Annotated in this window: 57 protein-coding genes (2 of these 57 running past the window's edge); 16 read left to right on the top strand and 41 right to left on the bottom strand. The window is 62.4% G+C overall.

Translation table 11 applies throughout. The features are described 5' to 3' along the window. From YY7_RS51265 to YY7_RS0110205, 4 genes are all read right to left on the bottom strand, one after another. Positions 1-418 carry the 5' portion of an ABC transporter ATP-binding protein gene (locus YY7_RS51265; RefSeq protein WP_349642655.1) on the bottom strand. It extends 320 nt beyond the left edge of the window, so 418 of the gene's 738 nt are visible here — the first part of the coding sequence; it begins with the start codon at positions 416-418; its stop codon lies off the left edge, out of view. 26 nt (positions 419-444) lie between these two features. Further along, entirely contained in the window at positions 445-2,217 is a 1,773-nt protein-coding gene (locus YY7_RS0110215; RefSeq protein ID WP_028163150.1) for a branched-chain amino acid ABC transporter ATP-binding protein/permease, read from the bottom strand. Continuing rightward, positions 2,214-3,254, bottom strand: a complete 1,041-nt coding sequence (locus tag YY7_RS0110210) for a branched-chain amino acid ABC transporter permease (protein WP_028163149.1) — start codon at positions 3,252-3,254, stop codon at positions 2,214-2,216. The genes YY7_RS0110215 and YY7_RS0110210 overlap by 4 nt, the downstream gene beginning before the upstream one ends. A 61-nt stretch (positions 3,255-3,315) precedes the next feature. Then, a complete protein-coding gene (locus YY7_RS0110205; RefSeq protein WP_028163148.1) occupies positions 3,316-4,458 on the bottom strand; it encodes an ABC transporter substrate-binding protein in 1,143 nt (380 codons plus the stop codon). 189 nt (positions 4,459-4,647) lie between these two features. On the opposite strand from YY7_RS0110205, the gene YY7_RS0110200 reads away from it, so the two are divergent. The 3 genes from YY7_RS0110200 to YY7_RS0110190 are packed head-to-tail and all read left to right on the top strand — an operon-like array spanning position 4,648 to position 6,949. After that, positions 4,648-5,970 carry a phenylacetate--CoA ligase family protein gene (locus YY7_RS0110200; protein WP_028163147.1) on the top strand — a complete coding sequence of 441 codons (1,323 nt, stop codon included), beginning with the start codon at positions 4,648-4,650 and terminating at the stop codon, positions 5,968-5,970. Between the two features lie 32 nt (positions 5,971-6,002). Further along, positions 6,003-6,350, top strand: coding sequence for an alpha-hydroxy-acid oxidizing protein (locus YY7_RS0110195; RefSeq protein WP_283806997.1), 348 nt, complete (start codon positions 6,003-6,005; stop codon positions 6,348-6,350). Then, complete coding sequence (locus tag YY7_RS0110190; protein WP_028163145.1) at positions 6,347-6,949, top strand: TetR/AcrR family transcriptional regulator; 603 nt, start codon at positions 6,347-6,349, stop codon at positions 6,947-6,949. Before YY7_RS0110195 ends, YY7_RS0110190 begins: the two co-directional genes overlap by 4 nt. Before the next feature lie 21 nt (positions 6,950-6,970). Here YY7_RS0110190 and YY7_RS0110185 read toward each other — a convergent pair whose 3' ends face one another. Beyond that, positions 6,971-8,170 carry an NAD(P)/FAD-dependent oxidoreductase gene (locus YY7_RS0110185; protein ID WP_035689755.1) on the bottom strand — a complete coding sequence of 400 codons (1,200 nt, stop codon included), beginning with the start codon at positions 8,168-8,170 and terminating at the stop codon, positions 6,971-6,973. 89 nt (positions 8,171-8,259) lie between these two features. Here YY7_RS0110185 and YY7_RS0110180 point away from each other — a divergent pair, with 89 nt between their 5' ends. Then, the gene (locus YY7_RS0110180) at positions 8,260-9,156 is read left to right on the top strand and encodes an alpha/beta hydrolase (RefSeq protein WP_028163143.1); all 897 of its coding nucleotides are present in this window, start codon (positions 8,260-8,262) and stop codon (positions 9,154-9,156) included. 23 nt (positions 9,157-9,179) lie between these two features. Here the strand turns inward: YY7_RS0110180 and YY7_RS0110175 are convergent, their stop codons facing one another. From YY7_RS0110175 to YY7_RS0110130, 10 genes are all read right to left on the bottom strand, one after another. Further along, complete coding sequence (locus YY7_RS0110175) at positions 9,180-9,887, bottom strand: SDR family NAD(P)-dependent oxidoreductase (RefSeq protein WP_245287243.1); 708 nt, start codon at positions 9,885-9,887, stop codon at positions 9,180-9,182. Positions 9,888-9,923: 36 nt separating this feature from the next. Next, positions 9,924-10,757: an enoyl-CoA hydratase/isomerase family protein gene (locus YY7_RS0110170; protein ID WP_035689795.1), complete on the bottom strand. Its 834-nt coding sequence runs from the start codon at positions 10,755-10,757 to the stop codon at positions 9,924-9,926. 27 nt (positions 10,758-10,784) lie between these two features. Beyond that, positions 10,785-11,303: an aromatic-ring-hydroxylating dioxygenase subunit beta gene (locus tag YY7_RS0110165; RefSeq protein WP_245287242.1), complete on the bottom strand. Its 519-nt coding sequence runs from the start codon at positions 11,301-11,303 to the stop codon at positions 10,785-10,787. 7 nt (positions 11,304-11,310) lie between these two features. Then, positions 11,311-12,567: an aromatic ring-hydroxylating oxygenase subunit alpha gene (locus tag YY7_RS0110160; protein ID WP_028163139.1), complete on the bottom strand. Its 1,257-nt coding sequence runs from the start codon at positions 12,565-12,567 to the stop codon at positions 11,311-11,313. Positions 12,568-12,722: 155 nt separating this feature from the next. Beyond that, entirely contained in the window at positions 12,723-13,301 is a 579-nt protein-coding gene (locus YY7_RS0110155; RefSeq protein WP_155255112.1) for a hypothetical protein, read from the bottom strand. Positions 13,302-13,306: 5 nt separating this feature from the next. Continuing rightward, the gene (locus YY7_RS51260; RefSeq protein ID WP_080663654.1) at positions 13,307-14,881 is read right to left on the bottom strand and encodes a tripartite tricarboxylate transporter permease; all 1,575 of its coding nucleotides are present in this window, start codon (positions 14,879-14,881) and stop codon (positions 13,307-13,309) included. A gap of 12 nt (positions 14,882-14,893) precedes the next feature. After that, positions 14,894-15,376 carry a tripartite tricarboxylate transporter TctB family protein gene (locus tag YY7_RS0110145; RefSeq protein WP_028163137.1) on the bottom strand — a complete coding sequence of 161 codons (483 nt, stop codon included), beginning with the start codon at positions 15,374-15,376 and terminating at the stop codon, positions 14,894-14,896. A gap of 58 nt (positions 15,377-15,434) precedes the next feature. Continuing rightward, positions 15,435-16,427, bottom strand: coding sequence for a Bug family tripartite tricarboxylate transporter substrate binding protein (locus tag YY7_RS0110140; protein WP_028163136.1), 993 nt, complete (start codon positions 16,425-16,427; stop codon positions 15,435-15,437). A 72-nt stretch (positions 16,428-16,499) separates the two neighbouring features. Then, positions 16,500-17,744: a CaiB/BaiF CoA transferase family protein gene (locus tag YY7_RS0110135; RefSeq protein ID WP_028163135.1), complete on the bottom strand. Its 1,245-nt coding sequence runs from the start codon at positions 17,742-17,744 to the stop codon at positions 16,500-16,502. 10 nt (positions 17,745-17,754) lie between these two features. Next, complete coding sequence (locus YY7_RS0110130; RefSeq protein ID WP_028163134.1) at positions 17,755-18,546, bottom strand: enoyl-CoA hydratase/isomerase family protein; 792 nt, start codon at positions 18,544-18,546, stop codon at positions 17,755-17,757. 117 nt (positions 18,547-18,663) lie between these two features. Here YY7_RS0110130 and YY7_RS0110125 point away from each other — a divergent pair, with 117 nt between their 5' ends. Further along, entirely contained in the window at positions 18,664-19,341 is a 678-nt protein-coding gene (locus YY7_RS0110125) for a GntR family transcriptional regulator (protein WP_028163133.1), read from the top strand. A 36-nt stretch (positions 19,342-19,377) separates the two neighbouring features. Here the strand turns inward: YY7_RS0110125 and YY7_RS0110120 are convergent, their stop codons facing one another. The 12 genes from YY7_RS0110120 to YY7_RS0110065 form a co-directional block, all read right to left on the bottom strand. Then, positions 19,378-20,037, bottom strand: coding sequence for a GntR family transcriptional regulator (locus YY7_RS0110120; protein WP_028163132.1), 660 nt, complete (start codon positions 20,035-20,037; stop codon positions 19,378-19,380). Positions 20,038-20,245: 208 nt separating this feature from the next. Next, entirely contained in the window at positions 20,246-21,766 is a 1,521-nt protein-coding gene (locus tag YY7_RS0110115; protein WP_028163131.1) for an aldehyde dehydrogenase family protein, read from the bottom strand. Positions 21,767-21,835: 69 nt separating this feature from the next. Beyond that, entirely contained in the window at positions 21,836-22,822 is a 987-nt protein-coding gene (locus YY7_RS51255; protein ID WP_196237245.1) for a branched-chain amino acid ABC transporter permease, read from the bottom strand. Between the two features lie 83 nt (positions 22,823-22,905). After that, positions 22,906-23,787, bottom strand: a complete 882-nt coding sequence (locus YY7_RS0110105; protein ID WP_028163130.1) for a branched-chain amino acid ABC transporter permease — start codon at positions 23,785-23,787, stop codon at positions 22,906-22,908. Positions 23,788-23,848: 61 nt separating this feature from the next. Then, positions 23,849-24,559, bottom strand: coding sequence for an ABC transporter ATP-binding protein (locus YY7_RS0110100; RefSeq protein ID WP_028163129.1), 711 nt, complete (start codon positions 24,557-24,559; stop codon positions 23,849-23,851). Continuing rightward, entirely contained in the window at positions 24,531-25,373 is an 843-nt protein-coding gene (locus YY7_RS0110095) for an ABC transporter ATP-binding protein (protein WP_035689752.1), read from the bottom strand. Before YY7_RS0110095 ends, YY7_RS0110100 begins: the two co-directional genes overlap by 29 nt. Before the next feature lie 58 nt (positions 25,374-25,431). Beyond that, complete coding sequence (locus tag YY7_RS0110090; RefSeq protein WP_028163127.1) at positions 25,432-26,331, bottom strand: NAD(P)-dependent oxidoreductase; 900 nt, start codon at positions 26,329-26,331, stop codon at positions 25,432-25,434. A gap of 26 nt (positions 26,332-26,357) precedes the next feature. After that, on the bottom strand, positions 26,358-27,599 hold the full coding sequence (locus tag YY7_RS51250; RefSeq protein WP_196237244.1) for an ABC transporter substrate-binding protein: 1,242 nt from the start codon (positions 27,597-27,599) through the stop codon (positions 26,358-26,360). Between the two features lie 224 nt (positions 27,600-27,823). After that, positions 27,824-29,113 (bottom strand): CaiB/BaiF CoA transferase family protein, encoded by a 1,290-nt coding sequence (locus YY7_RS0110080; protein WP_028163126.1) that lies wholly within the window; start codon positions 29,111-29,113, stop codon positions 27,824-27,826. A 35-nt stretch (positions 29,114-29,148) separates the two neighbouring features. After that, complete coding sequence (locus YY7_RS0110075; RefSeq protein WP_245287241.1) at positions 29,149-29,964, bottom strand: PDR/VanB family oxidoreductase; 816 nt, start codon at positions 29,962-29,964, stop codon at positions 29,149-29,151. Between the two features lie 201 nt (positions 29,965-30,165). Then, on the bottom strand, positions 30,166-31,485 hold the full coding sequence (locus tag YY7_RS0110070; RefSeq protein WP_028163124.1) for a Rieske 2Fe-2S domain-containing protein: 1,320 nt from the start codon (positions 31,483-31,485) through the stop codon (positions 30,166-30,168). Between the two features lie 39 nt (positions 31,486-31,524). Further along, the gene (locus YY7_RS0110065; RefSeq protein ID WP_028163123.1) at positions 31,525-31,836 is read right to left on the bottom strand and encodes a hypothetical protein; all 312 of its coding nucleotides are present in this window, start codon (positions 31,834-31,836) and stop codon (positions 31,525-31,527) included. Between the two features lie 241 nt (positions 31,837-32,077). Here YY7_RS0110065 and YY7_RS0110060 point away from each other — a divergent pair, with 241 nt between their 5' ends. Then, complete coding sequence (locus YY7_RS0110060; protein WP_245287240.1) at positions 32,078-32,560, top strand: MarR family winged helix-turn-helix transcriptional regulator; 483 nt, start codon at positions 32,078-32,080, stop codon at positions 32,558-32,560. A 31-nt stretch (positions 32,561-32,591) separates the two neighbouring features. On the opposite strand, the gene YY7_RS0110055 is transcribed toward YY7_RS0110060, so the two are convergent. Genes YY7_RS0110055 through YY7_RS51245 form a run of 4 tightly spaced genes read right to left on the bottom strand, consistent with a single transcriptional unit; the run spans position 32,592 to position 37,769 of the window. Then, a complete protein-coding gene (locus tag YY7_RS0110055; RefSeq protein ID WP_028163121.1) occupies positions 32,592-33,779 on the bottom strand; it encodes a CaiB/BaiF CoA transferase family protein in 1,188 nt (395 codons plus the stop codon). A gap of 10 nt (positions 33,780-33,789) precedes the next feature. Next, positions 33,790-35,991 carry an acyl-CoA dehydrogenase gene (locus YY7_RS0110050; RefSeq protein WP_245287239.1) on the bottom strand — a complete coding sequence of 734 codons (2,202 nt, stop codon included), beginning with the start codon at positions 35,989-35,991 and terminating at the stop codon, positions 33,790-33,792. Positions 35,992-36,037: 46 nt separating this feature from the next. Further along, a complete protein-coding gene (locus YY7_RS0110045) occupies positions 36,038-36,847 on the bottom strand; it encodes an enoyl-CoA hydratase/isomerase family protein (RefSeq protein ID WP_028163119.1) in 810 nt (269 codons plus the stop codon). 55 nt (positions 36,848-36,902) lie between these two features. Then, positions 36,903-37,769: a FadR/GntR family transcriptional regulator gene (locus tag YY7_RS51245; protein WP_080663651.1), complete on the bottom strand. Its 867-nt coding sequence runs from the start codon at positions 37,767-37,769 to the stop codon at positions 36,903-36,905. A 78-nt stretch (positions 37,770-37,847) separates the two neighbouring features. On the opposite strand from YY7_RS51245, the gene YY7_RS0110035 reads away from it, so the two are divergent. Both YY7_RS0110035 and YY7_RS0110030 read left to right on the top strand, forming a co-directional pair. Continuing rightward, entirely contained in the window at positions 37,848-38,987 is a 1,140-nt protein-coding gene (locus tag YY7_RS0110035; RefSeq protein ID WP_028163118.1) for an acyl-CoA dehydrogenase family protein, read from the top strand. Positions 38,988-39,011: 24 nt separating this feature from the next. Further along, on the top strand, positions 39,012-40,241 hold the full coding sequence (locus tag YY7_RS0110030) for an ABC transporter substrate-binding protein (RefSeq protein ID WP_051396632.1): 1,230 nt from the start codon (positions 39,012-39,014) through the stop codon (positions 40,239-40,241). Between the two features lie 107 nt (positions 40,242-40,348). On the opposite strand, the gene YY7_RS0110025 is transcribed toward YY7_RS0110030, so the two are convergent. The 6 genes from YY7_RS0110025 to YY7_RS51240 all read right to left on the bottom strand — a co-directional run bounded on the left by YY7_RS0110025 (position 40,349) and on the right by YY7_RS51240 (position 46,300). Beyond that, positions 40,349-41,581 (bottom strand): ABC transporter substrate-binding protein, encoded by a 1,233-nt coding sequence (locus YY7_RS0110025; protein WP_028163116.1) that lies wholly within the window; start codon positions 41,579-41,581, stop codon positions 40,349-40,351. A gap of 81 nt (positions 41,582-41,662) precedes the next feature. Further along, positions 41,663-42,442 (bottom strand): 2-keto-4-pentenoate hydratase, encoded by a 780-nt coding sequence (locus tag YY7_RS0110020; protein WP_028163115.1) that lies wholly within the window; start codon positions 42,440-42,442, stop codon positions 41,663-41,665. Then, a complete protein-coding gene (locus YY7_RS0110015; RefSeq protein ID WP_210164687.1) occupies positions 42,439-43,248 on the bottom strand; it encodes an alpha/beta fold hydrolase in 810 nt (269 codons plus the stop codon). Before YY7_RS0110015 ends, YY7_RS0110020 begins: the two co-directional genes overlap by 4 nt. Positions 43,249-43,279: 31 nt before the next feature. Continuing rightward, the gene (locus YY7_RS0110010) at positions 43,280-44,785 is read right to left on the bottom strand and encodes an AMP-binding protein (RefSeq protein ID WP_245287236.1); all 1,506 of its coding nucleotides are present in this window, start codon (positions 44,783-44,785) and stop codon (positions 43,280-43,282) included. Then, entirely contained in the window at positions 44,782-45,264 is a 483-nt protein-coding gene (locus tag YY7_RS0110005; RefSeq protein WP_028163112.1) for a hypothetical protein, read from the bottom strand. The genes YY7_RS0110010 and YY7_RS0110005 overlap by 4 nt, the downstream gene beginning before the upstream one ends. Positions 45,265-45,268: 4 nt before the next feature. Beyond that, entirely contained in the window at positions 45,269-46,300 is a 1,032-nt protein-coding gene (locus YY7_RS51240) for an amidohydrolase family protein (RefSeq protein WP_051396631.1), read from the bottom strand. A 174-nt stretch (positions 46,301-46,474) separates the two neighbouring features. Here YY7_RS51240 and YY7_RS0109995 point away from each other — a divergent pair, with 174 nt between their 5' ends. The 8 genes from YY7_RS0109995 to YY7_RS0109960 are packed head-to-tail and all read left to right on the top strand — an operon-like array spanning position 46,475 to position 53,087. Beyond that, on the top strand, positions 46,475-47,686 hold the full coding sequence (locus YY7_RS0109995; protein ID WP_035689748.1) for an NAD(P)/FAD-dependent oxidoreductase: 1,212 nt from the start codon (positions 46,475-46,477) through the stop codon (positions 47,684-47,686). Between the two features lie 23 nt (positions 47,687-47,709). After that, entirely contained in the window at positions 47,710-49,005 is a 1,296-nt protein-coding gene (locus tag YY7_RS0109990; RefSeq protein ID WP_035689782.1) for an aromatic ring-hydroxylating oxygenase subunit alpha, read from the top strand. 11 nt (positions 49,006-49,016) lie between these two features. Further along, entirely contained in the window at positions 49,017-49,502 is a 486-nt protein-coding gene (locus YY7_RS0109985; protein ID WP_051396630.1) for an aromatic-ring-hydroxylating dioxygenase subunit beta, read from the top strand. A gap of 12 nt (positions 49,503-49,514) precedes the next feature. After that, entirely contained in the window at positions 49,515-50,276 is a 762-nt protein-coding gene (locus YY7_RS0109980) for an SDR family NAD(P)-dependent oxidoreductase (protein ID WP_028163108.1), read from the top strand. Further along, complete coding sequence (locus tag YY7_RS0109975) at positions 50,273-50,596, top strand: non-heme iron oxygenase ferredoxin subunit (RefSeq protein WP_207230889.1); 324 nt, start codon at positions 50,273-50,275, stop codon at positions 50,594-50,596. The genes YY7_RS0109980 and YY7_RS0109975 overlap by 4 nt, the downstream gene beginning before the upstream one ends. Next, complete coding sequence (locus YY7_RS56450; protein ID WP_028163106.1) at positions 50,583-51,332, top strand: TetR/AcrR family transcriptional regulator; 750 nt, start codon at positions 50,583-50,585, stop codon at positions 51,330-51,332. The genes YY7_RS0109975 and YY7_RS56450 overlap by 14 nt, the downstream gene beginning before the upstream one ends. A gap of 2 nt (positions 51,333-51,334) precedes the next feature. Then, positions 51,335-52,216 (top strand): VOC family protein, encoded by an 882-nt coding sequence (locus YY7_RS0109965; protein WP_035689746.1) that lies wholly within the window; start codon positions 51,335-51,337, stop codon positions 52,214-52,216. A gap of 22 nt (positions 52,217-52,238) precedes the next feature. Continuing rightward, a complete protein-coding gene (locus tag YY7_RS0109960; RefSeq protein WP_028163104.1) occupies positions 52,239-53,087 on the top strand; it encodes a VOC family protein in 849 nt (282 codons plus the stop codon). Positions 53,088-53,176: 89 nt separating this feature from the next. Here YY7_RS0109960 and YY7_RS0109955 read toward each other — a convergent pair whose 3' ends face one another. The 4 genes in view from YY7_RS0109955 to YY7_RS0109940 are tightly spaced (each overlapping or abutting the next) and all read right to left on the bottom strand, a layout consistent with a single transcriptional unit that may run on beyond the window. Further along, the gene (locus YY7_RS0109955) at positions 53,177-53,929 is read right to left on the bottom strand and encodes an ABC transporter ATP-binding protein (RefSeq protein ID WP_028163103.1); all 753 of its coding nucleotides are present in this window, start codon (positions 53,927-53,929) and stop codon (positions 53,177-53,179) included. Continuing rightward, entirely contained in the window at positions 53,923-54,990 is a 1,068-nt protein-coding gene (locus tag YY7_RS0109950) for a FecCD family ABC transporter permease (RefSeq protein ID WP_028163102.1), read from the bottom strand. Before YY7_RS0109950 ends, YY7_RS0109955 begins: the two co-directional genes overlap by 7 nt. Next, on the bottom strand, positions 54,990-56,159 hold the full coding sequence (locus YY7_RS0109945) for an ABC transporter substrate-binding protein (protein WP_028163101.1): 1,170 nt from the start codon (positions 56,157-56,159) through the stop codon (positions 54,990-54,992). The genes YY7_RS0109950 and YY7_RS0109945 overlap by 1 nt, the downstream gene beginning before the upstream one ends. After that, positions 56,156-56,769, bottom strand: the 3' portion of a protein-coding gene (locus YY7_RS0109940) for an MFS transporter (RefSeq protein WP_028163100.1). 616 nt of this gene lie beyond the right edge of the window; the window shows 614 of its 1,230 coding nt (coding positions 617-1,230); the start codon falls outside the window, past its right edge — the gene reads right to left on this strand; the stop codon is at positions 56,156-56,158. Before YY7_RS0109940 ends, YY7_RS0109945 begins: the two co-directional genes overlap by 4 nt.

Below are 56,769 nucleotides of genomic sequence, written 5' to 3'. Positions count from 1 at the left end.
CCAGAGCCAACATCTGGCGCTCCCCCCCGCTCAGTGTGCTGGCCTGCTGATTTTGCCGTTCGTCGAGGCGAGGAAAGAGACGAAATATGCCGGCGAGTCGCGCGCGCATATCGAAGCGTGGTTCCATCCGCGCCGAAAACGCGCCGAGTTTGAGATTGTCGAGCACCGTCATCGGTCCGAACAGGTCGCGCGTTTCCGGTACCAGGGAGATCCGGGCGCGGACCCGCGCCTCGATCGACCGAGAAGCCTCCGGCCATTGCGGGAACAGCAACCGACCGCCAGACGGCACGAGTCCCATCACCGCATTGACTAGAGAGGTCTTGCCAGCGCCGTTCGGTCCGATAACCGCAGTGACCTCCCCCGCCCGCGCTTCCAGCGAAACGTCGTTGACCGCGGTCAGACGGCCATAGCGGACCACAAAACGCTCGAGCAGCAGTAGGACCGTCATGCAGCGACTCCCAGATACGCTTCCTGGACACCGGTGTCGGCGCGAACCTCCTCGGGATCACCGAATGCGATTCGGCGCCCGAAATTCATCACCATCAGCCGATCGGCCAGGCGGAAGACGAATTCCATATCGTGTTCAACGAGAACGATGGCGAGGCCCTCGGCTCGCAACCGGACCAGCAGCTCCGCAAGCAATGTCTTTTCGTTTGCGCGCAAGCCGGCGGCGGGCTCGTCGAGCAGCACCAGCACCGGATCGGCCGCCAGCGCGCGTGCGATCTCCAAGATCCGCTGATGACCGAGGGACAGCGTCCCGGCAAGCTCCCACGCTCTGTCGCCGAGCCCGACACGGTCGAGAAGGTGCTGGGCCCAACCCAATAGCTGCCGCTCCTCGCGAGCATCGAGTCCCAACGACGCAGCCACAATTCCGCATCGGCCGAGATGAGTGGCGCCAATCGCGACATTCTCGATCAGGCTCATCTCCGGAACCAGCGCGGCGTGCTGAAATGTCCGCGACAGCCCACGCACGCACATGTCGCGCGCGCTCACGCGTGCCAGCGGCGCCCCGAGGAAGCTCAGCTCACCTCCGCTCCGCTGCAAGCCACCGCTGATCAGGTTGAACAGAGTGCTCTTCCCTGCCCCGTTGGGACCCAGAACGCCGAGAATTTCGCCACTTCGAACATCGAAGCTGACGTCGTCCACTGCGACGAGGCCGCCGAACATCCGCCGCAAGCCAATCGCAGTCAGGACCGGCAGCCCCTGATCGGGCCTGCCCCTCCTGCTCGTCAACGTGACGGGTGCAACCGGAGCTCGAGGCGGCATATGGGATGCGACCACCTGCTGCAGGAAGGGCCACAGGCCCTTGCGCGCCTTGTGCAGCACGATGATCATCAGCGCGGCGAAGACCAGCAGTTCAAATCGTGCCGTCGCCCCGAATACAGGCCGGAGCAGGTCCTGCAGCTCATGCTTGATGACTGTCACCAGCCCGGCACCGACCAACGCCCCCCAGACCTGCCCACTGCCGCCGATCACTGTCATGAACAGATAGTCGATACTGGCGTTGAGACCGAAAGGCGTCGGATTGATGAAGCGTTGCACGTGCGCGTAGAGCCAGCCTGCCAGCGCGGCGACCACTGCCGCAGCGACGAATGCCAGCAAGCGATGCCGTTGCGCATTCGCTCCGAAGGTCTCCGCGATCGTGCTTCCCGTACGGAGCGAGCGCAACACGCGCCCGCAACGAGATGCCAGCAGCCGCCGGCACCAGGCAACGGATAGCACGAGCGCGACCAGGACAAGGCCGAAGGCCTGCCGCTCGGATCGCAACTCAAAACCACCGACCGTGACCGGTGGGATTCCCGTCATTCCGTTGAAACGGCCGAACGCATCGGCGTTTCCGATTCCAAAATAGAAGCTGATGCCAAAGCAAAGTGTCGCCAGCGCGAGATAATGGCCGCTCATTCGCACCGTAACCACGCCGATCAGGGCAGCGGTCGCCGCCGCGCCGATCGTCGCCCCGGCAAGACCCAGCCAAGGCGACAGCCCGAACTGCGTCGACATACAGGCCGAGGTATACGCGCCGAAGCCGACGAAGGCGGCCTGTCCGAAGGAAACCATGCCCGCGATCCCGGTCATCAGCACCAATCCGGTGCATACGATCGACGCGATCATCACGTAGGTGGCCACCGACACCTGATAGGCCGGCAATACGAGCGACGCGAGGGCCGCAACTGCAACGGCGATGAACGGCGCGAGAGCAAGAAGCCGACCGATCATTCGATTCCATCCTCCGCGTGGGGATTGACCACCGAGCGCCAGAACAGGATCGGGATGATCAGCATGAAGACGATGATATCGCGATAGGCGCTCGCCCAGAACGAGGCAAAGGACTCCACCGCTCCAACCAACACGGCACCGGCTGCCGCGAGCGGATAGATCGCGAGCCCGCCCACGATGGCGCCGACAAAGCCCTTCAAGCCAAGAATGAAGCCAGAATCATAGTAGAGCGTTGTCATCGGGCCCACCAGCAGACCCGATACCGCTCCCACGAGGCCGGCGACTATGAAGGCCGTGCGCCCGGCCGCAGCCGCGCTGATGCCGACGATCTCCGCGCCACGGCGGTTGTATGCAGCCGCCAGGAGTGCGCGGCCACGCAACGAGCGATGAAAGAACAAGTAGAGCACGAACACGAGCACGATGCTGCTGGCGACCACTCCGGCCACCTGCTGCGAGATCAACTGTCCGGCGAACGAAAGCGGCGGACCGGAGAAACCTTGCGTCCGCACTCCCTCGGCCCCGAACACCTGCAAGCCGATACTGTTCATTCCCAGATGAGTTGCGATCGCCGCAATCAGGAGCACCAAGGGCGAAGCAGACGCGATCGGCTGGAACACGATCCGATAGATCACCGGACTGATGCAGGTGACCAGTGCGCATGTGACCGCCATCTTCCACAGGAGTGGTGCATCCTTCGGGACCAGCAGAACAGCCAGCAGCGCAACAGCGACCGGCACGACGCCGAACTGAATGATCGATCGGACACAGCGCGCGCGATCGCGCCGTGCGACTGCCTCCAGCATTTCAAGTGACAGCGCGATGGCGGCCCCGAACAATAAGATCCACACCGTGCCTGGTATGGTCCCGGCATCAAAGGCCGCCAGGGTCAGGGCTGTAAAGGCGACCAGATCCCCTTGCGGAACGAAGATCACGCGTGTCACCGTGAACACGAGGACGAGCACTGTCGCAAGCAGGATGTAGATCGCGCCATTGGCGATGCCATCCTGCAGCAGGATCGCCGCAATATCCGCAGTCATGGCAGGGCTCCGCCGTCGGGCTGACGCCTCGGCACAGCCATCGAATGAAGACGTCGAGATATCATGGGACCAGCCGCCAGCCGCCGTTGACGATCTGTGTCATGACGCGCGAGCGCTCGTCGAGACCGAGGTGATCGGTGAACGACATGTTGTAGACGCCGTTCGGACCGGCGACGTCACTGGTCGCTTCAATCGCATCCCGCAACGCAATTCGAAACGCGTCTGTCCCGGGCTGCGCCTTGACCGCGGCTGCCGCGATCGCCCTATCGAGGATAAGTTGCGCATCCCAGAGATAGGCCGCAAAGGTCGAGCGGGCTCCTGCTCCGGGGATAGCCTCATAACGGCGGACGAAATCGAGCGCCGCGGCCTTGGCCGGATGGCTATCCGGCAGCTGCTCGGCGACCAGCACCGGTCCCGCCGGCACGAACGTCCCCTCGAGGTTCTTGCCACCAATACGCAGGAAGTCGTTATTGGCGACACCGTGTGTCTGGTAGACGACACCCTTGTAACCCCGATCCGCGAGCGTCGTCTGTGGCAACGCTGCCGGGGTGCCGGACGCCGCAATAAAGATCGCGTCGGGACTTCGCGACGTGATCTTCAGAATCTGCCCGAGCACGCTGCTGTCGGTTCGCTGGTAACGCTCAGAGCCCACCACCTTGATGCCGGCCGCCTCGGCCAGCGCCGTCATCACCTTGATCCAGCCTTCACCATACGCATCGTTGAACCCGATCAGCGCTAGCGACTTGATGCTCCGACGCTTCATATGATCGAGCACAATGGACGCCATCTGGGCATCGCTCTGCGGGGTCTTGAACACCCAGCGCCGCCGGTCGACCGGCGGCTCGACGATCAAGGCCGATCCGGCCAGGCTGATCATCGGCGTCCCGGTCTCAGCGACGATATCTAGCAGCGCGAGCGAATTCGGGGTCAGGCTCGGACCGACGATGACGTCAACGCGGTCCTCCGCAATCAGTTTGCGGGCGACCGTGACTGACGTCGAGGTGTCCGACGCATCGTCCATCAGAATGTAGCGGACATCCTGGCCGCCGAGTTTCGGCGGCAGAACACTTACCGTCCGCTGTTGCGTCACTCCGACGGATGCCGCCGGTCCCGTGGCGGACACGATGATTCCAATCCTGACCTCGGCCAGCGCAGGTGCGGCCCACGATACAGCCGCAACAAGTGCAACGATCAGCTTGTTCAATTCGACCTCCTTGAACGTTGTTTCCTCCGCCGGTTCGACCGGCTGGTTCCCTTGACGGCCATCCTTTCGGTGGCTCGCATATCTTGTTGGTCCTTTACTTAGACCAAACGTTCGGTCTAAGAAAGAGAAAAATTACCGTGGTTTCCCAACACACGGTCGCCAGGGATGAATTCGCAGGAGGAACCCGGGATGCTTCACCCCGATATCGAATGCCTAGACTATCCGGCCATCTGCCGCCTTCAGCAGGAGCGACTGAGCAAGCTTGGCCGACGCCTCGGCGAGCGGCCGGACTGGGTCGCGCATTTCGCGGCCGCCGGCATGAAGCCCTCGGACCTCGCCGCCGCGGACGGGCTCGAGCATGCGCCGCTGCTCGACAAGTCCGCCCTGCACAGCCGCTATCCATTCCCGTTCCTGGCCACGCCGATGGACTCGGTGCGGAGATTCACGGCAACCTCAGGGACGACCGGGCTGCCGGTCCTATTCGGCATGACGGAGCACGACTATGGTCAGCTCCTGCCCTATCAGATGGCACGGATCCTGACGGCCGCTGGCGTGCAGCGCGGCCAGCGCGCCTATCAGGGCTATGGCTACGGTCTCTGGATCGGAGGACCGGCACTCGATGTAGGTTTCGCGGCGCTCGACTGCACCACGTTTCCGATCGGGCCCGGTCGCGGCGAACTCGTGGTGAAATGGCTGCGCGACCACAGCTACGACGTCGCCTCGATGTCACCACTTTGGCTGATGTCGCTAGTCACCACCGCCAAGCAGATGGGCATCGATCCCAAGACGGAGTGGACGATGAAGCTCGCCATTCTTGGCGGACAATCAGTATCTGCCGAATTCCGCAACCAGCTGGAAGCGGAAATGCCGGAAGGCTTCGTGAGCCAGAACATCTACGGCACAACCGAAGCCGGCGGCCCGGTGCTGGCGATTTCCACCCCCTTCACCCATGACGAGGACGAGCTGCAGCTCATCAACGAAGATACGATCATCACCGAGATCCTTGATCCGGTGACGCTTCGCCCCGTTGCCCCTGGCGAGGTCGGCGAGATTGTCATCACGACGCTGTGTCGCGAAGCCTCGCCGGTCGTGCGTTGGCGCACGCGCGACCTGGTGCGGCTGTCGACCTCGCCCTTCGACTGTCGCTCCGGGCGAAGGGGCATGCGCAAGATCGGGCGCATCATTGGCCGCAGCGACGACATGATTAAAGTCAAGGGGGTCATCGTCTTCCCCTCGCAGATCGAAGACATCATCGCCGCGACGCCAGGAACAGTGAAAGAGGCCTGGCAGATCTATGTCGACAAGGAGCGCATCACGATCGGAACGATGTGCATCGCTGTCGAGGCGCAACATACGGCCGGCCGCCCCGCCGAACTGATCGTTGCGGATATCAAGCGCGAGGTGCGCGCCCGTCTCGGCATGGGCGTTGACGTCGAGTGTCTCCAGGAAGGAACCTTGCCGCGCTACGAAGCCAAGGCGACACGGGTGCTGCATCGTGCCGAGCGCGCCTGACAGGAGGGCGGCGGCCTTCAGACATGTAGCGGATTCCGGCGCGGGACGGACATCATCAACCGCGCGCGCTCAGCGCGAACGCGGTCCTGATGGGACGCAACACGCTGTACGGTGCCGGCGCCGCCGGCGAAGCCGGCATCGCCCATGTCATCTCGATCCTCGGGACCGAGCTGGAGCGCGCCATGACACTGCTCGGCACCGCGCGCCTGAGCGATATCTCAGCCGAGCATGTCCGCTATCTCGGCACCACCCCATCTGCCACTGATCGCTGCCACGCCTGGACGGTGACGAGGCGGCGTCAAACCGGTCGCAAAATTGCCAAGTCAGCCACCGGGCGGTATAGTCCGATCGTTCGGACGATTATTTCAGGACACCTGTGACACGACCTCGCTCCCCTGACTACGACTCCATCCAGGCTTCGATCATCAAGCAGGCAGCTGGGCTGTTTGCAAACCGCGGCTATGCGGCGACATCGATCGGCGATATCGCCGCCGCGTGCGACTGCTCTAAATCCCGCCTCTACCACTACTTCGAATCGAAAGAAGCTATCCTCGTCTTCATGCTGACGGAACATGTCGACAAGCTGCTGGCCGGCTGCGACGACATCCTTTCGGGACGCGAGGATGAGATCGCCTGTTTCCAGAAACTGATCAGGTTTTTCCTCCAGATCTATTCCGTCTCCCGTGACAAGCACGTGGTGATGCTGACCTGCATGGAGTTCCTGCCCAACAACGTGAGAAAGGACGTCATTAAGAAACAGCGCCAGCTGATCTCGATCGTCACCGACATGCTGGCGAAAATCCGCCCGGAGCGAGCGAAGGACGAGGCGAGCGCCCATGTCGATGCGATGCTGTTCTTTGGCATGATCAACTGGACATATACCTGGTTCAAGCCGGACGGCCGCATGATGCCTGCTGATCTTGCCGACCGCTGCGTCAGCCTCTTCCTCGATGGCTACAGGAATTCGAGAGTATTCTGATCTCACCCGGGCCTCGCGCCTTCACGGGAGCAGACTGCGGGGATCAAACGCTTGATCGGTAAGCTTCGACGGATCGACGTTGATCCCTTGCGACAGCAGCTTCTTCGCCACCATGAAGGTACGGGCGTCGTTGATCGAATCCACCGCGACTAGGCGCCCTTCCCGGTAATACCAGTTGGACACGCCACGATCCGTGTCGCATGCAACGACCTCGGTATAGCCGCGATTCCAGCCGGCAATCTGCAGCTTGGCATCATACTGGTCGGACCAGAACCAGGGCACCGGTGCGTAAGGCGCGGCCTCGCCTAGCATGTCATCGGCGACCGCTTCAGCCTGTTCGATAGCGTTCTGAACGCTCTCGAGGCGGATCAGTTCGCCGCATAGCGGAAACCGCGCGCAATCCCCCGCCGCCCACACATCCGCAGCCGAGGTACGGCCGTGCTCATCCACCAGGATGCCGTCTCTCGTCTCGATACCTGCACGCGCGGCGAGCTCCGCATTGGGCAGAACGCCGATGCCGACAAGCACCAGATCGGTTTCAAGGCGCTCACCGGAGGTCAACTCCGCTTCGCGCACGGGGCCGCCGACCACCCGTCTCACCGCACATCCCTCGACGATACGAACGCCCTTGGCGTAATGAAGCCGGCGGAAGTATTCTGATGTTGCCGGGCAGACGGCGCGTTCCAGGATGCGGGCAGCACTTTCGACAACTGTGACACGAAGGCCTGCTTCTGCAGCGACGGCGGCCGTCTCCAGTCCGACGAAGCCACCTCCGATCACCAACAGCCTGCGGCCTTTCCTGAAGTGGCGCTGCATGCGCTCGGCATCGTGCAGCGAGCGGAGCTCGCAAACGTTTTCCAAATTGCTGAGCCAGGATGGTAACGGCCGCGGCGAAGCGCCAGTGGTCAATGCGAGCTTCGTCCAGCCGACCGAATCGTCGCCGCGCCCGAGCGTCCGGCGCACCGGGTCGAGTGACGTCACCGCGCGCCCAGCACGGATGTCGATGTCATTGTCGCTCCAATAGGATGGCGAACGAAGCAGCAACCGCTCCCTTTCCCACTCTCCGCTGAGATACTTCTTCGACAACGGCGGACGCTGATACGGGGCCCAGGGCTCATCACCATAAATCGTGATCCTGCCTCGAAACCCCTTAGTGCGCAGCCGGATTGCCAGGGCGGCAGCGGCCTGCCCGCCCCCCACCACCGCAACATGTTCCTCCATGGCCCGAGGTCCTATCGTTTATTTATAGATCGAACGTTCGAACTATGTATTGTGCTTTCTTGGATTGCAAGCAGACGATTGGTGGTTGCATGAACGACAGGGATGATCTCGAAGCCATCAAGAGCCGTATCGTGGCGGCGGTCGCTTCATGGCGTGTGGCCGCCTCGCTGACCTCCATTCGGGAGAGCTTTGATGCCCTCTTTGCCGACGGTTCCGAAACCTTGGGTGAGGCGATCCATATCGGACCGATGGCGGCCGCGTGGATCACGCCACCCGGAAGCTGCACAGACCGCGTCGTGCTGTTCTGCCATGGCGGCGGTTTCCAGGTCGGCTCGCTCCGCTCCCACAGCAGCTTGATGGTGCGCCTTGCGCGCGCCAGCGACGCACGCGTGCTCGGCTTCAATTACCGGCTCGCCCCCGAACACAAATATCCCGCAGCGGCCGAGGATGCGATCTCAGCCTATCTCTGGCTGCTCGGCCAGGGCCTGCCGTCGTCGCGCATTGTCGTCGCCGGCGATTCCGCCGGCGCTGCGCTCGCCATGAACATCGCGCTCCGCGCACGTGATATGAGCCTGCCGCTTCCGTCCGGCCTGGCGCTGATCTCGCCCTGGCTCGATCTGACCATGCGTGGTGCCAGCTATGCGAGCCGGGCCGCCCTCGATGTCTTTTCAAAACCAGCGCAACTCGCTGCAATGGCCCGCGCCTATCTCGGCCGTAACGGCAACGTATCAGCACCATCAGCCTCACCGGTCGATGCCGACCTTGCCGGCCTGCCACCGATCCTGATCCACGCCGGCGACCACGACATCACGCTCGACGATGCCTTTCTACTGGCGGCGCGGGCGCGGCAGAGCGGCGTGGACGTGAAGGTGCGCGTATGGGACCACATGTTCCATCATTTTCAGATGTTTGGTGAGTTACGGCAGAGCCACGAATCGCTGACCGAACTCGGTCGCTTCGTTATAGAGCGAACGAGCGGCCGCTGATCCGTTCCGCGCGGCCCTCCGGCTCAGCAGACACCACACCCCATGCCGCCGGACACGCCCAACACCTCACCGGTCACGAACGATGCGGACGGCGAAGCAAAGAAGGATACCGCCGCCGCGACCTCATCCGGTTCGCCGAGACGCCTCAGCAGCGTCAGGCTTGCCATGTCGCGTCGCAGCTTGTCACCGAACTGCGCGATCGCCTCCTCGACCATCGGAGTACGGATTGGTCCCGGCAGAACGGCATTCACTGTGATGCCGTACCGGGCGTTCTCCCTCGCAATCGACCGGGTGAATCCGATCACCCCGGCCTTGGCGGCTGCATAGACCGCCCCGCCCTTCGAACCGAGCCGCCCGGCTTCCGACGCGATGTTGATGACACGGCCATAACCCGCCCGTTGCATCGCCGGCAGGACACCGACGGTGAAGGCGAATGTGGCTTCCAAGTTCACCGCGATCAGGCGGCGCCAATCTTGCGGGCCGGTTTCGGTGAAGAAGGCGTGCTGATCGACACCGACATTGTTGACCAACACCTCGAACGGACCTCTCTTGGCAACGAAGCGCGCAACGGCGGTACTGTCCGTCGCGTCGATCGCCTCGAAATCGGCGCCAATCCCGCCGGCGACCACCCCGGCGCTTTCCGCGTCAAGGTCACAGAGCGTGACTGCGAAGCCGTCGGCGGCGAAGCGACGACAGATGGCCGCCCCGATACCCCTCGCGCCGCCGGTCACGAGAGCCCGCTGCAAGCGCCCTCCCGGCATCTTCGATCAAGCTCCGGTAAAATTCGGCGTGCGCTTTTCAAGCACGGCCGCCAAACCTTCTCGCGCATCAGCGGTGGACGACAGCTCTGCCACCGTCCGCGCCTCCTCGGGAAGGCAAGACTCGACGCTGAGGCCGATCCCGCTCCAGAGCAGCCGCTTGGCGGCCGCACTCGCCCTGGGAGCGTTGGCGGCCAGCCTCCCGACGAGCTTGCGCGTCTCTCCCGCGAGCCCATCGTCAGGAACGATACTGTTGATCAAACCGATAGCCTGGGCTTCCTCGGCTCCGAGCACGCGGTTGGTCAAAACAATCTCCGCTGCCCGCCGGAAACCCACCAAACGCGGCAGGATAACCGAGGCACCACCATCGGGCGCCATTCCGACCCGGGTGGCGCCCGCCATGAACCTGGCGGACTTCGCCGCCACGACGAGGTCGGACGCGCAGACAAGACCAAGCCCGCCCCCGCCTGCCGCATAGCCCTGCACTTCACTCACCACCGTGGCGTTCAGGCGGATCAGTCCACCCACAGCCATCTGCAGATAAGCCGTCACTGTGCGCAGGAAGTCACCCAGCGCCTCTCCCTTGGATGCGAACTCACGCACATCTCCGCCGGCACAGAAATTCGCTCCGGCACCTCGTACATGTACGACGCGCACGCGCGGGTCACCATGGCAGCGCATCACCGCCTCGTGGATCGCCTGCATCATGGCGATATTCATCCCGTTCGAAGATTCTGGCCGGTTGAGGGTCAATGTCGCGACATGGTCAGCATAATCCAGAAGAACCGGTCCTTCTGCGACCCAGCACTCGTACCCCAAGGCCGTCTTGAGCTCTGATGTCATGTTCGCCTCCGTCGTTCGCCGCGACACTCAAATGAGAAAGGACAGGGTGAAGATCGGCTTGTGGTTGTTCACAAGACCGACCTTTTTCCGCACAAGCTTGAAACCACCATCTGTGATCCGCAGGCGATATTCATTGCGTGACGCCCAGAGGGTTTCGCCGCGCAGGTTATCCTCGAAGATGATCGCATTCGCCCTCACCTCGATCTCGTCACCGACCCGAGTGACGAGTTCGACATTCGAGATGATCCGCGCCAGCTCCGACCTCGGCGTCTGGGTATGGCGGCGCCCGGTCTTGAGCTGATCAATACGCACGCCAATACGCGAGCGGTTATCGTAGATGATCGACATCTGCCGCTCCGGATCGGTATCCGATCCATTGGCCGGCACCCAGTATGTCGCATCGTCCGCCCATAACGCCTCCCACTCGTCATAGGCATGAGTGTCCTGAAGGCGGGCTTCGAGAAACAGAAACTGCTCGACGCGTCGCAGAAGATCCGTTTGTTCCGCTTCGAGATGCAACATCGCGGTGGCTGTAGACTGCGGCATACCAACCTCACGCCGTCATCAGTTCGGTATAGTGACGCCAGATGGCGCGTTGCGGCACCTCGTCGGTCGAATGACCGATGCGGTAGCCGTTTTCGTCCCGGCGCTCGCGATGCAGGCCGCGTGTTAGCGTGACCCATTCAGGGTCATTGATCACTGCACCGCGATGATTGCGCTCATACATCTCGGTATCGTCGGCAAGCAGCAGCCCGGCCGGGCCGACCGAGCCCATGGTCTGCTGGCGCAAGCGCCGATTGAGCTCGGGCGCTCCCTTGAACTGTAGCGCGGTGACATGCTGGATTGTCTCGTCGACGGCGATCGGCTGCAGCACGAACAACTGGATTTCGGCGATGAACAGATTGGGGAAAATCATGATGTGCGGCGTCCCGTCGATCATGATCCTGCGCGCCCGCTCAGTGCCATAAGCCTGCTCCATCGCCTTCACGTATTGCGGAAAGCGCGTCTCGCTGGTGCCGAACCACTCGAGCGGCTTGCCGATCCGGCGCCACTCCGGCCGCAGGTCGAATTCGGTGTGGCCATTGCCGAAATCACGCGTGAGCGCGGTGGACTGCGGACCGTAGAGCTTGCCGATGCCACTGTCGGTAACCTGGAACACCGACCCGTGGACGAACGCCGGATGGTAGCCGTCCGTCTCGTTCTCGAGCATGAACTTCCAGTTCGCTTTGGTACGGTGCTGCAGGAAGCCTGCGGTCAGCTCGAGTTCGCCTTCGGGCGAGTTTTCCAACAGCTGGTCGATCGAGGCCGTCGCACCGCCGAGGTGTTCCTCCAGGGACGGCCCCTCGTTCGCGAAAGATCCGAAGACGAACCCCCGGTAGATGCCGACGCGCGGCACCCTGCCGAGCGAGAACCCCGACTTGTCTGCATCGCCGTAGCCGTCGGCATAGGCATAGCCGATCAGATCTCCCGTATTGGCGAATGTCCAGGAATGATAAGGGCACGTGAACGTGCCGCGGTTGCCTTGCCGGTAGGCGCAGAGCTGATTGCCGCGATGCGGACACTTGTTCAGAAGTAGACTGATCTTGCCATCGCGATCGTGAACCATCAGCACCGGAGTCGACCCGATGGATTTCGTCACATAGTCGTTTTTATTCGGGACCTCGCTGATGTGGCCGACATAGACCCACGTCCGATGCCAGATGCGCTCCAGTTCCTGCTCAAAGATCTGCGGGTCGTGATACACCACACTGCGAACCCGCGTCGGTTCAATCAGCGTGCGATAATCCGGGTTCGGCGACTGACCAGACATGACTCCTCCCTTTAACCTCCCGCGCCTCTTTCTTAGATCGATCGTTCGGACTATTAATGACACCTGCAAGAGGGTCGTGTCAAGCAGCTCCACCAAGCCGGCGAACATCGTGATGTCGCCGGCATAGCAAAATGCTAGCGCCGGGCCTGGTGTCGTCAACCACAAGCGGACCGATGCTGGCGATCGAACCCTGGTCCTCCTGGGTGATGTTGCATCCGGCGGAGACCAGCAGCAGTCCGGGGCCGGCGACCTCGAAATTGCCATGAGATGACATCGCGCCCCGCCGACACCAGCGAAACGTCGGTGAGATTGTTGTTCAGCATGAAGCCCGACACGTTGACGATATCCCTCCCCGCCTTCATCGAAATGGGTTTTGCTCCGCGGTAGGGCGAGACTGTGCCATCAAAGTTTGTAACGATGTCCCCCGCCGTCAGATTGAGAATGTCGCCATTCAGCGCGTAGAGACGAACCGGCACCGGATCGTCTGCATGCAAACGGAATGGAATGGATTGACCAAGATCGAACGACGTACTTGGCTTGGTGATGAATGACGGGTTCAAGGGATCAAACGACGCTGATGGATCGGCGGCGCTCACGGTGACCACAGCACCGGCACCGTAGATCGAGCCGAATGCAAGCAACTCCAGCATCCCGCGCGAAGCAGGTGCGAGATCGGCGCGGCCATTGAGATAGATGCTGCCCCTGTCCGCGATTGCGAACAGCGACGGAGGCATCGGCATTATCGCGGCGTTTGCGCCGCCGAGGTTGCTGTTGGTCGAGACCTGCGATCTTCGGGACCTGGCGCAATGGACTTGCGTTCACCCGGTTTGCGCCGGACGTGCGCGATCTGCAGCGCGAGCGGAAGCAGCAACAGCGCCAGCCCGGCCAAGACAAGGCTCGTCACGAGAGGGTTGGCAAAGAACACCCCGAGCGATCCCTTGGACATCAGCATCGACTGCCGGAAGGCATCCTCGGCCTTGTCGCCGATGACGATCGCGAGCACGAGCGGGGCGAGCGGATAGAACAGCTTCTTGAAGAGATAGCCGACGACGCCGAAGCCGAGCATCATGACGACATCGAGATAGGAGTTCGACACCGAATAGGCGCCGACGACACAGATGATCACGATCAGGGGCGCAATGATGACGAACGGAATCCGCATCAAGGCCGCAAATACCGGAACGGTGAGCAGCACGAGCGCGACGGCGACAATGTTGCCCACATACATCGAGGCGATCAGGCCCCAGACGAAATCCTTCTGGTCGACGAACAGCATCGGCCCGGGATTGAGGCCCCAGATCATCAAGCCGCCCATCATCACCGCGGCGGTCGCCGAGCCGGGAATGCCGAGCGACAGCATGGGCAGAAGCGCGCTGGTGCCGGCCGCGTGATCGGCGGTCTCCGGGGAGATGATCCCCTCGACTTCGCCCGTGCCGAAATGGCGGCCGCGCCGCGAGAAGCGTCGGGCGATGCCGTAGCTCATGAAGGACGCCGCGGTCGGGCCGCCCGGCGTGATCCCCATCCAGCATCCGATGGCCGCGCTGCGCAGCAGAGCGATGCCATGCCGCGGCAGCCGGACGACCGCGCGGAAGACTTCTTTCCAGTCGATCCTTGAGGAGACCCCGCGTGCGTGAAACTCCTCTTCGACGGCAACCAGCAGCTCGCCGATGCCGAACAATCCCATCACCGCCACGACGAAGTTCACGCCTTTCACGAGCTCGTCGATACCCATTGTCAGGCGTACGCTGCCGGAGACGGTATCGATGCCGATCGCAGCAATCGCAAAACCGATCGCGAGAGCGACCACCGTCTTGATCGGCGCCGCGCCGCCCATGCCAACGAAACTGGCAAAGGCGAGGAAATAGACGGCGAAGTACTCCGGCGGCCCGAAGGCGAGCGCAACCTGCGCCACCCACGATGCGAGGAAGGTGATCAGAATGACCCCGACCAGGGCGCCGAACGCGGCCGAACCGAAGGCGGTGGCAAGCGCCGTCGTCGGCCTGCCGTCGCGCGCCATCGGATAGCCGTCGAAAGTGGTGGCGACCGACGACGGCTCTCCGGGAATGTTGAACAAAATCGAGGTGACGGAGCCACCGAAGAGCGCGCCCCAATACATGCTCGAAAGCAGGATGATGGCCGAGACCGGCTGCATTCCGAAGGTCAGCGGCAACAGCAGCGACACGCCGTTCGGCGCGCCCAGGCCCGGCAACACGCCGACGAGAATGCCGAGCAGGACGCCGATCACCATCAGCACCAGATGCGGCACGGTGACTGCGATCGTGAAGCCGTGCAGGAGCTCCTGGAGATTTTCCATTCGCTCTCCTCCTCAGAGCCCGAACGCAGCGGCGAGCGCGCCGTGCGGCAGCGTCACCTGGAACATGCGCTCGAACACCACATAAAGCGCGAGCGGCGTCGCCAATGCCATCGCCAGTGAGCGAAGCAGCGATTGATGCCTCGGCAGCGCCAGCACAGCGAAGATGTAGCCGGCTGAGGCCACATACATCCCGACGATCGGGATCAGCGCCACGAAGAGAGCGGCAGGCACGAACAGCCCTGCTAGGCGGCGCAGCTCGATTGTTGTGATGGCCACGGGAACGCTTGCCAGCGTGCCGCCCGGCAGGACACCGCGGGCGAGATTGTAGAGGCTGCCAGCAACGATGATCACACCGGTCAGCAACGGAAAGGTGCCGGCGTCGACCCCGGCGGCCGACCAGCCGATGCCATTGTCGAAGCTGGACACGACCACGGCGACACCGAAGCTGCCGGTGAGAATGGCGGTCGCAATTTCGAGAGCACGGCGTGAGATCATCGACTGCTCCAGCCCGGCGCCAAGCCCCGGATAGTTTCGCTCGACGTGGCCGACCGGCTCACTTGACGAGCCACCCCTGCTCGGCCGCGACCTGCTTGATATGCTCGAGGTCCTGCTTGATGTAGCTGTCGAACTCGGCTCCGGTCAGGAAGGTGTCGACCTGCGAGGTTTTCTCGATGTAGTCCTTCCATTCCGGTGTCGCCTGCACCTTCTTCATGAGTTCAACATAGAAGGCAGCCTGCTCCGGCGTGACCTTGCCGGGCAGCCAGACGGTGCGGGGCTGCTCATACTGCGGGATGTCGAGCCCCTGCTCGACACAGGTCGGCACGTCGCTCCAGCCTTCGGTCGCGGTGACCTTGGGCCCCTGCGGCAATCGCTTTGGACTGAAGACACAGAGCGGGCGCTGCGTTCCGCCGCGCCACTGTCCCAGGCTTTCAGAGGGGTTGTTGACGTGAGAGTCGATATGACCACCCGCGAGCTGCACGGCGGCCTCGGCGCCGCTCTTGAACGGAATGTAGGTCAACTTGATGTGCCCGACTTTTTCGATCATGCGGGTCAGCACCTCGTCGGTATCCTTCGACTGCGCTCCGCCCATCTTGAATTCATTCGCGGCCGCCGCCTTCAGATAGTCGTTGACGGTCTTGTACGGCGCGTCCTGCTTGACCCAGAGCAGGAACTCATCCTGCGCCATCCCGGCGATCGGAGTGAGATCGGTGTAGTTGAAGGCGACCTTGGACACGAGCGGCTGCTGCCACGCGTTCGACGTGCCGAAGATCACCTTGTGGGGATCTCCGGCCGAAGCCTTACCGTACACATAACCTTCCGCACCGCTGCCGCCGCCCTTGTTGACGACTACGATCGGCTGGTCGGTCAGCTTGTACTTGGTGATGATGTTCTGGACCGCACGCGCCAGATTGTCGGTGCCGCCGCCCGGCCCTGCGGTCGCGACGAACTCGATCGGCTTCTGCGGCTGCCAGGCTGCGCCCGCCGGAATCGTGCCGGCGAGCAGGATTGCGGCGGCAGGCAGCAGAAATCTCGACGTGACGTCCATGGTTTCCTCCGGCTGATTTTTTGCCTGTTTTGTTTATCGTATCGGCCTATCGCGACGTTGCGCGACCGGCTTTTATCGACCACCTGCTGCCGAGACGATTGCGCCTTCTTTCTCCAGCGCTCTGATCCGACTGTCATCGAACCCATACTCGGCCAGCACCTCGCGCGTATGCTCGCCATAGACCGGCGCGCCCGAACGCACTTTTCCTGGTGTCACCGAGAACTTGACCGGGAGCCCAATCGTCTTCACCGGTCCGAGTGTCGAATGCTCGACCTCGACGACCATCTCGCGTGCAAGCGTCTGCGGATCGTTCAGCGCTTCCAGCATGTCGTGGACAGGACCGCATGGCACGCCCTTCTCTTCCAAGAGCGTGAGCCAGTGCGCCCGTGTCCCCGTGCGGAAGCGCTCGCTCAAGACCGCTTCGAGCTCCTTCAGATGCGCCATGCGATCAGCGCCGGTCACGAAGCGCGGATCGGATGCAAGCTCGGCTGCGCCCAGCGCCTCCAGCATCAACAGCCAATTCTTGTTATTGGCGCCCCCGACAACGAGCCAGCCGTCCGAAGCCTCGAATGCCTGGTATGGCGCGTTGAGCGGATGCGCCGAGCCCATCGCGCGCGGCGCCGTGTCGGTGGCGAGCGCGATGGTCGATTGCCAGTAGGTCTGCACCAGCGCCGCCTCATACAGCGAGGTCTCGACCCACTGCCCTTCACCGGTCTTCAGCCGATGCGTGTACGCAGCCAGGATTCCCATGCAGGCCAACAGGCCGGCGGTAATATCCGATAGAGGTGGACCACACTTCACAGGCGGACCGTCTGGCCGCTCGCCGGTGAAGCTCATGATCCCGCTCATGGCCTGGGCGACCAGATCGAAGCCGCGGCGATGCTTGTAGGGTCCCGTACGGCCGAAGCCCGAGAGCGAGCAATAGATCAGCGCAGGGAATTCCTCGTGCAATGCCTGATAGCCGAAGCCCAGCCGCTCCATGGCACCCGGCGCGAAATTCTCGACCAGCACGTCGGCACGTGCGATCAGCCGCCGCAGCACCTCCTTCCCGCCGGCAGTTTTCAGGTCCAGCACCACGCCGCGCTTGTTGCGGTTCATCATCAGGAAAGAGGCCGCCTCGTCGCCAATCTTCGGCGGCACCGAATAGCGGGTGTCATCGCCATTCGGCCACTTCTCGATCTTGATGACATCGGCGCCCATGTCGGCGAGCATCAGCGTGCAGGTCGGTCCCGCCATGACATGGGTGAGGTCGACGACCTTGAGGCCAGCGAGCGGTCCTTGCGGACGGGCAGTGGGCTGCGATTGGTTGCCTTGCATCGTCATATCCCTATCGCCCGCGCCATTGCGGTGCGCGCTTGTTGAGAAACGCGTCCAGCCCCTCGCGAAAATCCTCGCTCATGTAACACATGACGATGAGGTCCTCGCCCTCCTCGCGCGTCAGCCGCTTCTGCAAGCGTGCGACCGCCTGCTTTGTCGCGTTGAGCGTCAGCGGTGCGTGGCCGGCGAGGAGCCGAGCGACCTCATCGGCACGCCCGTCGAGCGCCGCGAGATCATCGACCACCTCCGTGAGCAGGCCGATCGCCGCCGCCTCGGCGGCTTCGACCAGCCGCGCCGTGAAGATCAGATCCTTGACGCGCGCCGGTCCAACGAGAGCGGCGAGCCGGCTGACATTCGACATCGACAAGCAGTTGCCGAGAATTCGGGCAATGGGAAAGCCGATCCGTGCGCTTCTGGTGCCGATGCGCAGATCGCAGGCCGCGGCGATGCCGGCACCGCCGCCGGTGCAGAAGCCGTTGATCGCGGCGATCGTCGGCACGCGGCACTGCTCGAGCGTGGTGAGCACGCGGTCGATGCGGTTCTCGTAATCGACTGCATCCTGCGGTGTCGTGAAGGCACGGAACTGGTTGATGTCCGTTCCCGACGCGAAGGCCTTGTCGCCAGCGCCGCGAAGCACCAGCACCTTGATTGCCTGATCGCTGTTCGCCTGCTCGCAGATTTCGGCGAGCCGCTCGTACATTTCGAAAGTGAAGGCGTTTCTCGCCTGAGGACGATTGAACGTGACCCGTCCAATGCCGCTCGCGACCTCGAAAACGAGATCTTCCGCCACGTCCTGATCCATTTCCTCTACCCAGTCGTTTTCCTAATTTTGAATGCAAAATAGGGAATTATCAACCTGGAACTTCGGCAACCATGCCGATATTCTTCTCTTTTGAATTCAAATCGGAGGCTCGACGAAATGCTGCATGAGGAGGTCGTCAGCCGCATTCGCGCGATCCTGCTCGACGGCGAAATTCCGCCTGGCGCCCGAATTCCCGAGCGCGATCTATGCGAACGGCTGCAGATCTCGCGCACACCGCTGCGCGAAGCCCTCAAAGTGCTGGCGGCCGAAGGCCTTGTGCAGTTGCTGCCAAACCGCGGCTCCCGCGCAGCCAGGCTTACTGACAAGGACATGCGTGACCTGTTCGAGGTCTGCCAGGGGCTCGAAGCCCTGGCCGGCGAGCTTGCATGTGAGCGCGTCACTGAGGAAGAAATCGGTGAGATCGCCGCTGCGCATGCCGCGATGGCACATCACTATCGTAACGGCGATCTGATTCAGTACTACCGCTGCAACCGGGCGATCCACGAGGCGATCGTGGCGGCGGCCGGCAATCCCGTGCTCGTCGGTCTGTACAATTCGGTCACCGCACGTATTCGGCGCGCGCGCTATGTCACGCCGATGACGTCGGACCGTTGGGCGTTGGCGCTTCATGAGCACGAAGCGATCCTCAACGCGCTGCAGCGTCGCGACGGCGTCGGCCTCTCCCACATCTTGCGCACCCATCTCCGTCACAAGCGCGAGGAGGTTCTGCAGGCGGGGTTCGCCGAGACGGAAAGCGGCGATCCCACCATGCCGCCGGATCGAGCCCGGGTCTGAAATCGGCCAGCCTGCTCTCAGCAGGCGGCCAGCGAGTCATCCTAGCAGAGCCTTCGGAAGCTTATGCATGATTTCCATCACGCCAGGCGCTCCCTCGCCGGGCGTCAGGTGCGCCGTAGCCGCCTTGGCGGCGGCGGATGGATCCTGCTCGAGAATGGCCTGGAGGATCAGGCCATGATATTGATAAGCTTTACTGATGTAGCCCATCGCATCGAACGAATGATTGCGATAGGCGCTGGTTCGCGTACGCATGCGCAGGATTTCCTGGCGGAGATACGGATTGCGGGAGCCCGCATACAGCACCTCATGAAACGCCATGTTGGCCTGCTGCCAGCCGAGCGCGTCGTTACGTTCGACAACGCTGCGGGACGCCTTATGGGCGTCAGCCAAGGCCTCGCGCTCCTTGCTGGTCATGCGTTCGCAGGCGTAGCGGGCCGATAGCCCTTCGAGCTCCGCCAGCAATTCCCACACCGACAGGAGCTGTGCGAAGTCCATCTTCGACACGATGGCGCCGCCGCGGGAGATGCTGGACACCAGCCCCTCGGCCTTGAGGCGCAGAATGGCCTCGCGCACCGGCGTACGCGACACGCCGAATTGGATCATCAGGTTTTCTTCGTCGACCGGATCCCCAGGCAGCAACTCGCGCTGGCTGATCTGCCTTTCGACAACACTGTAAATGCGGTCGCTCACCTTCATTTCGGTCACTACATGGGTCCTTGGCAACTTCGGAAGGCGATCGTCCGGGCCATGGTCGACACGTTTAGGTCCCCGACGCAAAAGGAAATAGCTTCAGTTCGAATAGCGATCGCGCTTCAGTCTGCCTCCATGCATGATCTCCACGCAAAGCGCGTTCCGTCATTGACGGGAAACCGGTACCCGGTTTCCCCCAATCCACGCAAGCCGATCAGAGCGTCAAGTTGACCGTTACGGTCTTCAACCGCGAAAAGCCCTCGAGCATCGACCCCAGCGACATTTCCTTGCCAAGCCCGCTCTGCTTGAAGCCGCCATAGGGCTGGCCCATGATCTGGCCCTTGCCCTGGTTGACCTGGACCCAGCCGGAATCGATCTCATGGGCCATGCGGATGGCGCGCGACGTGTTGCGCGAGAATACATAGCCCGCCAAGCCGTAGTGGCTGTCATTGGCCATCTTCAGCACCTCGGCCTCGTCGGTCCAGGGGATCGCCACCAGCACCGGACCGAAGATTTCCTCCTGAGCGAGACGCCAGTTGTTCGACGTGCTGGCGAACAGCGTCGGTATGGTGAAATAGCCGGCGCTCAACGGGCCCTCCTTCGGCGGCAGGCCGCCGGCGATCAGCTTGACATCCTTGTTCTTGAGGCCGTCTTCGATGTAACCGCAGACCCGACCATATTGCTTGTTGTTGATCAGGCTTCCCATGTCGGTGGCTTCGTCGAGCGGATTACCGATCTTGTAGCTGTTCATCAGCGCGACCAGCTTGTCGAGAAACTTGTCGTAGATCGACCGGTGCAAGAATAGCCGCGATCCGGCGGTGCATGACTGGCTTTGCCGCGTGAAGCGCATCGCGGATGCAACGCCCTGCACGACCCAATCCTCGTCGGCATCTTCGCAGACGATGGCTGGGCTTTTGCCGCCAAGCTCGAGCGATACCGGCACGATGCGGTCCGCCGCGCCCGCCAGGATGCTGCGGCCGACCGCGGTCGAGCCGGTGAACGACAGCTTGCTGATGCGCGGATGGGTGGCGAGCGCTGCGCCGCATTCTGGACCAAGGCCGGTCACGATATTCAACACGCCTGGCGGCAGATGCCGATTGCAGATTTCGGCAATGAACAAGGCGGCGAACGGCGCGTCTTCGGCCAGTTTGAGCACCAGCGTGTTGCCGGCGCACACGGCCGGCGCGATCTTGATCGACGACAATGTCGCCGGCGCGTTCCAGGGCACGATGGCGCCAACGACGCCGAGCGGCTCACGCCTCGTGTAGCTCAATATGTCATCGCCCAGCGGCAGCGTATCGCCCTTCAGTTCGCTTGCCAGACCGCCAAAGTAGCGGAAGACCTCCACGCAGGTCAGCGCCTCCGGACGCGCCTGGGTACGCAGCGCATTGCCGGTTTCGTGGGCGATGATGCGGGCCAATTCTTCAACGCGGACTTCAAGCTCGTCGGCGACCTTGAGCAGCGCCTTGCCGCGCAGAGACGGCGTCACCTTCTTCCAGCTCACGAAGGCCTTTTCCGCCGCGACCACCGCGCGTTCGACATCCTGCCCGGACGCACGCGGGGTGTGGGCGACCGTCTTCTTGGTGGCGGGGCATTCGACCGCCAGCGTGCGACCATCGACGCTGCCGACCCATTCGCCATTCAACAGTTGAAGCGTCGGTCCAAGGCGCACGGAGCTGTCCGCCTCGCTCACGGATGCCTTCAGCCCTCCATTGATTTGAACTTGTACAGTCATGGTCTTTCCTTCCATCGTTATAGCAGCCACCGGCCGAGCCGCATCTTTCATGAGTAGCCGGCGGAGCGATCAGGTGGCACGTACGCCCCGATCGGCAGCGGCTTTCACAGCCGCTTTCTCGGCGCTTTTCGCAGCAGCTCTATCGGCAGCTTTCCTGGCCTCGCGCCGACTGCTGGTAATCTTCATGAGCGAGCCGACGATCCCGTTCGGCATCAGAGTCATGCACGCAATCAGGATACCACCATAGACCGCACCGGAGAACGCCTGGCCGAGATCCGAGGCATAGGACGGCACGAACTGCAGGAACAGGCCGGCGACCAAAGCTCCCCAGATCGTTCCGAGCCCGCCCACGACGATGGCCGCCAGGAAGCTGATCGACAGCATCAGCGTGAACGAGTCCGGGCCAATGAAACCGATCGTAAAGGTCGCGAGTGCACCACCGACGCCGGCCAGCATCGAACCAACCCCGAACACGATCACCTTGAGCCTGTTGACATCGACGCCCATCGATGACGCGGCCAGTTCGCCTTCGCGGATGCCGGCCAGCGCCCGGCCATTACTGCCGCCGACGAAGTTCCTGACCAGCCAGAAGACAACGACGGTAAACGCCAGCACCATGTAATAGATCCATGCATCCTGGCCCAGGGTGAACCATGCCGGCGGCACCGGCTTGTCGACCATCAGGCCGGCCGCGCCGCCGGTATAGGCCTTGAACTGCTTGACCAGTGGGATGACGGATACGGCGAGGATCAGCGTGATCAAGGCCAGATACAGCCCCCGCAGCCGTTTGGCCGGATAACCCGCCAGCACGCCGGCGATGAATGTGACAATCGCCGCAATCAGGACCCCCAGGACATCGTTGACGCCCAGATACACGACGCTAAGCACGGCGGCATACGACCCCAAAGCAAAGAAGGCATTGTGGCCGAGCGAGACCTGCCCGACATAGCCAGTGATCAGGTTGAGGCCCAGCGCCGCCACGGCATAGGTCATCACGCCGGTCAGTTGGAATGTCTGATATTCAGGAATCACAAGCGGCATGCCGAGCAGGATCACCGCCAGTACGAAGCCGATACCGATCTTGGTGACGGCCACATCGCCGTGCCGAACCGATTGCAAGGCAGGAATTCCGATGCTGCTCATACGCGTACCACCACCGTGCTGCCGAACAGACCTTCAGGCTTGATGATCAGCACAGCGACGATCAGCATCAGCGGCAGCAGGATCTGCAGATCGGAACCGAGCCAGGGAAGATAAGCCATCGATAGGGCTTGCGAGATGCCGACGATGGCACCGCCAACAACCGCGCCGCGATAGCTCGTCAATCCGCCGACCACGGCCGCAGCGAAGGCGTAGATGATGATGGCGCCCATCATGTTCGGATCGAGCGTCAGCTTCGGGCCGACCAACAGGCCAGACACCGCCCCGAGCCCGGCCGCCAGTCCCCATCCGATCGCCATCATCGCCGTGAAGGGAACGCCGACCAGCATCGCGGATGTGGCATTGGAGGCCGAGGCGCGGAGTGCGGTGCCGAGCCGCGTATGCTGCAACAGCAGGAACATGCCGGTCGAGATCGCAATCAGAATTACGATCGTGCCGACCAGCTCGGCATTGAACCTGAGCGCGCCGATGGCGAAGCTCTTCTCGGGGAACGGGCTCGGCAATGAGAGCTGCAGAAATCCCCAGATCGCGCCGTTGAAACTATTGAAGGCCAGGAACAGGCCGAGCGTGACGATGACGATCGTCAATTCATCCCGGTGCTGAACCGACCGGACCAGCAGCAGATAGGCCAGCACGCCAACGATCATCGATACAACGATGGCAATGAGAAACGACCACCACAACGGCACGCCCCAATCGACCATCTGCCAGGCTATGTAGGCGGAGAATGTCGCCATCTCGCCTTGGGCGAAATTGGCGATGTTCGTCGTTCGATAGATCAGCACCAGGGCAAGGCCCAGCGACGCGTAGATCGCGCCATCCCCGATGCCGTTGACGATCTGCTGAAAGAAGTACTGCATCGTCAGCTTCTCTATTCAGTTATTGGATTAACCTGCATGAGCCAAGACCGGTCGCGGATATTCAGTTACCAAGATAGGCAGCGCGGACGCCGTCGTTCTCGGACACATCTCGGGCCGTGCCCGACAGCACCATCGAGCCGGTCTCAAGCACGTAGGCGTCATTGGCAATCTCCAAAGCCAGATTGGCGTTCTGCTCGACGATCAGCATCGCGATGCCCTGCGATCGGTTGACGCGTTGCAACGCCTCGTAGAGGTCATCGATGATGACCGGCGCGAGCCCGAGCGACGGCTCGTCGAGCAGCATTACCCGCGGCTTGAGCATCAGCGCCCGGCCGACGGCCAGCATCTGCTGCTCGCCGCCGCTGAGGCTACCCGCCTTCTGCTTGCGGCGCTCGCGCAAGCGAGGAAACAGCGCGTACATCTGCTCGATATCGGCTGCGATCTCAGCCTTGTCGCGGCGACGGAAGGCGCCGACCGCCAGATTGTCCTCGACGGTCAGGTCGCTGAAGGTGCCGCGTCCCTGCACGCCGTGGGCGATGCCCAGGCGCGCGATCCGGTCGGGGCCCAGTCCCTTCAGGTCCTTGCCGTCCAGCAGGATCTGTCCCGTATATTTGACCATACCGCTGACGGCGCGCAGCGTCGTCGTCTTGCCTGCACCGTTGGCGCCGAGCAGTACGGCGATGCTCTTTTCGCCGACCGCGAGCGAAACGTCGTGCAGCACCGGGATGCGCCCGTAGCCGGCGCTAACGCCCTTGATTTCGAGAACGTTCACGCTGTTTCCCCAAATAGGCCTGGATGACGCGAGGGTCCGACTTCACGTCGGCCGATTTGCCTTCGGCGATCTTGTTGCCGAAGTCCAACACGACGATGTCGTCCGAGACATTCATCACCATGCCCATGTGATGCTCGACCAACAGCAAAGTCATGCCGAATTCGTCACGCACCCGGATCAGGGTCCGCGCGAGTTCATCGACCTCCGAATGCGACAGCCCACCAGCCGGCTCGTCCAGCATCAGGAGCGAGGGACGAGACGCCAGCGCGCGGGCAAGCTCGACCCGCTTGAGCGTCGGATAAGGCAGGCTGTCGATGCGTTCATCGTGCAGGTGATCGAGTTGCAGGCGCGCCAGCAGTTCCATCGCCGCGCGGCGCTGGGCGGCTTCTTCGGACCGCCGCGACACCGGCACGAACGGCGCGTGCAAGAGCGAGGTGCGACCGTGGTGATAGCCGCCGAGCATCACGTTCTGCAGGACCGTCAGCGATTTCATCAGCGCCAGGTTCTGGAACGTACGAGCAATGCCGAGTTTCGCGATGTCCTTCGACCGATAGCGTGTGATGTCAGTTCCGTTGAAGGTGATCCTGCCTTCCGTCGGATTGTAGAGGCGGCTGACACAATTGAACAAACTGGTCTTGCCGGCGCCATTGGGGCCGATCAGGCCGCAGATGACGTCCCGCCTGACCTGGAACGATAGTGCATTGATCGCAACGAGGCCGCCGAACCTGAGCGACAGATTGTCCACCGCCAGCTTCGGCGGCGCCGTGGAAGCCGGCGCCGTCCGCGGGGAGAGATGAGCCGTTGAGCCGTTCATGCGATCTTCGTCCCCACGGTGAGGGCTAAGGGAAGCTGCTTCTCCAATCTCCCCGGCGTTACAGGCCGAGGGCCGCTTCAGCCTGCTTGGCGACGACCGTCATGTCCGAGCCGGGCGCCGCGCTCGCCAGCGCCTTGGCCCAGATCGCGGCCGTCGTGCGCGAGAGCTGGGCATCGGATCCCATCGCGTCGAACAGCGACATTGCCACCCGGACATCCTTCTCCATCAACGCGAGCGCGAAGCCGAACTGGAAGGTGCGGTCGATGACCGCCTTCTGCCAGACATGGGTGGTCTGGAAGCTCTGGCCGGACGACGCATCGATCACTTTGAGCATCGTCGCTGGATCAAGGCCGAACTTGGCGCCGACCGCGAAGACTTCGCTGGTGGCGGCGAAGGCTGTGGCAGCCAGCAAGTTGTTCAGTGCTTTGACCGCGTGGCCCGATCCGACCTTGCCGACCAGGAAGACCTTGCCGCCCATCTTCTGCAGCACCGGCAGCGCCCGATCGAAATCAGCCTGCGCACCTCCGACCATGATCGCCAGGCTAGCGGCTTCCGCCCCCTTGACGCCGCCGGAGACCGGCGCGTCGATGAAGTGGACGCCCTTCTTGGCGGCGATCTCCGCGTTCGCGACCGAATTGGTCGGCGCGGACGAGCTCATGTCGATCACCATGGCGCCGGCGGGCAGATAATCGAGCAGTCCCCTGCCGCCATCGGCGCCATGCAGCACCTGGTCGACGATCACGCTCGTCGGCAGCATCAGGATGACCGCATCGGCCGAGCTCATGCCGCTCACACCGTCGACGATCCGGCCACCGCTTGCCCTAGCGGCCTCAGCCGCACGGGCCGCATCGGTATCGTAGACGAGAATGTCGGCGATCCCCTTCAGATGCTTCACCATCTGACTGCCCATGGCGCCCAGCCCGATGAATCCGATGGTCTTGAATGTGTTGTTGATCATGGACGTTGTCTCCTCGTTGCGACGTGTCATTGCGACTTGGCTGGGGGTTCGTAGAGCGGCGTCTTGCCCTCGTAATTGAGGACAGGGCCGACCGGCACGAACTTCACGCCGTCGAACTGGGAGATCTGCACGGACTCGATCGGGTAGCCGTCTTCGGCACCATTGGTGTTCAGCGTGATGCCATCGAGCATCAGCGGTTCCTTCTGGTTCTTCATGCTGCGAGCTGCCTTCATGAAGGCCTCGCGGGTCGGCTGCTCCATCCGCTCGAACAGGCCCTTGGTCGCGTGGCAGGCGTACCAGCCGGCCGCCGCATTCTGGTCGGCGGGATTGAGCGAGCCGCCATATTGCTTGAGCTTGGCGACGTAGAGCTTCATGTCTTCGTCGTTGGCGTAGGCCGGGTTGGTCTGGTCCTTCATCCACTGGCCGCTATAGACGCCCTTGGCGGTCTCGACGCCGGCCGGCTCGAACACGCCACCGATGCTCGATCCGACACCCCAGATGATGTGCACCGGTTTCCAGTTGATTGCCGCCATCTGCTTGAGAGCCTGCACGACGAATTTTGGCGTGGTCGCATCGACGAACAGATCGGCGCCCGAAGCGGCAAGTCGGCTGATCTTCGCGTTGATCGTCGGTTCGCTATAGGTGTGTTCTTCGCGAGCGACGATGTTGAGACCAAGCTCCTTGGCCGACTTCAGGAACGCATCAGCAAAGAACGGACCGCCGCTGTCATCGTTGAGCAGCGCGATCTTGGCGTCCGGGAATTTCTGCTTGATGAACGCCGCATAGATCGCGGCTTCGGTGTTATAGGCCAGCCACGCGGCCATGGTCCAAGGGTTCTTTTCGACCTCGGACTTTGCGCCGAACATCGGGCCACCTGTTGCGATGAACATCTGCGGCACATGCTCGGCGTTATAGTACGGCCGCGATCCGAGATTGGCGCCGGTGCCGACATTGCCGACGACCGCGAACACCTTGGACTGGCTCACCAGCCGACGCGCATTCTGCACCGCACGCGCGGGCTCCATCGCATCATCCAAGATATCAAGCCGGACCTTGCGCGTCTTGCCGTCGCCGAACTTGACGCCGCCCTGCTCAGCATTGAGGTAATTGAAGCACGCTTCGGTGCCGCGGGCGATCGCGCCGTAACCCGCATTCGGGCCGGACAACGCGGCCGAGATGCCTATCACAATTTCAGTATCGGTAATGCCGTTCTCTGCGTGCGCCGGTGTGACGATGGTGACTGTCCCCACCCCCAACGCTAACGACAACAGACAACCCCACGCATCGCGTGGCCGCGCGTGCGACATCGTCTTCCTCCCTGATATTTTTTGGATGCTGCGCACCCTTAGCGCGAATTAAGACACGAAGTATTTTTTCGATCAAGCTATATATATTTATAAAGCGCCTAAGGATATTGCGCTGCGACGGATATTACTCGGTCGCGCGGATCCCGATGACGGCGTGGCCCCTGAGCGTACGATCGCTCCGCCGCTCATGCCTGCTTGCCCGCCGACGCCACCTGGCGACGCGCGCCAAGCGCGCCCTCTTCCGCAAGGCGTGCCAGTCGCGCGTCGTCGTAGCCGAGCACCTCGCGCAGAACTTCCTCCGTGTGCTGGCCCACGGCCGGCGCAACGACGGGATCCACGACCGGGGTTTCAGAATATCGGATCGGCAGGCTCACATTCGGCACCCATCCGACCGTGGGATGCGGGATGCGTGTCACGATCGCACGCTCGCGCGCTTCCGGAGAACGAATGGCCTCGCCGACGCTGCGCACCTGCCCGCAGGGCACGCCCGCCGCCCGCATCCGCGATTGCCAATACGACCATGGCTGCTGCGCGAAAGCTTCACCAAGAATCGCGAACAATTCGTCGCGCCGGCGAATGCGTTCGGGACCGGTCGCGTAGATTTCGGCCGTGGCCATGTCGGCGCGGCCGATCACTTGCGCCATCAGCCGCTGAAAGATCTTGTCGTTGCCGCAGTTGATATAGAAGGAGCGGTCCTGCGCCTGGAACACGCCCGACGGGCACGTATCAGGAGACGTGTTGCCATGCCGCTGTGTATCAGCGCCGCTGAACAGATGTTGCAGCGTGGCGTAACCCGTCATCAGCACCGCGGTGTCGAACAGGGACACCTCGATGGCTTGTCCGACACCGCTGCGCTGGCGCGCCACCACCGCGCCGAGGATCGCATTCGAGGCCATCATCGCCGTTGAGATATCCATGACCGGCGACAATGCGCGCACGCCTTCGCGATCGGCATAGCCGTTCATGGACACGAACCCGCTCTCGACCTGCGCGATCGGATCGAACCCGAGCCGATCGGCAAAGGCGCCGTCCCGGCCATAGGCTGACACCGAACAATAGATGACGTCGGGTTTGATTCTGCGGCAATTGTCGTAGTCGAGGCCCAGTCGCTTCATCACGCCGGTCGAGAAATTCTCGACGACGACGTCCGCCGTGGCAATCAGTTCACGCACGACCTTGAGGCCTTCCGGCGACTTCAGATCGACCGCGACGCTGCGCTTGTTGCGGTTGGTCCAGAGAAACGGAGCGCCGTGCCTGAGATCGGGATGCAAGGGCGGATAACGGCGAAGATCGTCGCCCTTCTCCGGCGCCTCGATCTTGACGACCTCCGCCCCCATGTCGGCGAGGATCATCGTGGCGAAGGGGCCGGCGATGAAGTGCGAGAAATCGATCACCCGAATTCCATCCAGCGCTTTTGGCGCATCGGAAGGGCGCGGCGCATGTTCCGGAAATTCCGCTTCGAGCTGATCCAGCATTCTTCCTCCCGTCGGTTTGTTGTTTAGATCTCCAATCACAGATCCAGCACGAGCGTCGCTGATTTCGAACCTGAGCAGCAGATCATCATTGTTTTGTTGACCGCTCGTTCCTCCGCGCTGAGAAACTGATCGCGGTGATCGGGAATTCCCTCAATCACCCGGGTCTCGCAGGTGCCGCAGACACCTTCGGCACAGGCGTAATTCGCCGTTATTCCCGCATCGAGCAGCGCGTTCAGGATCGTCTTGCCTGGTTCAACCGTTATCGTTCGGCCACTGCGCGCAAGCCTCACTTCAAACCCACCTTCGGCGGCCGGCTTTTCCCTTGCCTTGAAATATTCTACGTGCACGTACTCGGTGGGCCGACCGGCGGTCGCTGCTTCGAATGCCTCGAGCATCGACGTGGGACCGCAGCAATACAGATGCGCTTCCGCAGGGGCCCCTTCGACGATCGCCGCAAGGTCGAGCTTGCGGCCGAGCGGTGCGTGGTCAAAGGTCACGTGCAGGCTTTGATGAACACGGGGCCGAAGCGCATGTAGATCGTCCAGGAATGCCGCAGCAAAGCGTGTCCTCGCTGCGTAAAACAGCTCCCAGGAGCGGTCGAGCGCCTCGAGGCGGCGGATCATCGAGAGCAGCGGCGTGATGCCGATTCCGCCCGCGATCAGCACCGAATGCGCCGCGTTCTCCCGAAGGACAAAGTTGTTCCTGGGATGCGAAATCGTCATGATATCTCCGACCCGCACCGTGTCATGGATGAGCCTGGAGCCACCCCGACCTTCAGCATCCCTGTTGATCGCAACCACATAGCGCTTCCGTTCGCTCTGGTCATTGACGAGCGAATAGCTGCGGATCATTCCGTTCGGCAAATGCAGATCGATGTGACAGCCGGCGGTGAAAGGAACGAGGTTGCCGCCCCCGGGAGCGACCAATTCGTATGAATTGATGCTCTCGGCCTCGTAGCCGATCCGTTTGACACGGACCTGCATGGTGCTCTCAGCCATGAGCCCCGGCGCCTCCGCTTGCACGATGATTGCGCTTAATGCGAGCGGACGAGCTCACAGCTTGTACCCGAAATCGGCGCCGAGTTGCGCGCGCATGAAGCGGGCGCCGACGTCGACCCACGAGTCTTCCGGCGGCAGTTGCAGCGACACGGCGCGGACCATGAACACGTCGGGGTCGGTCACGCCCTTCGGCTTGGTGCCATGATCGCGATAAGTGCCGAGCGCTTCGAGCAGGAAGCGCCGCGTCATCGCAATGCCGGTGTCGCTGGAGCAGAGGTTCTCCTTGGTACGGTCGTAGATCGGCGAAACACCGCTTTGACAAGCGCCGTCCTGCACCCACAGTCCGGGTAACCCCGAGAACCAGGTGGTCTGCTGCGCCTCATAGTCGAACTGGAAGCCGTTCTGCGGATTGTATTTGGTCCAGTATCCGGCGTAGGGAACGGTCACGGGGTGCTGGACGAGTGCATGCCTGCTGGCGTGCCCGCTCTCCCGACCGTTGTGCCCCTCTGCGAATATCTGACGGGTCTTCTGCGCCAATGGCTGCGAGGGATGATACGAGAACATGATGCACAGCGTATTCTCGTCATCGATCGGCACCCAGGCGTGCCCGCTCAAATCGGGGAACGGCGATAGTGGCGGGACGAGCGTATAGAACGGCAGGAGGAACTGGTTGACGCGCCAGTACAGTGTGTTCTCGTCGTAGTTCCGCCGGGCGGCGATGCTCATCCCGAAATCCTGCTTGATGCACTCAAACGTCGGACGGAGGTCGCGCTTCTGAATCCACGCGCTCGTGGTGCCCTGGGAGTCGAGCCGGCCGTGCAGCAGCGGCGCGTGGGCGGAATCGATTTCGCCTTCGACCGCCTGCAGCCAGTTGCACTCTTGGACGCGCACGGAGACATGCACCTGGTCCGCCGGCACCAGATTCCACTCCACGTTCGGAAGCGGCGGAGGGCTTGCAGCATCCGGCCCCATGTAGGTCCAAAGCATCCCGTTGCGCTCCCGGCAGGGATAGGCCTTGATCCGGACGCGCTCTTTCAGGCGGCTGCGAACCGGCTCGGCCGGCATGTCCGCCGCCGCGCCTGTCACATCGAACTTCCAGCCATGATAGACGCATCGCAATCCGCAATCTTCGTTGCGGCCGAAGATCAGCGGCGCGCCGCGATGCGGACATGCATGATCGACCAATCCGACGCGGCCATCGGTGTCGCGGAAGGCGACCAGATCTTCGCCCAACAACCGGATGCGCTTCGGCTGTTCGTCGTTGACGAGATCGGCTGACGGCAGAAAGGGAATCCAATACAGCCGGAACAGCTCGCCAAGTGGCGTGCCCTTCCCGACCCGGACCAGTCTTTCATTGTCTTCGTGCGATAGCATGACCTTCCTCCGCTCAATTCAACAATTCGTCGCGAGGCCTCATTTGGCCGCGCGCTCGAGGAGAGCAGCGATGCGGGGTGGCAAGCCCAGATCGCGGGCGGTCCACAGCGGATCGGAAGCGGCTAGCGGCTTTCGAGGAACGGGCGGCTCACTGCCCGCCTCCACTAGGCTCACGATCTGTTCGATCCGTCGTCGTTCGAGCTCTCTGAGCGTGTCTTCGACGACAAACCCTTCTGCGATGCAGCCGGGCAGTTCCGGATAAGCGAGCCGCAGAAGCCACTTGCCTGGCTCGGTTTCGACGGCTTCAGCCTCAAGGAGATACGGGATCGACAAAAACTGGCGCAGATCCAAAACCATCCTCCCTGCGCGAACCTTGATCCGTTCGCGTCCGCATTTGTTACGTATACGTACTATATCGATAGTTATCTTGCAAGGACCGATGCGGCCTTTCGGACCGGCTTTCAGATCGGCCTGCTCTCGGCAGCCAGTCCCAAGGGTTGAGGACGGAACACCAAGCTGCTAACGGCTACGGTGACTTGGTGTCAGATGGACTACAGCACGGGTCGACAACGGCATGTCAGCCGACAAGACAATGAAGACGGATTCAGTTGCGGAGCTCGCCCGAAACTGGCGGCTGGAAGGTGGCATCGGCTTTCTTCTTCGGCTGCTCGAAGCCCGCTACGACGTCCTCTATCAGAAAGTGACGCGCCAGAGTGACATCACCCCCCGGCAGTTCGGCGTGCTCATGGCGCTGTATCAACGCGGCCCGCTCACGCCATCGGTCCTCGCGGAGCACATCAGTTGCGACCGGAACACGCTGAGCGAGATGCTCAAGCGAATGACGGCGCGAAAGCTGATCTCGAAAAAGAGCAATACGGAAGACCGGCGCTCCGTGCAGGTTCAGATCACCGCCAAGGGAGAGGCCGCCCTCTTCAGCGTTGTTCCCGCCGCTGCAGAACTGCAGGACCTGATGCTGGCGCCGCTGCGCAAGGAAGATCGCGCGCATTTTCTGAAATGCATGCTGGCGATCGCAAAGGCGACGCCATCGGGCTCTTCCGGATCATCCGAGGATTGAATTCTTCTGCAGCATCGCTGGCGCGGGCGAACTATTTTCCGAACGCTCCTGCTTCCGCCAGGCTGGCGATTTCCGCGGATGACAAGCCCAGCGCCCGTGACAGCACCTCGTCGCGGTGCGCGCCGACCGCCGACACCTCGCGCCGCATGAAGCAGTCCGCTCCCGACATCTTCCAGGGTGGATTGACGCCGAAAAACTCGCCTGCGCCGTCAGCAATCGTCGCGAAGGCGCCGCGCTGCGAAAGATGCGGATCCGTCAGCGCCGCGCCGGGATCGCGATATTCGGCGCAGGGAACGCCGGCGCGATCGAGCGCCGCGATACATTCTCGCACCGTGTGGCGCTCGGTCCACGTCTCGATTTGCTGCATCATTGCGCCCCAGTTCGCGCCACGCGCCGGCACAGTGTTGAAGCGGGCGTCCTCGGCCAACGCGCGGTCTCCCGTCACCTCGCAAAGGGCGGCGAAATTGCGCGACGTCACCGGCGCGATCAGGATATCACCATCGCTGGCCCGCACGGGACCATAAGTCGGCCGCGGCGCATACACAGGGAACTGCGCCTCCTGCAGTTCGTAGACGAGCAGGTTCAGCATGCAATCCATCAGCGCGATGTCGATCCGCTGCCCCACTCCGGTGCGCGATCGCTGCACGAGCGCGGTCTGGATCGCCGAATAGCCGAAGATGCCTCCGAGCAGATCGGCCACGAACACCGCACCCGCTGCGGGACGGTCGCGATCGCCTGCATACCGCATCAGCGCACGATCGAACCCGCTTTCGGCGTGAACGATCATGGCATAGGCCGCACGTTCCGCCGCCGGACCGGACTGGCCATAGCCGGAGATCGAACAATAGATCAGGCGCGGATTGATCTCGCGCAGCGCCTCATAGCCGAGTCCCAGCCGGTCCATGACACCGGGACGAAAATTCTCCACGACGATATCGGTCTGCTCTACCAGCCTGTGAACGAGGCCGATCGCTTCGCTGTTCTTCAGGTCGAGTGCCAGGCTCCGCTTTCCGGCATTGAGCTGGCCGAAATAGGCGCTGTGGCCGTCGCGGAGCGGTGCACGCAGCCGCATGTCGTCACCCTCCGGCGGCTCGATCTTGATGACTTCCGCACCGACGTCCGAGAGTAGCCGCGCACAATAGGGACCTGCCAGCATGATCGAGAAATCGAGCACCCTGACGCCTTCCAGGGGTGCGGTGGCGGTGTTGAGCTGCGGCATGCGGCCACTCCTATCTCGGCAACCCAAGCGCCCGTTGCGCGATCAGGCTGCGCTGAATTTCGTTGGTTCCAATGCTGATCACCCACATCAGCGAATGACGCAGGTTCTGTTCGAACCGTCCATTGTCGATTGCATCAGGCATCCCTTCGGAAAGCGCGGCGCGCTGGCCTAGAATGTCGAGGGCGGTTTCGCCGAAGCGCTCCATCAGCTCGCTGGAGAACACTTTGCTGATCGCGCCATATTCCGGCGGGGTGACGCCATCAGCCGCCAGTTCCGCGCAATGCATCATCAACTGACGGCCGACCTCGATGTCAGACGCGAGTACGGCCATTCTGTCGCGGACGATCGGGTCATTGGCGAGCGGCGGCCTGTCGGCTTCTACCGCCATGATATGCCGGCGCAATTGTTCGAAGGCGTGGGCGACCTTCAGGACGATGCCGCCGCCGACCAGACCGCGCTCAAAAGCGAGCGCCCCGGTCAGCACCTTCCAGCCGCTATCGACCTCACCGACGAGGTTGTCCAAGGGAATGCGGACGTTGTCGTAGAAGATATTGGCAAAGGAGCCGTCATACATCGTCGTCGCCGGCTGGATGGAGATGCCCGGCGTGTTCATCGGCACGATGAACATGCTGATGCCGGCATGCGGCGGCTTGGCGTCCCTGTCGGTGCGCGCGGCCAGGAACATGTACTTGCCCCACCACGTCGTGGTCCAGATCTTCTGGCCGTTGATGACCCACTGATCGCCATCGCGCTCGGCACTGGTGCGCAGCGCGGCGAGATCGGAGCCTGCCTGGGGTTCGCTGTAGCCCATGCCGTGCATGGCTTCGCCGCGGAGAATCTCCGGCAGATATTTCTGCTGCTGCTCCGGCGTGCCGAACATCATCAGAGCGTTGGCCTGGATCGCGGCGCCAATCCGCGGCGCTTCGCCCCGCTCCGTCGTCTCGATGAGGGCGATCTGCTCCAGCGGCGAGCGCCCCTGCCCGCCGAATTTGCTCGGCCATCCCAACCCGATCCAGCCGGTCTTGCCGACATCAAGCGCGAACTCGGCATCGAACTCGCGCTTGGCGAACGGCTGCGCGTCAAAGGCGGCCTTGCGCTCGCCCGACCAGTTCTGCTCCAGCCATTGCCGGACCTGTTCGCGCAGCGCATTGCCGGCCGGACCGAGATCGTATTGCGGCAGTTCCGCACCGCCATCATCCAGCAGGAAAGAGGCTATTCCGAGCCTCGCATGTGCCGCGCCGCCGAGCGCGATCGTATCGAGATGCACGCGCTTGAAGTGCAATGGCGCCTCGTGCTCCTCGGCATAGCCGATGGCGCCAAACGTATGCTGGGTCTCGAGCGAAACACGCCGCAGCGCCTCGGCGGAAAAGGAGGCGGCGCAATCGGCGAAATACGGCCAATGACGATCGCCACGATCATGCAGTTCCCCTGCATGGTCGAGGATCAGGCGTACGCCTTCGAGCAGGATCAAGCAATTGGCCAGCTTGTGCTGGATCGCCTGGAACTTTCCGATCGGCTGCCCGAATTGCCGGCGTTCCCTGGCATAGTCGATCGCCAGTTCGAACCCGCGCCGCGAGGCGCCGTGCGCCCGCGCCATCAGCGCCAGCTTGGCCTTGCGCAATAGGTCATGGACGGCAAGGAATTCGACTTCTATGACTTCAGCCGGCGCAGCGTTCAGCCGAACCTGGTGAAGGCCCCAGGCGCCCGTCGCGCGGGTTGGTTCAACGCCGACACCCGGGCCATCCATCGCAACAAGCGCAAGCGCCGATGGACTGATCGGCACAAGCAGATGCGTACAGCTTCCCGCCGCCTCGACAAACCGCAGCAGTCCGCTTGCCCTCATGTTCGTGACCTCGATGGCTCCAGCCGCGCGGTCCGGATCAAATGCCCCAAACGAGAGCGCGATGCGCGCGCTGCCCGCATGCAGGCGCCTTAGCAAATCGACCGAAGCCTCGGACCTTGCTCCCGCGAGCGCGAAATTGGCGAGAGCTGCCGACCACATCGGCGCCGGGCATGCGGCGCGGCCCAGCTCCGCCATCACCACCAGGACCTCGCGCAGCCCTCCCATGTCGGGATCGCTGCCAAGCGACGCAACGCCCTGACCCACGAGCTTGCTCCAGACGGCGGCGATCTCCTCCGGGCACGGGCCGTGCTTCATGGCGTCGGCGCGCCAATGCTGGCCGAGAAATCCGCGCAGGGAATCCCGGAGCATCTCCCTCGTGTCTTCAGTCGCGAGCTCGGTCGCGCGCATGACTGGGCTAAGCCTGGCCGAATTTCGGCTTGCGCTTCTCCTTGAAGGACGTGGTCGCTTCCTTGTGGTCAGCCGTCTCGAACGTCACCTGCTCCAAGGCCATAGAGGCTTCGAGCAGCATGTTGACGCGATCCTTGACGATCTGGTTGATCGACAGCTTGGTCCAACGAATGGCCCAGGTGGGGCCGTTCGCAAGCTCCACGGCGATATCGCGGGCCCTGGCCAGCACCTCCGCGCGCGGCGCCACATGGTTGACCAGCCCGATCCGCTCGGCCTCCTTGCCGCTTAGGAGCGTGCCGCGGATCAGGAATTCCTTGGCCTTGTTGATCCCAACGAGCAGCGGCCAGATCACGGTGCCTCCGTCGCCCGCGACCAGGCCGACCCGCGAGACATGCGTGTCGCCGATCCGCGCGTCTTCGGCCATCACCGTTATGTCGCACAAGAGCGCGTGGGTCGCAGCAAGGCCAATCGCATCGCCGTTGATGGCAGCGATGATCGGCTTGTCGAGCTCGAGCTGGCGGGTGACCCCGCGCCGGCTGATCATGGGATCATGGACCTCGCCCTCCTCGAGGACGTCGCCGCCCGGCCGTTCCGACATCGCCTTCACGTCGCCACCGACGCTGAAGAAATCGCCGGCACCGGTCAGCACCACGACATTGACGGCGTGATCATCGGCGAGGTCATCCCAGATCGTCCGCAGTTCGCGGATCAGCTTCTGATTGATCGCGTTGCGCGCCTGCGGGCGGTTCAAGGTCACGGTCGCCACCTTGTCCGCAACCTCGATCTTCAGGCACTCGTAATTGGCGTATCTGGACACATTTTCCTCCGTTTATATTCTTGTTCAGGCGAGGCAGGTCGTCACATGCCGCCGCTCAACGGCGGAAACCGGGCTGGACCTCCGCCAAGGCAACATGAAGTGACATGGCGCCGGGATCCTGCTCCAGCATCCGCTGCACGGATTCGAGATGCGTGCGCATCAGGCGCGTGGCGGACGAGACATTGCGCTCGCGCAGCGCGGCCAGAAACTGCCGGCGTTTTTCGGCGAGCCGGGCCATCGCGACGCCGCTCGATGCTACCTTGGCATAGACGAAACGCATGTGAATCTCCGTGACCGAATCCATGATCATCGCGATCACCTTGTTTCCGGTCGCCGCGGCCAGCAGCTTGTAGAACTCCCGCGAGCACTCGACCCGGTCGAGCAGCCGGCCTTCGCGCGTGGCAAGTTCGGTGCGCGCGACATTCGCCTCAAGCGCGTCGAGATGGGCCGCCCGCACATTCGCACACGCCAGCCGTACGACGAGATCAAGTACATGGACACGCGCTTCCGACAATTCGCGCACTGAAATCGTGCCAAGGCTCAGCATGTCTCGCATGACGTCGTTCATGCGACTGGTATCGCCCTCGCGGATGAAGGCCCCTCCCTTGACGCCCTTCTGCAGCCGCAGCACGCCCGCCATCTCGAGGCTTCGCAGCGCCTCGCGCAGGACATTGCGGCTGACGCCGAGTTGCTGGGCCAGGTCGCGTTCGGCCGGAAGCTTGTCCCCGGGCTTCAGCACGCCAAGCGCCAATTGCTCACGAATACGCTCACAGATTTCCTCGAATGCGCGGCGGGTATGGATCGGCCGGAACTGCGGTGCAGCCGGTGCCCCGGCTGCACGGTGATCGGGGGCCCGTTCCCGCCGGTTGAGCGAGGCCAACCGCGGCCGGGTGGAGCTCCGAGGGCTTGACTTGGTGTTCATCGGGTGAATTATTAAATGGATCACCCATTCAATGGAAGCCCCTTTTTGGGCTCCTTACAAAAAAACAGGCGGAAACCCATGAGCTTCACCGAGGAGCAGACCGCGTTTCGCGACAACATCCGAAGAATGGTCGCCCGGCATGTGGCGCCGATCGCCGCCGAGATCGACGAGACTGATCGTTTCCCACTCGAGATCGTGAAGCTGTTCGGCGAGATGGGGCTGATGCAGCTTTGGGTGCCGGAACAATATGGCGGCCCGAACGGCAATCTGACGATGGCCTGCATCGCGCGCGAGGAGATCTCGAAGGTCTCGCCCGCCTGCGCCTCGATCGCAGCCCTCAACACCATGTTCATCATGCCGCTGCTTCACTTCGGCTCGGAGGAACAGCGCAAGAAATACCTGCCGATCATCGCCAAGGGCGGCGTCGTGACGGCGATCGCGATCTCTGAGCCACAGGCCGGCTCGGACGTCTCCGCGCTCAACACCCGCGCCAGGAAAGATGGCGACTGCTACGTCCTGAACGGCCGCAAGCAATGGTGCAGCTATGGCGTCGTCGCCGACTATATCGTGGTGATGGCGCGGACGAGCGACAGTGCCGGTGCGGACGGCATCAGCGCCTTCATCGTCGAACCGAAGCAGATGCCGGGCATCTCGTTCGGGCGACACGAACGAAAGCTGGGCTTTCACGGCGCTCCGAATACGCCGATCTTCTTCGACAATGTGCGGGTTCCGGCCGAGAACCTCGTCGGCGAGGAAGGCAAAGGCTTTCGCGCGTCAATGCGCGCGCTCGATCTCAACCGGCCGACCATCGGCGCCCAATCGGTGGGATTGGCGCAGGGCGCGCTCGACGCCTGCATCGCCTATGCGAAGGAACGCAAGCAGTTCAAGCGATCGATCTCGGAATTCCAGGGCGTGCAGTTCATGCTTGCGGACATGGCCATGCAGATCGAGGCCGCGCGCGCACTCGTCTACGAATGCGCGCGGGCCGGCGATGAAGGCGACTGGAAGCGATTGAACCTGCTCGCCAGCATGGCGAAATGCATCGGCAGCGACACCGCCATGAAGGTCACCACCGATGCCGTCCAGATCTTCGGCGGCTACGGCTACACCATGGATTATCCGGTCGAACGCATGATGCGCGACGCCAAGCTGACCCAGATCTTTGAAGGCACCAACCAGATCCAGCGCGTGGTGATCGCCCGCGAGTTGCTGCGATAACAACAATGAACAATCAAATACAACATGGAGGAAACGATCTTGACCTGTACCATCCATCGGATTTGGCTCGCCGTCGCCATATCCGCGCTTCTCGCCGCATCACCTGCTTACGCACAACACGCCTATAGCCCGGGAGCCAGCGACACCGAGATCAAGCTTGGCCAATCAACCCCGCTCAGCGGTCCGGCCTCTGCTTTCGGTGCCGGCGCAGGACGGGCGGTCGTCGGCTATTTCGAAATGCTGAACGCGCAAGGCGGGATCAACGGACGCAAGATCAGCTTCACGCAACTGGACAACGCCTACAGTGCGCCCAAGGCGGTCGAGCAGTCGCGCAAGCTCATCGAGGACGTCGGCGTGCTCGCTGAGGTCGGCACCATCGGAACGGCGCCGAATGTCGCGATTCAGAAATATCTGAACTCCAAACAGGTGCCGCAGCTTTTCATCACCGCCGGCGGACGCCGCTTCAACGATCCCAAGGCTTTTCCGTGGACCGTGCCGCTCTACCCTGATTTCGAGACGGAAGGCCGCGTTGTCGCCAAATATATCGCGAAGGCAAAACCCGACGCCAAGATCGGCGTCTTGTACCAGAACGACGATTACGGAAAGGACTACCTCAAAGGCTTGCGGGCCGGGCTTGGCGAAAAGGCGGCGCAGATCGTCACGGCGGTTTCGTACGAACTCGCCGATCCGACGATCGATTCGCAAATCGTTCAGTTGAAAGCCGCCGGCATCGACACGCTGATTGAACAATCGTCCTCGAAGGCGGCCGCGCAATCGATCCGGAAGGTCTACGAGCTCAAGTGGCGCCCGCTCCACGTAATCGGCGGCTCGACGGCATCCGTGGAGACCATCCTGAAGCCGGCGGGCCTCGAGGCATCGAAAGGTCTGGTCACGACACAGTTCCTCAAACAACCCGGCGACCCGGCATGGGTCGATGACGAAGAGGTCAAGGCCTACAAGAGCTTCCTGAAGAAATATGCGCCATCAGCCAATCCGGACGACTATTCCGTCCTGGTCGCCTACATGAACGTCCACGCCGTGACGCTCGCCCTGAAGAAATGCGGCGATCAGTTGACGCGGGACAACCTCATTCGCCAGGCGACATCGCTCCATGGCGAACGGCTGCCGATGATGCTTCCGGGCATCTCGATCAGCATGCATCCCGACGACTACACGCCGTTCAAGACGCTTCGGATCGCGATTTTCGACGGAGAGAGCTGGACACTGGCAGGCGATCCGCTGTCCGCCGAGTGATCCATCCGGGCGTTCGCAGCGTTGCTCGCGAATGCAGTTTCTCCATCAGAAAAGGCGAGAGCGGCATTTGCCGCCCTCGCCCAGCGGTCCCGGAGATTCGCGAGGGCTCAGGACGCAATCGCACCGAGATCGATCATGTCGCCGACGGGAATCCAGTTCCCACCATCGAAGCGGGAAATCTGCAGATTGTGGATGGCGCGATAGTCGGTTGGAGAATTTTCGACCTTGATGCCGTCGAGGAAAAGCGGCGGCAGTTCGCCCTTGAGCGACGTCGCCTGCTTCAAGAGGTTTTCCCGCGTCAGATCGTTGCCGCAACGCTTCAGAACCTGCTCGATCATGTAGGCGTTGTTGTAGCCCGGCGTCGCCGTATTGTCGTCGATGCCGACCGAGGGCATGTATTTCTTCATGAAGTCGACATAGGCCTTCACCCTTGGCTTGTCACGGTGTCTTGGATCGGTCACGACGATCTCCCACCATGCCGAGATCAATCCCTTCGCATTGTCCAGGCCGGCCGGGGCGAGCGTACCCCCGACCGAGCTGCAATTCGAATTGATGACGTGCAGCGGCTTCCAGCCCATTGCCGCCACCTTCCGGATGCCTTGCGCGGCAAATTTGGAATAGGTGAGCTGGACGAACACATCGGCGCCGGTCGCCCTGCAATCGGCGACCTGATTGTCGATGGTGGGCTCGGTGATCTCGTGACTGACCTCCTTGACGATGGCGCTCGCCTTGCCCCCCAGCCCCTTTTTCAGGCCGCGAAGGAAGTCCTTGCCGAGATCGTCATTGACATATTGGACGGCGATCTTGGCGTTCGGCTTTTCATTCAGGATGAACGTGGCCAAGGCCGCGCCTTGCGCGACGTAGATCGGATAGAACGGAACGATCCATGGAAACTCCTTCGGATCATTGAAGCGCTCGGCGCCTGATGTCAGGAACAGGCTCGGCACCTTCTTCGCGTTGAGATATTTTTGTACGGCGGCATTAGTTGCCGTTCCCAGGAAACCGGCGATCGCAAAGACTTCCTCCGACTCCACCAGCTTTCGCGTCTGCTCGACGGCTTTCGGCGGCGAAAAGGCATTATCCAGCGAAACCAAGTTGATCTTCCGGCCGTTGATGCCGCCATTGTCGTTGACCATCTGGAAATAAGCAGTCTGCGCCTGTCCGTAGACGCCATAGCCGGACGCCGGCCCGCTATAGGGTGCCGTGGTCCCGAGCTTGATCTCGGTGTCGGTTACTCCAGGTCCGTAATTGTTTGCAGCGCGTGCGCGCGACGCTCGACCGAACGTGAGTGCCGCTGCGCCGAGGCCGGCGATGGTTGCCCGCCGCGAGATCAATGTCATGTCGGCTCCTCCCTTTCATTTTGGCTTTAAGTGGATGCTGCAACGGGCCTGCTGCTCTCCGGCAGCATGAGGCCCGGTGAGCTAAACGAACGAAACGCTCACGGGCGAGAAGCCCGAGATTCTTGCTTCGTAGAATTCGCCCGCGGAAACCGGCGAGACCGGTCCCAGCGCGCCGGTCAGAACGACATCGCCAGACCGCAGCGGTTGGCCGGCTTTGGCCATGGCGCGGGCAAGCCAGAGCGCGGCGCGCAGGGGATGGCCGAGACAGGCAGCGCCGCAGCCAACGGAGACGATCGCGCCATCGCGCGTCATCGTCATGCCGCAGGCTTCCAGATCGACATCGGTCAGGCGGCGCGGAGAGGCGCCGAGCACATAGCGGGCGCTCGAGCCGTTATCGGCCACCGTATCGAGGATCGTGATCTTCCAATCGCTGATACGGCTGTCGACCACCTCGAGCGCGGGAACGACATAGGCCGTCGACCGCATCAATTCGCCGAGAGTGATGTGGTCTTCTGCCAGATCCCGCTCCAGGACCAGCGCTATCTCCGCCTCGACACGCGGCTGGATCAGTCGCGCGACCTCGATTCGCTCGCCGGTCGGGATCTCCATATCGGCAAACAGCGCGCCGTAGTCGGGCTGATCGACCCCAAGCTGCTGCTGCACTGCTTTCGATGTGAGCCCGATCTTGCGGCCCACGAGCCGGCGGCCGCCGGCAATCCCGCGCCGCGTGACTTCGGCCTGAATCGCATAGGCCACCTCCACTCGCCCCTCGCCGATATCGCTTGCGATCGGCGCGATCGGGCGGCATGCCGCCTCGGCTTCCTGCAGCCGTGTCGCAATATTCTCAATAATATTGCTCATGGCCGGTCCAGGAAGTCAGCGACCAGCGCATTGAATTCGTCGGCCTTCTCCCACTGCGCCCAGTGCCCGCATTTGGGAAAGACATGAAGCTGTGCGTTGGGCATGGTCTTGAGCAGGATGAAGCTTGAATCGAGCGGCACGACCCGATCCTCGCGTCCCCAGATCAGAAGCGTGCGATGCTTCAGCGCGGCGAGATTCTCACGCCAGATATCGAGCGGCGGCCGCTTGAAGATGTCGATGACATCGGGGCGGGTGGCGGCTTTGAGCCGCTCGGCCAGCAGTTCTTCGGTAATCGAGGACTGGTCGAACACCAGAAGATCGATCACGCCCTTCAGCTTCTGCAACGTCGGCCCCTCGCCGGCATGGAACATCGCCATCCGCCGCAGGCCTTCGGTCGGCATCGGCGAGAAGATCGCCTGGCTTCCGCCGGTCCCCATCAGCACCAGCCGGCTGACTCGTTCAGGCGCGCGCAAGGCGACCATCAGCGACGCCGCGCCTCCGAGGGAATTGCCGACGAAGCTCGCCTTCTTGACGTCGATCGCGTCCATGAAGGCGCGGGTGAAGTCACCCATCGCTTCGAAGATCGGGCCGTCCTTCAGCTTCCCCTCGGTCTCGCCAAATCCGGGAAGGTCGAACACGATGACGCGACGGCGCGCCGCAAGAGCCTCGACGTTCTTGCGATAATTGCTCAGGCCGGAAGCCCCCGGCCCTCCGCCATGGATGAGGATAGTGGGCTCCCCTTGCCCGACGTCGTAGTAGTGCGTGCGCGTACCCGCGACATCGACATGCTTACCCTTCAGTTCCACTATTGATCTCCGACTTCGATGATGAATTGTGTTAACCTCGCGCGTTCGCCTGCAGATAGGCGTCGCGCAGTTTCCGCTTGAAGATTTTTCCGCTCGCCTCGCGCGGCAGCGCGTCATGAAACACGAACCGCTTCGGGATCTTGAATCGGGCGATATGCCCTTCCAGGAATGTCGCGATGGCTTCGGCCGCAAGCCGAATCCCGCCCTCGGCTTCGATGGCGGCGACCAGGCTTTCTCCGAACTCCTCGTCGGGTGCACCGAACACTGCGCAGTCCCGTACGCCCGGACAGTTCACCAGGACATTTTCGATCTCCGCGGGATAGATGTTGACGCCGCCGGAGATGACCATGTCGCGCTTGCGGTCGCAGATGAAGAGATAGCCGTCAGCATCCACGTAGCCGACATCGCCGCAGGTCACGAGCCCGTCCCGATCGATCTGTTCGCGCTGCTCCGGCCTGCCGTGATAGGTGAAATCGGCATAGGCCTCCGTGCGCAGGTAGATTTCACCGATCTGTCCTGTGCCGAGCTCGCGACCCTCGTCGTCGTAAATACGTAAGGTCGTGCCCGCCATCGCCCTGCCGACGGTACCCGGATGAGCAAGCCATTCATGCGAGTTGCAGCCGACGGCCGGTCCGGTTTCGGTGGCGCCATAGGTTTCGTGGATCACCGGCCCCCACCAGTCGATCATGCGCCGCTTGACATCAGGCGGGCACGCGGCGCCGGTGTGGGTCGCCCAGCGAATGGACGAAACGTCGTACTGCGATCGGACCGCGTCGCTGAGCCGAAGCAGGCGTACGAACATCGTCGGCACCATCGTGAGATGGGTGATGCGATGTTCCTCGATCGTCTTCAGCAATTCTTCGGGATCGAAATTGTGCTGCAAGACCACGAGATCGGCATGCTGAAACGCCTGCCTGGCAAACGCACCGGGTGAGGCATGATAGAGCGGGCCGCACACGAATGCGCGCATGCCTTGCTCGATGCCGTAGATCTGTCGCAGCAAGGCGGCGTTCTTGCTCACCTGCTCGGCGTTCATTGGCGCGCGACGCACGCCTTTCGGTCGGCCGGTGGTGCCGGAGGTGTAGATCATGGTCCCGCGCGGGGCGCGCGCCGGTTCCGGCCATTCGGCAAAACCGTCACGATGCGGCGCCCAGGCGCGGGCGCACGAAGGAGCCTCCGACGAGGCCATGGCACCGGACGGCGCAAAAAACGTCGGAAGGTCGGCCGGAATTGCGGCCGCAACACCCTGCAGCAGGCCAGCATGGCCGATCAGCGCATGCGGCGCGCAATCGGCGAGGATGTAACGGATTTCGTCCGCGGTGCTGTGCCAGTTGAGCGGTACGACATAGGCCCCGAGCAGAGAGGCTGCCTGCATCACTTCGAAATAGATCGGATCGTTCCGGATCAGGAGTGCGATCGCATCGCCTTCGTTGACGCCGGCTGCCGCAAGCGCTGATGCAGCGCGCCTGCCCTGTGCGAGCAGCGCGTCGCACGAAACGCTGTGCGTTCCGATGACGATCGACCTGTCCCGCTTCACTCCAGGCATATCATCGCCTCGGCGCGAACAGAGGGCAGATAGACGTGGTCGAGCGCCTCGAAGTCCGCTTCCGACAAAGTGATCGACGTCGTGAATGTCAGTGGATCCAAGTGGCCATTGAGCACATCGGGATAGTTCCAGCGCGCCGTCGCCACCGTGCGGTTGCCGGCCTTCAGCTCCACGGTGAGCGGTGCCGCCGCGCTCGAGCCGTGCCCGCTCTGATAACCGTCGCCGATGCAATAGATCTCCAGGGCGAATTCGTTCCGGCCCCGACGCTGAACGGCGATCTCCACGTCGAGCAGACCGAACGCGACGTCATCCGGTTCATCGTCGTTGTAGAAATACACATAGGAGATACGGCCGTAGCGGCTGACGCCGAGCGCAGCGTCGGACGGGACCTGCGCATCGCTGCGACCGGGTGTCCGCGGCGGAACGGGACCGAGCAGGCACATCTGCGGCAGCGACCGGCAGGCAATCATGACGCTAGGCCTGCTGTGACGCGACGGGGTGACGATCGCTAGTTGCTGCATGCTGGGTTTCCAGATCGAAGGCGCGGCCAAGAAAAGCGAAGGCGTTGTCGGCGAGAACGCCCGGGCAGTCCGGTAGCGCTGCTTGGACAAATGCGCCGGGATGCTTTTGGCGAATGGTGAACGGATAGTCGGAGCCGACCACGATGCGGCTCGATCCCACGACCGAAGACATGAACTGAAGCGCGGGGCCATCGTAGAGAATCGAGTCGTAGAAGAAGCGGCGCGCGATTTCCCTTGGCGATCTCGTCATCCGTTTCTGCATTTCGCCGCCGAGCGACCAGCCGCAGTCGAGCCGCGGCAGGATCCAGGGCAGCGCGCCGCCGCCATGGCTGAGCAGGATGCGCAGCCTGGGAAATTTCTCGAGCACGCCGGCCGCTAGCATCGACACTGCGGCCAGCGCGGTCTCGACTGGAAATGCTGCCGTCGCCGCGAATTCGGGTCCCGCCCCGATCCGCTCAACCCCGGCCGGATGCAACGGATGAACGAAGATGCAGAGGTCGAGCGCCTCAGCGGCTTCATAGAGCGGATGGAGCGCTTCGCTGCCGAGCGCGACGCCATCGATATGGCTTCCGATTTCGATGCCGGCGAGACCAAGCGCCTTGATGCGTTGCAATTGCGCCAGCGCGCGCGGCACGTCCTGAACGCAGGCCATGCCGATTCCGGCGAACCGGCGCGGAGCCTCACCAATCATCGCGGCGATGTGCTCGTTGATGATCTCGGCGAGGTGCTCGGCGTCATCAGCCGGCAACCAATGCGACAGCAGCTCCGGCATCGGGGACAGCACCTGCATTGCGGTGCCGTCCTCCTCCATGTCCGCCAGCCTGCGTCTGACGTCCCACGAGCGCGAGTCGATTTTGCGGAACACCTTTCCGCCAATCATCACCGCGGCCTTGTCGCCGGAAAGCTCGACGCTCGGCCACAGCGGGTCGCGCGCCTTGTCAGCCGGGAGTCGTGCAGGCACGACATGCGTATGGGCATCCACCACTGGCAATGGCGCCCTCCTTTCCTTCCCTGATCCCTGCGCTGCAGCGAACCGCTTTTCGAGTTGCGCAGGATAATTCACTTTACAAACAGGAATGATTGTTTTTATCCTGCTTGTCAAGCGGCCGCGAGAGGTGCGCTGCGGGCGGCAAAGAACCGCTCAAGGGGAGTGAACGCATTGGATCTATCCCAGACACGCATCGTCATCGTGGGCGCAGGCCAGGCCGGCGCGCGCGCAGCCGAGGCGTTGCGGGGCGCCGGGCATCGCGGGCCGATCACCTTGCTGGGTGAAGAAGAGCATCCGCCCTACGAGCGACCGCAACTTTCGAAGGCCATGCTGATCAATGTGGACGAAGAACCGCGCTTCATCCGAAATTCGCAGGATTGGGCAGCGATCGACATCGAGCTGAGCACCTCCACGCCGACTGTTGCGATTGATTTGAATCGTCGTGCGATCGGGCTGTCGGACGGCCGCGAGATTTCATTCGATCGCCTGCTGCTAGCGACCGGCACGCGGCCGCGTCGGTTGCGCGATCTCGACGATTGCGGATTGCGCGTCTGCTATCTGCGCTGCATCGACGATGCGCGCGAACTCAGACGCAATCTCACGCAGGACGCCAAAGTGGTGCTGGTCGGCGGCGGCGTGATCGGTCTCGAGGTCGCCTCGGCGGCCATCGTCCGCGGCTGCGAGGTCACCGTGCTGGAGAAGGCCGATCGGCTGTTACCACAGGTCGGCTCGCCAGCGCTGAGCGGATATCTGAGGCGGCTGCACAGCGACCGCGGCGTCGCTGTCTGCTGCAACGTGACCATCGTGGGCGCCACGGCCAAAGGGATTCAGTTGTCCGACGGAAGGATCGTTCCGGCCGATCTCGTCGTCGTCGGTGTCGGCGTTGAGCCTGCGGCCGACCTTGCCCGCCAGGCGGGGCTCGCAGTCGATCAAGGCATTCGTGTCGGCCCCTCCGGCATGACCGACATCGAAGGCGTCTATGCAGCCGGCGACGTCGCCGAACAATGGAGCGACTGGCACGGACGCTGGATGCGCGTGGAGAACTGGGCCAATGCGCAGAACCAGGCGATCGCGACGGCTAGGAATATGGTCGGTCAGGATGTCAGCTACGAGGCGCCGCCCTGGTTCTGGTCGGACCAATTCGAGTCGAACATCCAGGTGATCGGCCACCCCGGCGGCGCCGACGAGATCGTGCGCGGGGATGTCGAGCGCGGACGCTTCACCACCATCAGCCTCCGCGACGGCGAAGTGGTCGGCGCCGTCACCGTGAGCTCACCCAAGGACATGGCGCTGCTACGACGGCTTGCCGCTTCCCGGAAGCGGGTCAATCCATCCGACATCGCCAATCCCGCTTTCGACTTGAAACAAGCTCTCGCTTCATGAAGAGCGCAGACGGAGGAAACGACATGCAGACCGACAGCCGTCAACCGGCAATTCTGGTTGATCCCGCCCAGCAGATCTTCAAGGTTGCGCGCCGCAACTTCACCGATCCCGAGATCTTCAAGGCGGAGAAGGAGCTCGTGTTCGAGCGCTCGTGGCTCTATCTCGGCCATGCATCCGAGCTTCCCAAGCCCGGCGACTTCGTGAGCCGGACCGTGGCCGGTCGCAGCATCCTATTCACGCGCGACAGCAAGGGAACGCTTCGCGCGCTTCTCAACACCTGCCCTCACCGCGGCGCGCAGGTCTGCCGCGAGCGGAAAGGCAATGCGAAATCGTTTCAGTGCTTCTACCACGGATGGGTGTTCGGAGCCGATGGCAAGCTGCGCAGCCAGCCCGGCGAGGACGCCTATGCGGAAGGATTCAAGAACCGCGAATCCTCCAACATGCAGGCGGTTCCGCGCTTCGAGACCTACCGCGACTTCTGCTTCGTCTCCTTTGACAGGAACATCGTCCCTCTCGTCGATTACCTCGCCGGCGCGAAGGAATATCTCGATCTCATCTGCGATCAGACCGACGCAGGCCTCTCGATCATTGCCGGCACCCAGGAATACTCGATCCGGGCGAACTGGAAGCTGCTCACGGAGAACAGCATCGATGGCTATCATGCGACCACCACGCATGCGAGTTACTTCGACTATCTGATGAACACGACCGACGGCCTCGCCGGCGGCATGGGCGGCGGCGGATATGGTTATGACCTCGGCAACGGCCACGCCGTTCTCGAATACGGCGCGCCATGGGGGCGGCCGGTCGCGCAGTGGATTCCTGCGTGGGGCGACAGCGGAAAGCAGGAGATCAGCCGCCTCTACGACAATCTGGTGCAGCGCTTCGGCAAGGAACGCGCCGACCGCATTTCCCGCAAGAACCGGAATCTCTTCATCTTCCCGAATCTCGTCGTCAACGACATCATGGCGCTGACCGTCCGCACCTACTTTCCGATGGCCGCTGATTATATGGTCATCAGCGCCTGGGCTCTGGGGCCGAACGACGAGACCTCATGGGCTCGCAAATATCGCCTGAACAACTTTCTCGAATTTCTCGGGCCCGGCGGCTTCGCGACGCCTGACGATGCCGAGGCGCTCGAACATTGCCAGCGCGGCTTCAATAACGCCAAGGAAGCGCAATGGAACGATATCTCCAAGGGAATGGGCAAGGAGCGCCCCGCCCATAATGACGAGCTTCAGATGCGGGCGTTCTGGACCCAGTGGAACGCCATGATGTTTCCGGCGCCGATCTCCAGCATCAAGAACGTCGCAGCCTGAAGGAGATCGTCATGCGCGCAATCGAACGATCAGACGTGGAAGACTTCCTGTTTCACGAAGCAGACCTCCTCGATCAATGGCGACTGCCGGAATGGCTGGCGCTCTTTACCGATGACGCAACCTACGAGGTCCCCTGCACCGATCTGCCGCCGGACGCTTCGGCGGACAACAACCTCTTCTATATCGCCGACGACCGGTTCCGGCTGGGTGAGCGGGTGAAGCGCCTGATGAAACGAACCGCGCACGCCGAATTCCCGCACTCCAAGACCAGCCGCATCGTCGGCAACGTGCGTATCCGTGGGCGAGGCGAAGATTCCGTCGACGTCAGCGCGGTGTTCCAGACCTTCCGCACCAAGGACGGCACAACCGATCTCTATTTCGGCACGAGCAATTACCGCCTGAAGGTCGATGAGAGCAGGATAAGGATCAGCGAGAAACGCTGCCTGCTTGGCGGCGAAGGCCTGCGTCCGCATGGCCGGATTTCCATTGTGCTCTGAGAGACAGCCCCGATGGAAAAGCGATTTGCCGAACAGATTGTGGTGATCACCGGCGCCGCCAGCGGCATCGGCGCGGTGATCGCGCAGCATTTTGCCCGAGAGGGCGCCAGGCTGGTGCTTTCGGACCTCGACGAGAATAGGTTGACCGCAATGGCCGACGGTCTCTCCTCGCTCTGCCGCGAAAGGCCGCTGGTCCGAAGCGGCGATCTCTCGAAGGAAGATGTCGCCGGCCGATTGATCGGCGATGCCGTCAAGGCGTTCGGCACGATCGACGTCCTCGTCAACAATGCGGGAGGCGGCATCATCAAGCCGTTCCTGGAGCACACGCCGGAGACACTGCGAACGACCATCGACCGTAATCTCTGGACGATGCTGTGGTGCACGTGGCACGCCGTGCCGATGATGAAGACGAAGCGCTACGGCCGGATCGTCAATATCGGCGCCGACTCCGTCCGCAACGGGCTTTATGATCACGCTGCCTACAACGCGGCAAAGGGCGGCGTTCACGCCATCGCCACAGGGCTCGCGCGCGAATTCGCGACCGACGGGATCACCGTCAATGTCGTTGCACCCTGCATCGTCAATACGCCCCAGGTGCAACGCGCGGCCGCCAAGGCGCCGCAATCAATCCGAAAATTCGTCGACGTGGTGCCGATGGGACGCCCCGGCGAGATGGACGAGATCGCGTCCATGGTCTGCTATCTGGCCTCCAGGGAAGCCTCGTTCGTCACAGGCCAGGTCATCAGCGTGAATGGCGGAAGCACGATGCTATGAATACGATGACCAAAGATGTGCTGATCGGAAGGCTGGACGAGTTCCCGCCGGGAGAAGTCCGCCAGGCAACGCTGCCTGATGGCACCAACATCGCCGTGTACAATGTGGACGGAGCAATCTATGCCACGGCCGATCTGTGTACCCATGGCGAGGCTTCGCTGTCGGAAGAAGGCATTCTGACGGGGAAAATCGTCGAGTGCCCGTGGCACTTCGGCACGTTCGACGTCACTAATGGGCAGCCGACCGGCATGCCCTGCACGGTCGCGCTGAAGACCTTCCGGGTCAAACTGAGCGAAGAGGACGTTTATGTCGAATGCTGACAAGACGAAGCCAGGCGCACACGGAGGCCGGGCGTCCCTGCCACGCGCCGCGGCGCGGCAACGGCTGCAATCACGACGCAACAGCTCAAGCGAGCCGAAATACGCCCCCAAGCGAACCCAAGCGGAGCGCAGCGAAGCGACGCAGACCCAATTGATCGAGGCCGCGGTGAAGCTGGTGCGCGCGAACGGACTGCGCGGCCTGCGCACGGTCGAGGTGGCCGAACTCGCGGGCGTCTCGCGCGGCGCCCTGCTGCACCATTTCAAGAGCAAGCACGATCTTCTTGTCGCCATCATCAGGCATGTCAACGAAGTCTCGCTGGTGGAGAGCGCCCGCCGGGCCCACCTCGCCCAGAACAGCGGAAACGATCCGATCGAAGGGATCATCAAGGACGCGCAGGATTTCTATTTCGGCGACTATTTCTTCATCGAACTCGCGATCGCAATGAGCGCGGACAGCGACTCGCGCATTCTCAAGCGGGAGACGTACAGGAACTCCCGCACCAGCCGGTTTTCGGTCGAGGCCGCCTGGCTCGAAGCGCTGATGTCGTCGGGCGTTCCCAAGCAACTCGCCAGCGATATCCTCTCGCTCACGCTGAGCGTGGTCCGCGGCTATTCGGTTCGAACCCTGATCGAAAAAGATCCTGAGCAGTTCAGTCGCCTGCTGAAGGTGTGGCGCGACATCGTTCGCCAACACCTCCAGACGGCGATGGCGAACGACCAGAAGAACCGTGGTTGAAAATGGACGCCAAGCACTTCGCCCCTGTCCCGTTGATCCAGCTCTGCTATGTGAGGCTTGCGGTACAGAACGGCCCGGCCGCCGCGGCCTTCGCGACCGACATTCTGGGGCTTCAGCGCGTCACTGATGACAAGGAGCAATTTCTGTTCCGGTCCGACGAGCGCTTCCACACGCTTTGTCTCGTCGAAGGCGCCGACAGGTCAAGCGTCGGCATGGAGGTCGCCTCCGCCGATGACGTTGATCGAGCGGCCGATGCCTTGCAGCGAGAGGGATTTGAAGTCCGCGAGGCGTCCGCAGAGGAATGCAGCCGGCGTTTTGTGCGGCGCGCACTGATCGTGCGCGACGCGAGCGGCAATGAGATCGACCTTGTGTCACGCCCGGCGGTAAGCGGCCGGCGCTACTTCCCGAGCCGCGATGCCGGTGTCACCGGCCTGCAATGCGTGGGCATTCGCAGCCGCGCGATGGCGGATGACCTGAAGCTGTGGACCACGATCCTGGGAGCGGCGATCAGCGATTGGGTCGGCGATATTGCCTATCTCAGCATCGATCGGAAGCATCACCGGATTGCGCTCTACCCTTCCGATCGGGCGGGGCTGCTTGACGTCTGCTACGGAGTCGAAAGTCTCGATTCGATCATGCAGAACCACTATTTTGCGCAGGAGCGACAGATCAAGATCCTGCACGGCCCAGGCCGCGAAGCAGCATCCGGCCAGATCTTTCTGCGATTTGCCGGACCGGAAGGACAAGTCTTCTCGTACGGACATGGGCTGGCCGACATCGATACCGGGCACCATGCGAGGCAGTTTGCGCCGGCAGCTTCCTCACTATGCGAATGGGGAAGCGAATGCTCCGAGATTCCGGAGCTGCGGCAAGTCATCACCTGATTTCTGCAAAAGGAGCGCAACCATGATCCAGCTCAAGGATGTCACCTATGCGCGGCTGGGGAGCTCGAGCCTCGAGGAAGCGGAATCATTTGCGACCAGATGCCTCGGTCTTCAGGTGAGCGAGAGATCGCGGAACTCGCTCTATCTGCGTTCAGACGAACGTGCGCATACGCTGTGCTACTTTGAGGGCGACCCGGCCGATCAGACCATCGGATTCGAAGTCGAGAACGAGAGCGAGTTGAACGAGGCCGCCACGACCCTGGACTCGCTTGGTCATCCGGTGCATGTCGGCGCGGCTGCCGAATGCTCGGCACGCAAGGTTCGCGCCTTCATTGGCTTCAAGGATCCGAGCGGCAACCAGATCGAGCTGGTTGTCCGTCCGGAGCAGCATGGCCGCCGCTATTTTGCTTCACGGGACGCCGGCATCACCGGCTTCAGCCATGTCGGCTTGAATTCGACCAATCCGGTTCGCGACGAGAAGTTCTGGACGGAGGTCTGCAACGCGCGCGTCAGCGATCGCATCGGGGATATTGCGCTGATGCGCGTGAACGCGATCCATCACACCATCGCGCTTGCGCCGGCCAGAGGTCCCGGGATCCAGCACATCAACCATCAGGTGCAAAGCAACGACGACGTGCTGCGATCCTTCTATCACCTGTCCGAGCAACGGGTGCCGATCGTCTTCGGCCCTGGCCGTCACCCGACGTCCGGCGCGCGGTTCCTTTACTTCCAGGGCCCCGACGGCATGGTGTTCGAATATTCGGTCGGGGTGGATGAGATCGAGGACGAGGAATCGCATCGGCCGCGCCAGTTCGGGTTCGAACCGACAAGCCTCTGCATGTGGGGATCGAAATCAAAGCGCGCGCGGTAGACGCGGCAAACGACATTCGGTATCGGTCCGCGGCCTGATGCGGGCTGCAGCCGAGCGGCCCTTTGCAAATGCCACCGGCGCGCGGGACATCAGATCGCGTCGTCGACGATCAAATGTGGCTTGCCTTGCGAACAGGATTCGATACGAGCCCTGATGCGGAAGGTTGCGGCAAGGTTTTCCGGCGTCAGGACTTCAGCCGCCGTGCCGAAATCGTGCAACGTTCCATCAGAGAGGATAGCGACCTTGTCGGCGAATTTGAGTGCCAGGTCGAGATGGTGCAGCGCGATCAGCACGAGCATACCGTCGTCATGCGCAAGGCTGCGCACCTGCCGCATCGCTTCCAACTGGCGGTGCATGTCCAGCGCGCTGGTTGGCTCGTCCAAGAGCAGCACCTGCGGTTCGCGCACGAGACATTGAGCAAGCCCGACGAGCTGGCGCTGTCCGCCGCTCAGCTCGGAAAGGATTTCATTGGCAAGATCGCCCATATCGAGTGACGCCAGCGCCTGGTCCACCACCACAAGATCGGACCTCTCCAGACGCCAGCCGCTGACCTGCTTACGCGCAAGAAGGACGGATTCGAATACAGTCAGCACCGCGCTTGCCGTTTGGTCTTGAGGCATATAGGCGACGGCGCGATCTGCATCGCGCACACCTTCCAACCGGCGCTCCCCGGGCCCCGGAAGAATAGCTGCCAGGCGCCGGAACAGCGTCGACTTGCCCGCAGCATTCGGTCCAATGACCGCCACGACCTCGCCGCCATAACAGGGCGGAAGGGTCACATCACGCAGTACCTCGCGTGATCCGAAGCGGGCGCCGAGGCGATGCGTGCTCAGCACTACCATATGTCTCTTCCGCTTTTCAGAATCAAATAGAGGAACACCGGCAATCCGATCGCCGAGGTGACGATGCCGATCGGCAGGACGGCGCCGGGTACCACGATTTTGGCCAGGATGGAGCTGAACGACATGATCAGCGCGCCAGTCAGCGCGCTCGCGGGCAGCAGGAAGCGCTGGTCTTCGCCGACCATCATGCGTGCGATGTGCGGAGCTACGAGACCGATAAAGCCGATCGTGCCGACAAACGCGACGGGGATCGCCGTCAAAAGAGAGACAAGGATCAGGGTTTCGAGCCGCAGGCGCCGCACGGGAATGCCGAAGCTCGCCGCGCGCGCCTCGCCAAGACGTAAGGCCGTCAACTGCCACCGGCGGCGCAGAAAGACCGGCAAGGTTAGACCCACGACCAGCGCGGTGATGGCGAGCTTGGGCCATGTCGCCTTGGTGAGGCTGCCCATGGTCCAGAAGACGATGGCCGCGACCGCCTGCTCGGCGGCGAAATACTGGATGATAGCGAGTGCCGTATTGAAACTGAAAACCAGCGCTATGCCCAAGAGCACGATCACGTGGATCGAGGCTCCGCGCCGAAGGCTGGCCAAATGGATCAGGAAGGCGGTCGCCATGGCCAAGACGAAAGCATTGGCCGCGACGACATAGTCGCCTGCGATGGGAACCAGCGCGACACCGAAGGCGAGCGCAAGGGCCGCGCCGAAGCTTGCACCGGCGGAAAGGCCCAGCGTGAACGGGCTCGCCAGCGGATTGTTCAAGATGGTCTGCATCTGAGCGCCGCCGATGGCAAGCGCCACACCGACCACGACGCCCATAAGGGCCGACGGCATGCGGATCGACCAGACAATGACGCGCATCTGCGCATCCGCTTCCGCCGGCAGAACGAGCGTGCGCACAACCTCTCCAAGCCTGTAGCTGGCTGGTCCAGTCGAAAGGTCACCGACCAATGCGACGCAAACCCCGGCCATCAGCACAAGGAGAACGACCCATCGCCTGACGCTGAGCGCTTGATAGGCGTCGCCGCCGGCTAAGGGCAGTGTTTCGGTATGGACATCGGTCATCACTGGCTGTCCGAAAGGCTGACGCTATAGCCGGGCCGATACTCGATGGGCAGGAAGCGACGATGGTATTCGGCAAAAGTTGCATTGGGGTCCAGATTAGCAAACAGGTCGGGGTGGAACCACTTCGCCAATTGTTGGACGGCGACAAATTCGTATGGGCTGTTGTAGAACTGGTGCCAAATGGCGTGAAAATTCCGCGTCTTCTTTGCCGCGATACCGGTATAGGCGTCCCGAGTAGCGAACCATTCGAGCTTCTTGCGCGTCACCCGAGGATCCGCCCCTGGTCCAAGCGGAATCCAATGGCCCCCGGGCACATAGGCTTGCCAGTCAGCGCTGGTAACCACCACATGCTCGGGATTGGCGACGATGACCTGCTCGGGGCTGATCTGCCCGAAGGTCGAGGGAATGATATCGCTGCCGATATTATGGCCGCCAGCGAGTTCGACATATTTGCCGAAATTCTCGGCGCCGAAAGACAGGCAGCAATCCTGGGAGTAGCCACCGATCCGCTCGACGAACACATTGGGGCGCTTCGGTTGTTTGGCGGCAAGGACGTTGGCAACCGCAGCCATGGCCTGGCGGCGGAACGCGATGATCTCCTCCGCACGCGCCTCGCGCCCCATGATCCTGCCCAGGAGCCGAATGGTCGGCTCGGTGTTTTCCAGGGGACGGTGACGAAAATCGATATAAAGAACCGGTATGTTCAGTGCCGCGAGCTTCTCGATGTAGCTGGCGTCCTTGTTGGCCTGCATGGCTTCAAGATTGAGCAGCACCACATCAGGCTTCTGGATGATCGCCGATTCGATGTCGATCAGGCTGTCCTCCTGCCCCTTAAAGGAAGGCAGCTTCGCCAACTCGGGAAACACTTCGAGATACTGCGCGTAAGTGGCCGGATCGGCCGCGATCAGATCGGTGCGCCAGGCTACCACATGGGCCAGAGGATCTTTGGGTTCCAGCGAGGCGATGAGATAGAGCTGCCGGCCTTCGCCCAGAAGCATGCGTTTGACAGGCGCGTTAAGCGTCACCTGGCGGCCTGCGATATCAGTGAGGGTAAGCGGCGCCTGCGTCTGTGTCAGTCCAGGTTCGCCGGCAAATGCTGCTGTTGGAAGCAAAGCGATCAGGACAATAGCCGTCACCGCGGCGTGCAGCAGCGATCGGTATTCCGTCATGGTCGACTTCCTTCTTGAGCGGAGTGCGCAGCTTTGAGCCAGATGCCGAGAGCCGACAAAAATGACAAGGCGTAAAGCGTGGCGACGAGCGGGAAAGCGGCTTCGAGACCAAAGAGCTGGGTGACCCCGACACCGGCAACGATGCCGCTCGCAGAAGCAACCTGCTGGCAGGCTTGCGCAAGGCCCAGAACCGAACCTTGCCTATCATTAGAGACAGCTGCCGAAATGAGCGCGAGAAGCACCGGCGTCGTTCCCCCAAGAAGCGCGCCCCAGATAAAATACAGGAACGCGAACACGGCAACGGAGTTCGTGCTGCCCGCCAGATGCGTAACCAAAACGCACGCGGCCGAAATCAGCACGCTCCCGCCCAGCACATAGGATGGCGTTCGTTTCTCGAAGAGCCGCGCCCATAGGGGCGCGGCCACGACAAAGCCGCACGCCAGCAGTCCGTAAGTGAGGCCGGCGACCCAGTGCGGCGCGCCAAATACCCGGGTCATGTACAGTGAGAAAGGAACCTGCAGGACCATGCGGCTGGCAAGCAGCATCCCCATCAAGGCAAGAAGAGCTCCGATCGGAGCACCTGTCGACGCCGTAGGCTTTGCGGTACCCG

Origin of the sequence: Bradyrhizobium elkanii WSM2783 (assembly GCF_000472865.1) — a bacterium.
GTDB classification, from domain to species: domain Bacteria; phylum Pseudomonadota; class Alphaproteobacteria; order Rhizobiales; family Xanthobacteraceae; genus Bradyrhizobium; species Bradyrhizobium elkanii_A.
This window is presented reverse-complemented; position numbering and strand designations above follow the sequence as displayed.

Excerpts from the sequence above, each read along its gene's own strand:
- YY7_RS0110215 (WP_028163150.1), bottom strand. The coding sequence starts at position 2,217 with ATGATCGGTCGGCTTCTTGCTCTCGCGCCGTTCATCGCCGTTGCAGTT.
- YY7_RS0110210 (WP_028163149.1), bottom strand. The coding sequence starts at position 3,254 with ATGACTGCGGATATTGCGGCGATCCTGCTGCAGGATGGCATCGCCAAT.
- YY7_RS0110200 (WP_028163147.1), top strand. The coding sequence starts at position 4,648 with ATGCTTCACCCCGATATCGAATGCCTAGACTATCCGGCCATCTGCCGC.
- YY7_RS0110185 (WP_035689755.1), bottom strand. The coding sequence starts at position 8,170 with ATGGAGGAACATGTTGCGGTGGTGGGGGGCGGGCAGGCCGCTGCCGCC.
- YY7_RS0110180 (WP_028163143.1), top strand. The coding sequence starts at position 8,260 with ATGAACGACAGGGATGATCTCGAAGCCATCAAGAGCCGTATCGTGGCG.
- YY7_RS0110170 (WP_035689795.1), bottom strand. The coding sequence starts at position 10,757 with ATGACATCAGAGCTCAAGACGGCCTTGGGGTACGAGTGCTGGGTCGCA.
- YY7_RS0110165 (WP_245287242.1), bottom strand. The coding sequence starts at position 11,303 with ATGCCGCAGTCTACAGCCACCGCGATGTTGCATCTCGAAGCGGAACAA.
- YY7_RS0110160 (WP_028163139.1), bottom strand. The coding sequence starts at position 12,567 with ATGTCTGGTCAGTCGCCGAACCCGGATTATCGCACGCTGATTGAACCG.
- YY7_RS0110155 (WP_155255112.1), bottom strand. The coding sequence starts at position 13,301 with ATGCCTCCGTCGCTGTTCGCAATCGCGGACAGGGGCAGCATCTATCTC.
- YY7_RS51260 (WP_080663654.1), bottom strand. The coding sequence starts at position 14,881 with ATGGAAAATCTCCAGGAGCTCCTGCACGGCTTCACGATCGCAGTCACC.
- YY7_RS0110145 (WP_028163137.1), bottom strand. The coding sequence starts at position 15,376 with ATGATCTCACGCCGTGCTCTCGAAATTGCGACCGCCATTCTCACCGGC.
- YY7_RS0110140 (WP_028163136.1), bottom strand. The coding sequence starts at position 16,427 with ATGGACGTCACGTCGAGATTTCTGCTGCCTGCCGCCGCAATCCTGCTC.
- YY7_RS0110135 (WP_028163135.1), bottom strand. The coding sequence starts at position 17,744 with ATGCAAGGCAACCAATCGCAGCCCACTGCCCGTCCGCAAGGACCGCTC.
- YY7_RS0110130 (WP_028163134.1), bottom strand. The coding sequence starts at position 18,546 with ATGGATCAGGACGTGGCGGAAGATCTCGTTTTCGAGGTCGCGAGCGGC.
- YY7_RS0110125 (WP_028163133.1), top strand. The coding sequence starts at position 18,664 with ATGCTGCATGAGGAGGTCGTCAGCCGCATTCGCGCGATCCTGCTCGAC.
- YY7_RS0110120 (WP_028163132.1), bottom strand. The coding sequence starts at position 20,037 with ATGAAGGTGAGCGACCGCATTTACAGTGTTGTCGAAAGGCAGATCAGC.
- YY7_RS0110115 (WP_028163131.1), bottom strand. The coding sequence starts at position 21,766 with ATGACTGTACAAGTTCAAATCAATGGAGGGCTGAAGGCATCCGTGAGC.
- YY7_RS0110105 (WP_028163130.1), bottom strand. The coding sequence starts at position 23,787 with ATGCAGTACTTCTTTCAGCAGATCGTCAACGGCATCGGGGATGGCGCG.
- YY7_RS0110095 (WP_035689752.1), bottom strand. The coding sequence starts at position 25,373 with ATGAACGGCTCAACGGCTCATCTCTCCCCGCGGACGGCGCCGGCTTCC.
- YY7_RS0110090 (WP_028163127.1), bottom strand. The coding sequence starts at position 26,331 with ATGATCAACAACACATTCAAGACCATCGGATTCATCGGGCTGGGCGCC.
- YY7_RS0110080 (WP_028163126.1), bottom strand. The coding sequence starts at position 29,113 with ATGCTGGATCAGCTCGAAGCGGAATTTCCGGAACATGCGCCGCGCCCT.
- YY7_RS0110075 (WP_245287241.1), bottom strand. The coding sequence starts at position 29,964 with ATGATCCGCAGCTATTCGCTCGTCAATGACCAGAGCGAACGGAAGCGC.
- YY7_RS0110070 (WP_028163124.1), bottom strand. The coding sequence starts at position 31,485 with ATGCTATCGCACGAAGACAATGAAAGACTGGTCCGGGTCGGGAAGGGC.
- YY7_RS0110060 (WP_245287240.1), top strand. The coding sequence starts at position 32,078 with ATGAAGACGGATTCAGTTGCGGAGCTCGCCCGAAACTGGCGGCTGGAA.
- YY7_RS0110055 (WP_028163121.1), bottom strand. The coding sequence starts at position 33,779 with ATGCCGCAGCTCAACACCGCCACCGCACCCCTGGAAGGCGTCAGGGTG.
- YY7_RS0110050 (WP_245287239.1), bottom strand. The coding sequence starts at position 35,991 with ATGCTCCGGGATTCCCTGCGCGGATTTCTCGGCCAGCATTGGCGCGCC.
- YY7_RS51245 (WP_080663651.1), bottom strand. The coding sequence starts at position 37,769 with ATGAACACCAAGTCAAGCCCTCGGAGCTCCACCCGGCCGCGGTTGGCC.
- YY7_RS0110035 (WP_028163118.1), top strand. The coding sequence starts at position 37,848 with ATGAGCTTCACCGAGGAGCAGACCGCGTTTCGCGACAACATCCGAAGA.
- YY7_RS0110030 (WP_051396632.1), top strand. The coding sequence starts at position 39,012 with ATGGAGGAAACGATCTTGACCTGTACCATCCATCGGATTTGGCTCGCC.
- YY7_RS0110025 (WP_028163116.1), bottom strand. The coding sequence starts at position 41,581 with ATGACATTGATCTCGCGGCGGGCAACCATCGCCGGCCTCGGCGCAGCG.
- YY7_RS0110020 (WP_028163115.1), bottom strand. The coding sequence starts at position 42,442 with ATGAGCAATATTATTGAGAATATTGCGACACGGCTGCAGGAAGCCGAG.
- YY7_RS0110005 (WP_028163112.1), bottom strand. The coding sequence starts at position 45,264 with ATGATTGCCTGCCGGTCGCTGCCGCAGATGTGCCTGCTCGGTCCCGTT.
- YY7_RS0109990 (WP_035689782.1), top strand. The coding sequence starts at position 47,710 with ATGCAGACCGACAGCCGTCAACCGGCAATTCTGGTTGATCCCGCCCAG.
- YY7_RS0109985 (WP_051396630.1), top strand. The coding sequence starts at position 49,017 with ATGCGCGCAATCGAACGATCAGACGTGGAAGACTTCCTGTTTCACGAA.
- YY7_RS0109980 (WP_028163108.1), top strand. The coding sequence starts at position 49,515 with ATGGAAAAGCGATTTGCCGAACAGATTGTGGTGATCACCGGCGCCGCC.
- YY7_RS0109975 (WP_207230889.1), top strand. The coding sequence starts at position 50,273 with ATGAATACGATGACCAAAGATGTGCTGATCGGAAGGCTGGACGAGTTC.
- YY7_RS56450 (WP_028163106.1), top strand. The coding sequence starts at position 50,583 with ATGTCGAATGCTGACAAGACGAAGCCAGGCGCACACGGAGGCCGGGCG.
- YY7_RS0109965 (WP_035689746.1), top strand. The coding sequence starts at position 51,335 with ATGGACGCCAAGCACTTCGCCCCTGTCCCGTTGATCCAGCTCTGCTAT.
- YY7_RS0109960 (WP_028163104.1), top strand. The coding sequence starts at position 52,239 with ATGATCCAGCTCAAGGATGTCACCTATGCGCGGCTGGGGAGCTCGAGC.
- YY7_RS0109955 (WP_028163103.1), bottom strand. The coding sequence starts at position 53,929 with ATGGTAGTGCTGAGCACGCATCGCCTCGGCGCCCGCTTCGGATCACGC.
- YY7_RS0109950 (WP_028163102.1), bottom strand. The coding sequence starts at position 54,990 with ATGACCGATGTCCATACCGAAACACTGCCCTTAGCCGGCGGCGACGCC.
- YY7_RS0109945 (WP_028163101.1), bottom strand. The coding sequence starts at position 56,159 with ATGACGGAATACCGATCGCTGCTGCACGCCGCGGTGACGGCTATTGTC.